Raw genomic sequence first — 57,280 nt, 5'->3', positions numbered from 1 at the left:
CCACGGACGATGGCCTCGTCGGCCGCCGACTCCGCGGCCGCAGCCTTGGTGGTCTCAGCCATTACTTGGCCTCCTCAGTCTCGGTCTCGGCGACCTCGGCGGCCTCAGGGGCCTCCTTCTTCGCCTTGCTCTTCTTCTCGGCCTTGGCCGGAGCGGCCTCGACCGGAGCCGGGGTCGCCCGGATCCCGAGCTCGCGCTCGCGGATCACGGTGTAGATACGAGCGATGTCGCGCTTGACCGCACGCAGGCGGCCGTGGCTCTCGAGCTGACCGGTGGCCGACTGGAAGCGCAGGTTGAACAGCTCTTCCTTGGCCTTCTTCAGCTCGTCGATCAGACGCTCGTCTTCAAAGGTGTCGAGCTCGCTGGGAGCGAGCTCCTTGGTGCCGATCGCCATTACGCGTCGCCCTCCTCGCGCTTGATGATGCGTGCCTTGAGGGGCAGCTTGTGGATTGCACGGGTCATGGCCTCACGAGCGAGTTCCTCGGAGACGCCGGAGACCTCGAAGAGGACCCGACCCGGCTTGACGTTCGCGACCCACCACTCGGGGGAACCCTTACCGGAACCCATTCGGGTCTCGGCCGGCTTCTTCGTGAGCGGACGGTCCGGGTAGATGTTGATCCACACCTTGCCGCCGCGCTTGATGTGACGCGTCATGGCGATACGAGCGGACTCGATCTGACGGTTGGTCACGTAAGCGGGGGTCAGGGCCTGGATGCCGAACTCGCCGAAGGAGACCTTCGTGCCACCGGTCGCCTGGCCGCTACGGCCGGGGTGGTGCTGCTTGCGGTGCTTGACTCTGCGTGGGATCAACATGGTTATGCCTCAACTCCTGCTGCGGCCGGCGCGGACTCGGCGGCGGGAGCGTTGCCCCGGCCACCGCCGCGACGCGGACGGTCACGGTCGTTGCGCTCGCGCGACGGCTTCTGGTTGGCCTGCTCGCGGGCAAGCTCCTTGTTCGTGATGTCGCCCTTGTAGATCCACACCTTGACACCGATGCGACCGAAGGTGGTCTTGGCCTCGTAGAAGCCGTAGTCGATGTTGGCGCGGAGCGTGTGCAGCGGCACACGACCCTCGCGGTAGAACTCCGAGCGGCTCATCTCGGCGCCGCCGAGGCGGCCCGACACCTGGATGCGGACACCCTTGGCGCCGGCGCGCTGAGCGCCCTGCAGGCCCTTGCGCATCGCGCGGCGGAAGGCCACGCGGGCGGCGAGCTGCTCGGCGATGCCCTGAGCGACGAGCTGGGCGTCGGCCTCGGGGTTCTTGACCTCGAGGATGTTCAGCTGGATCTGCTTGCCCGAGAGCTTCTCGAGGTCGGCGCGGATGCGCTCGGCCTCGGCGCCACGACGACCGATCACGATGCCCGGACGGGCGGTGTGGATGTCGACGCGGACGCGGTCGCGGGTGCGCTCGATCTCGATGCGGGACACGCCCGCGCGGTCGAGCGACGTCTTCAGCAGGGTGCGGATCTTGACGTCCTCAGCGAGGTAGTCGCTGTAACGCTGACCCTTCTTCGTGCTGTCGGAGAACCAGCGCGACACGTGGTCGGTGGTGATTCCCAGACGGAAGCCGTACGGGTTGACTTTCTGACCCATTAGTTGCTCGCCTTCTTCGTGGCCTTGGCGTCCTGAACCTCATCCGGCGTCGCGAGGACGATCGTGATGTGGCTGGTGCGCTTGTTGATGCGGAAGGCGCGGCCCTGCGCACGCGGCTGGAACCGCTTGAGGGTCGTGCCCTCGTCCACGAAGGCGCGGCTCACGTACAGGTCCTGCTCGTCCAGGTAGGTGTTGCTCTGGTCGGCCTTGACGCGCGCGTTGGCGATCGCCGAGGCGACGAGCTTGTAGACCGGCTCGCTCGCGCTCTGCGGGGCGAACTTCAGGATGGCCAGGGCCTCCTGGGCCTGCTTGCCGCGGATCAGGTTGACGACGCGGCGGGCCTTCATGGGGGTGACGCGGATGTGACGCACGCGTGCGATCGACTCCACCATTTCTCTCCTCCTTACGCCACCGCGTTAGCGGCGGCGACCCTTCTTGTCGTCCTTCACGTGACCACGGAAGGTGCGGGTCGGCGCGAACTCGCCGAGCTTGTGACCGACCATGGTCTCGGTGACGAACACCGGGATGTGCTTGCGACCGTCGTGCACCGCGATGGTGTGACCCAGCATGGCCGGGACGATCATCGAGCGGCGCGACCAGGTCTTGATCACGTTCTTGCTGTTGGCCTCGTTCGCGGCGACCACCTTGCGAAACAGGTGCTCGTCGACGAAGGGGCCCTTCTTGAGACTGCGTGGCATCTTCTCGAACTCCTACTTACGCTTCTTGCCGGCGTTACGGCGGCGGACGATGAGCTTGTCGCTTTCCTTGTTGGGGTGGCGCGTGCGGCCTTCCTTCTGACCCCACGGGCTGACCGGGTGGCGACCACCGGAGGTCTTGCCCTCACCACCACCGTGCGGGTGGTCGATCGGGTTCATCGCGACACCGCGGACGGTCGGGCGGACGCCCTTCCAGCGCATGCGGCCGGCCTTGCCCCAGTTGATGTTCGACTGCTCGGCGTTGCCGACCTCGCCGATCGTGGCGCGGCAGCGCACGTCGACGTTGCGGACCTCGCCCGAGGGGAGGCGCAGCTGGGCGTAGGGGCCGTCCTTCGCGACGAGACGGACCGAAGCGCCGGCGGAGCGGGCCAGCTTGGCGCCACCGCCCGGCTTGAGCTCGATCGCGTGCACGACGGTACCGGTCGGGATGTTGCGCAGCGGCAGGTTGTTGCCCGGCTTGATGTCCGAGCCTGCGCCCGACTCGACCACGTCGCCCTGCTTCAGCCCGGCCGGAGCCAGGATGTAGCGCTTGGTGCCGTCCACGAAGTGGAGCAGCGCGATGCGCGCGGTGCGGTTGGGGTCGTACTCGATGTGCGCGACCTTGGCGTTGACGCCGTCCTTGTCGTTGCGACGGAAGTCGATCACGCGGTACTGGCGCTTGTGGCCACCACCGATGTGACGGGTCGTGATGCGGCCCTGGTTGTTGCGGCCACCGGTCTTCGACAGCGGACGGAGAAGGGACTTCTCCGGCGTCGAGCGGGTGATCTCGGCGAAGTCGGCGACCGAGGAGCCGCGACGACCGGGGGTCGTGGGCTTGTAGTTACGAATAGCCATGTCTGTCTTCCTCTAGTCTCAGCCGACGGCCGTGAAGATGTCGATGGAACCGGACTTCAGCGTGACGATGGCACGCTTGGTGTCCTTGCGCTTGCCGGTGCCGAACTTCGTGCGGCGGGTCTTGCCCTGACGGTTCAGGGTGTTCACCGACGCGACCTCGACCTTGAAGATCGACTCGATGGCGAGCTTGATCTCGGTCTTGTTCGAACGCGTGTCGACGAGGAAGGTGTACTTGCCCTCGTCGATCAGGCCGTAGCTCTTCTCGGAGACGACCGGGGCGATGATGATGTCGCGCGGGTCCTTGTTGACGGCGGCCATTACGCGTTCACCTCTTCCTTCTTGGTCTTGGACGAGATGAAGCCCTCGAGCGCGGCCTGCGAGAAGACGATGTCGTCGCTCACCAGGACGTCGTAGGCGTTCAGCTGGTCGTAGGTCAGCACGTGCACGGACGGGACGTTGCGCACGCTCTTGAAAGCGAGCTCGTCGTCGCGCTCCAGCACCACGAGGACGTGGCGGGAGGTCGCGACGCCGCTGAGCAGCTCCACGACGGCCTTGGTCGAGGGGGCCTCGCCGGTCGTGAACGCCTGCACGGCGTGGATGCGGCTGCCGCGGGCGCGGTCCGAGAGGGCGCCGAGCAGAGCAGCGGCGATCATCTTCTTCGGGGTGCGCTGCGAGTAGTCGCGCGGGGTCGGTCCGTGGACGATGCCACCGCCGGTCATCTGAGGAGCGCGGATCGAGCCCTGACGAGCGCGGCCGGTGCCCTTCTGCTTGAACGGCTTGCGGCCGGCGCCGGAGACCTCGCCACGACCCTTGGTCTTGTGCGTGCCCTGGCGCGCGGCGGCGAGCTGGGCGGTGACGACCTGGTGGATCAGCGGGATGTTGGTCTGAACGTCGAACAGGGAGTCCGGAAGCTCGATGGAGCCGGCCTTCTTGCCCTTGAGGTCGACGACGTCAATCGAGGTAGCCATTTACCTTAGGCCCCCTTCACTGCGTTGCGGACGAAAACGATGCGGCCACGAGCGCCGGGGACGGCGCCCTTGACGAGCAGCAGGCCCTTCTCGGCGTCGACGGCCTGGACCTTGAGGTTCAGGACGGTCACGCGCTCGCCACCCATGCGACCGGCCATGCGCATGCCCTTGAAGACACGGCTCGGGGTCGAGGAGGCGCCGATGGAGCCCGGCTTGCGGTGGTTGCGGTGCGCACCGTGCGAAGCGGAGACGCCCTGGAAGTTGTGGCGCTTCATGACACCGGCGAAGCCCTTGCCCTTGGAGGTGCCGACGACGTCGACCAGCTGGCCGGCCTCGAAGGTGGCGTCCACGGTGAGCTCCTGGCCGGCCGAGTACTCGGCGGCGTCCGCGGTGCGGACCTCGGTCAGGTGACGGCGCGGCGTGACGCCGGCCTTGTCGAAGTGGCCGGCGGCCGGCTTGTTGACCTTGCGCGGGTCGATCTGGCCGTAGGCGATCTGGACGGCGTTGTAGCCGTCGACCTCGGGGGTGCGGACCTGGGTCACGACGTTCGGCGTGATCTCGATGACGGTGACGGGGATGAGCTTGTTGTTCTCGTCCCAGACCTGGGTCATGCCGAGCTTCTTACCGAGGAGGCCCTTGGAGGTCTTGGTCTCGATGTTGGACATAGCGGCACTCCCCCTTAGAGCTTGATCTCGATGTTGACGTCGGCCGGCAGGTCGAGACGCATGAGCGAGTCGACGGCCTTCGGCGTCGGGTCGATGATGTCGATCAGCCGCTTGTGCGTGCGCATCTCGAAGTGCTCACGGCTGTCCTTGTACTTGTGGGGCGAACGGATGACGCACACCACGTTCTTCTCGGTGGGAAGCGGCACCGGGCCGACGACGGTCGCGCCGGCACGGGTCACCGTGTCGACGATCTTGCGCGCCGAGGTGTCGATGACCTCGTGGTCATACGACTTAAGCCGAATGCGGATCTTCTGTCCCGCCATGTCTGACTCTCTCTCTTGTTATGGCGTCGTACGAGACGGCTCTCTCGAACCGTTCTCGCATTGGACGCAGTGCGACGTACGCGTGGGAAACGCCACTATTCTTCTGTCAACTCACCGCACGCTCGAAGGCACAGGAATTCCCTGCTTTTCGAAGATGTCGATTGTGAGCATGTCCTGCTGCCTGCGGCCTAACCTCCGACCACGGGCCCGAAGGCGCCTGTGGCGGGCTATGCACTGCCTGGCAGTGATCCGTTCGGAGCGCACGTGAGCACACTCGTTCCGAAATGTTGAACCAGACAAGTTTGCCAGATGCGGAGCGATGCTGCAACCCGGGCGTGTCGCGGGTGGGTCAGCGACGGCGTGCGGCGAGCAATTCCTCGACTCGACGCCCGAATCGGTCGTACTCCGAGGCGACGTACGCCTCGAGCGCGGCCGCGGTCTCCCCCTCGACGGCGGCCGGCCGAGCGGCCCTCGCGACGAGTGCCTCCGCCAGCGCTGCGACCAGCGCCTCCTCGCTCTCGCCATCGACCTGGGAGAGTTGCGCGCCGCAGACATCGGCGATCTCCGCGAGTGCGGGAGAGGCCCGTGTGATGACCATCTTCCCGGACGCGAGCCCCTGCCAGACCTTGTTGGCGATCACGCTCCTGGCCTTCTCCGAGTCGCCGAAGATCCCGAGGACGACGTCGGCGTCGCGGATGTGGTGGGCCAGCTCCTCTTCGGGGACGGGGTCCACGAAGCGGCAGAGTCCGGCGATGCCCAGTCGGGCGGCCTGCCGCTCGACGTCCGGGCGCGGGGTCCCGTCTCCGACGAGCGTGACGCCCAGGTCGACCTCGCGCGCCGCGCGCTCGATCGCCGCGAGGACCACGGGCAGCCCGTGCAAGGGGATGTAGTTGCCGTAGTAGAGCACCTCGACCCGGCCCGTCCGTCGTCCGCGCTCGGCCGCCGGTCGTGCCCAGGCCGGCGCCCCGACCGGGAGGGAGAGCACCTCGGTCCCCGGGTGGGCTCCGGCGAGAGCCTGTGCGCGCACCCTCGTGTCGATCAGCACGAGGTCGGCGAGGCGGCAGGCGATCCGGTCGACCGTCGCGTACCAGCGGGCGCGGAGGGTGCCGGGTCGTGCCTTCTTCCAGTCCTCGACCATCGTCTCGTACTGTCCGACGAAGCCGTCCACCACGAAGACGCCGCGATTGAGCCGGGCCACCAGCCAGAGCACCGGTGCGTACGGGAGCGAGAACTCGGCGAGGACGTAGAGCCGCTTGCCGCCGAGGCCGAACAACAGGGAGCCGATGTCGTGGGGGATGCGCCGCAACCGGGAGCCCTCCCACCGTCGGTTGACCGTGATGTCGGCGCCGAACCTGTCGCGGAGGTACGCCCGGATGCGGGCGTTGCGCGGGTAGGACGGATCCCAGACCCTGCCGTAGCCGACCTTCACGACCTCGCCCCCGTCCTGCGAACGCCGTTGCGGAGCGCCCGCAACGCCGTCACCGCGAAGTAGGCCCACGCGCCGACGCCCGGCCGTCCGTGGCGCAGGCCCGCGCCCAGGCAGGCCAGCAGGCCGCGCAGACTTGCCGCACGACCGGCCCGATCTGCCGGGTAGGTGAGGAAGAAGTCGCCGCGGATGCGCGCGGGGTGCTCGCTCAAGTGGCGTTCCCCCCAGCGGAGGCTCGACCGCCAGTCCGGAGCGGTGGTCATGGAGTCGGCGTGACTCACCAGCCGCACGACGAGGGGCTCGGGCAGGCACATCATCCGGGTACCTTGCGCGCGCTCGAGGCGGATCAGCCACTCCCAGTCCTGGTGCAGCCGCACCGACGTGTCCCACGGTTCCCGGAGCGCGAGGGCGCGCGGGAACACCATGGTGGAGGAGGCGAACTGCGGGGACACCGAGTAGAACCCCGGGCGCGCCAGGAGGTAGCGCGAGATGCTGGGCACCTCGGTGACCAGCTCGGTCGGCACGATGCGTCGGGTCTTCGTCACCGCGTCGATCTCGGCGATCGAGCAGGTGATCACCCAGTTGTCGCCCGTGACCCCGCGGTCGTGGAGTGCGCCGAGCTGGGCGGCCAGTTTGTTCGGCGCCCAGGAGTCGTCGTCGTCCAGAAGGGCGATCAACTCGTGCCGGGCCGCGTGGATGCCGGCCATCCGTGCCCCGTTGCCGCGGTCGGCCGGGTCCGAGTGCACGAGGCGCACGCGCGGATCGGTGAACTCCGGCGACGGGCCGGTTCCGTTCATCGCGACGACCACGTCGACCCGGACCTCCTCTTGCGCCAGAGCGGACGCGACGGCGTCGTGGAGGGCGGAGCGGGTGTTCATTGTCGGGATGACGACCGAGACCGCGGCGGGGAAAGGGAAAGCCGTCATCGGCGGAACCTCCTGAGAAGGTCGTGCAGCAGGAGCGCCGGCTTCAGGACCAGCGGATAGAGCCGCCCGACGAGCAGGATGATCCGGCCATGCGCGGCCGCTCCCCGGCCGAGCTCGGCACACGCGGAGAGATCCAGGCGGCGCAGCTCCACCTTCGCGAGCCGGATGCCCTCGGAGACCTCGGCGGCCGCCGCACCTCGGCGGACGGGGACGAAGGCGACCGCTATCGCGTAGAACCAGAGCCGGAAGTAGTCGACCACCACGCCGTCCACTCCTGCCCGCCGCGCTGCGGAGACCGCGACGTCCCTGGCGACGGCATACCGCCGGAAGTCCGGGCGGCGGTCCCGGCTGAGGGAGCCCGGCCGCTCGACGTACGTGTAGACGGATGCCTGCGACAGGGCGATGCGCGTGCTCCGTTCGATGGCGCCGACGACGCCGACGAAGTCCTCCTGCGGGTGCTCGCGCCCGAACGGTTCGTCGCCGAGGACGGAGCGGCGGAAGAGCTTGCTCCAGAGGAAGCCCTGGATATCACCCCTCAGCACGCGCGTGAGCGCTTCGTGCCGGCCGATGACCACGGTCTCGTCGACGCCGTCCGCCCAGCGTTCCGCGCCGTCGGCGGAGCGGAAGCGGGCGCGGGCGAACACGAGATCAGGCGTGCCGTCCTGGATGGCGCGACCGAAGGCGGCAAGCGCATCCGGCGCCGGCTCGTCGTCGTCGTCGACGAACCACACATACTCGGTCCGGACCTGCTCCACAGCGACGTTGCGGGCGCGCGCCGGGCCGTGGTTCTCGGCCAGCGCGATCACCGTGCAGTGCCGATGCTGCGCACTCCACGAGCGCAGTCGTTCAGCCGTGCCATCGCCGGAGGCATCATCGACCAGGATGAGCTGCGCCGCAGCTGCGAAGCCCCCCAGCCAGGCGAGGGTGTGCTCGACCGAGGCACCGGGGTTGTGGAAGCACACGACGATGCTGATCGGCAAGAGGGGATCGTTCGACATGGTATGCGGCTCATACTACAGGCTATGAAATATGCATTCCTGGGAGTTCGGTCCGCCGCTCCCGACACGGTTGTGCACAGCGGGACGAAGCGCCGATGTTCTCCACAGATTCCGGCCGCGCGTCCTGCCGGCAACTCCGTCTCGGCAGGCTGGACGACATGACAGCACTGCACGAATCCTCCGGCTCGGCTCGCCTCCACCGGCTCCACCTGCGCGCCGTCGAGCCGGGGCGGCAGGCCACCCTCCGGCAGATCGGCCGGTCGCGCTCGCGGAGAGAGCAGTTGGAGCGGCTGCACCTCTTCGCAGCGATGCGGTCGCGGCCACCGGTGTTCGCGTACTGGTCTGCGGCGCTCATCCACGGACTCCCACTGCTCAACGCTCCCCCGCCGACCATCCACGTCCTCGCCGCGGGTTCGACCGAGAGCGCGGCGCACGGCGTCGTCTCGCATCGGCGGTCAGCAGCGGCGCCGGGGGTCGCCACGCACGGGCTGCAGGTGACGCCGGTCGCCGAGACGGTGGCGGCGCTGGCCGGGCGGACGTCGTTCCTGGAAGGGGTCGTGCTCGCCGATCACGCCCTGCACACCGGGGCGTTCGGCGATCGGGAGGCACTCACCTGCCCGGCGGAACTCATCGAGGCGGCCGGGTCGCTGACCGACCCGTCGGAGCGGCGCCGTTCGCTCGCGGTGGCGGGGTTCGCCGACGGGCGCTCCGAGTCGCCGCTCGAATCGGTCAGCCGAGCCACGATGGCGCTCGCAGGGGCTCCCCCACCGGAACTGCAGCTGCGGGTGCACGACCTGTTCGGCGTGGTCGCGCGGCTCGACTTCTGCTGGCCGGGGCTCGGGATCGCCGGCGAGGCGGACGGAGCCGAGAAGCTTCAACATCCGGCGTCCCGGCGGTTCCCCGAGGTGCGGCAGGAGCTCGCCGCCCGGGTGGAACGGGACCGGCGGATCGAGCGGACCGGCCTGCGCGTCGTCCGCTGGCGCTGGGCCACCGGGCGGCGCGTGGATCTGATGCGGGAGCTCCTCCTCCGGGAGGGCGTGCCGCTCGATTCGCGGAGACGGATTGCCGAGATCGGTCTGGCCCCCTGAACGCGGAAAGCGGGACCGGCGTCAGCCGGTCCCGCTCCGAACGGCGCCTCGCGCCGCCGCTCTCGTGGTTCCAAGACCGCCTAGGCGGTGTCCGAACTCTTCGTCCGTGCTCCGGTCAGCGGCTTGGTCTGGTTTGCGAGGTCCATGCTCACCATAGGCAGTCTCCCTTCGTCGACGGACCCGTTCGGTTGAAACGGTGCACCAATTCTGCGCCCGACCCGCCGAGAGGTAAACCCCCGGTGACGAACCACCCGGAAAACACGGCCCCGGAAAACACAGCCCCGAAAAGCACAGCCCTCAAAAGCACAGCCCCGGAAAACACGGAAGAGGGCCGGGCCCGAAGGCCCGACCCTCTCACAAGGAAGTCGCGGGGACTTACTTGTTGATCTTGGTCACCGTACCGGCGCCCACGGTGCGGCCACCCTCACGGATGGCGAAGCCGAGGCCCTCCTCCATGGCGATCGGCTGGATCAGCTCGACCGACATGTCGGTGGTGTCGCCGGGCATGACCATCTCGGTGCCCTCGGGCAGCGAGATGACGCCGGTGACGTCGGTGGTCCGGAAGTAGAACTGCGGACGGTAGTTCGTGTAGAAGGGGTTGTGACGGCCACCCTCGTCCTTGGACAGGATGTAGGCGGTGCCCTCGAAGTTGGTGTGAGGGGTCACAGAACCCGGCTTCGCGACGACCTGGCCGCGCTCCACGTCCTCGCGCTTGGTGCCGCGGAGGAGCAGACCACAGTTCTCGCCGGCCCACGCCTCGTCGAGCTGCTTGTGGAACATCTCGATACCGGTGACCGTGGTCTTCTGCGTCGGGCGGATGCCGACGATCTCGACCTCGGAGTTGATGGCGAGGGTGCCGCGCTCGGCGCGACCGGTGACGACGGTGCCACGACCGGTGATCGTGAAGACGTCCTCGATCGGCATCAGGAACGGCTTGTCCTTGTCGCGCACGGGGTCCGGGATCGAGTCGTCCACGGCCTCCATGAGGTCGAGGATGCTCTGGGTCCACTTCTCGTCGCCCTCGAGAGCCTTGAGGCCCGAGACGCGGACGACCGGCGCGTTGTCGCCGTCGAAGTCCTGGCTGGAGAGCAGCTCGCGGACCTCGAGCTCGACGAGCTCCAGGATCTCCTCGTCGTCGACCATGTCGGACTTGTTCAGCGCGACGAGCAGGTACGGAACGCCGACCTGCTTGGCCAGCAGCACGTGCTCGCGGGTCTGAGCCATCGGACCGTCGGTGGCGGCGACCACGAGGATCGCGCCGTCCATCTGAGCGGCACCGGTGATCATGTTCTTGATGTAGTCGGCGTGACCCGGGGCGTCGACGTGCGCGTAGTGACGCTTCGGGGTCTCGTACTCGACGTGCGAGATGTTGATCGTGATACCACGCTGACGCTCTTCCGGAGCCGAGTCGATCGACGCGAAGTCGCGCTGCACGTTGGTCGCCGACGGGTACTTGTCTGCAAGCACCTTGGAGATCGCCGCGGTGAGCGTCGTCTTGCCGTGGTCGACGTGACCGATGGTTCCGATGTTCACGTGCGGCTTAGTCCGCTCGAACTTGGCCTTAGCCACTGTGGTCCTCCTCAGGACTCTCGTGCAGGCACCCCGGTCGACGGATTTCGACCGGAGGGCCTACGGGATTGGTTTCTTATGTTACGGGATGTTGCCTGGGAGCAGTGACCGGGGTCACTCGCCCTTGCTCTTCTGGACGATCTCGTCGGCGACAGCCTTCGGGACCTCCGCGTAGCTGTCGAACTGCATCGAGTACACCGCGCGGCCCGAGGTCTTGGACCGCAGGTCGCCGATGTAGCCGAACATCTCGGACAGCGGGACGTTGGCGCGCACGACCTTGACGCCGCTCGCATCCTCCATGGACTGGATCTGTCCACGGCGGGAGTTGAGGTCGCCGATGACGTCGCCCATGTACTCCTCCGGCGTACGCACCTCGACCGCCATGAGCGGCTCGAGGAGCACCGGGTTCGCCTTGCGAGCAGCCTCCTTGTAGGCCATCGAGCCGGCGATCTTGAACGCCATCTCCGAGGAGTCGACGTCGTGCGAGGCGCCGTCGACGAGCGTCGCCTTGACACCCACCGTCGGGAAGCCGGCGAGCACGCCGACCTGCATCGCGTCCTGGATGCCCGCGTCGACCGAGGGGATGTACTCGCGCGGGACGCGACCGCCGGTGACGGCGTTCACGAACTCGTACGAGGTCTCCGGGGTCACCTCGAGCGGCTCCAGGGTGATCTGCACCTTTGCGAACTGACCGGAACCACCGGTCTGCTTCTTGTGGGTGTAGTCGTACTTCTCCACCGTGCGGCGGAGGGTCTCGCGGTAGGCCACCTGCGGCTTGCCGACGTTCGCCTCGACGTTGAACTCGCGCTTCATGCGGTCCACGAGGATGTCGAGGTGCAGCTCGCCCATGCCCTTGATGACCGTCTGACCGGTCTCCTGGTTCTGCTCGGTGCGGAACGTCGGGTCTTCCTCGGCGAGCTTCTGGATGGCCGTGCCGAGCTTCTCCTGGTCGGCCTTGGTCTTCGGCTCGATGGCGACCTCGATGACGGGCTCCGGGAAGGTCATCGACTCGAGGACGACCTGGTGGTCCGGGTCGCTCAGGGTGTCACCGGTGGTGGTGTCCTTGAGGCCGATCACCGCGTAGATGTTGCCGGCGGTGACGTAGTCGACCGGGTTCTCCTTGTTGGCGTGCATCTGGAAGATCTTGCCGATGCGCTCCTTCTTGCCCTTGGTCGAGTTCACGACCGCGGCGCCCGAGTCGACACGACCCGAGTAGACGCGCACGTAGGTGAGGCGGCCGAAGAAGGGGTGGACCGCGACCTTGAACGCGAGGGCCGAGAACGGCTCGGTGGCGTCGGCGTGGCGCAGGATGACCTGCTCCTCGTCGCGCGGGTTGTGCGCCTCGATGGCGGGCACGTCGAGCGGCGACGGGAGGTAGTCGATCACGGCGTCGAGCATCGGCTGGACACCGCGGTTCTTGAACGCCGAGCCGCAGAGGACCGGGTAGATCTCGTTGTTCACGGTGAGCTTGCGGATCGCGGCCTTGATCTCCGGGATGGTGATCTCCTCGCCGCCGAAGAACTTCTCGAGCAGCGCGTCGTCGGTCTCGGCGACGGTCTCGAGGAGGCGGTTGCGGTACTCCTCGGCCTTCTCCTTGAGGTCGGCGGGGATCTCCTGGACCTCGTACTTGGCGCCCATCGTCACGTCGCCCTTGGCGTCGCCCGGCCAGACCAGCGCGCGCATCTCGACCAGGTCGACGACGCCGACGAAGTCGGACTCGGAGCCGATCGGGAGCTGCATCACCAGCGGCTTGGCGCCGAGGCGGGACACGATGGTGTCGACGGTGAAGTAGAAGTCGGCGCCCAGCTTGTCCATCTTGTTGACGAAGCAGATGCGCGGGACGACGTACTTGTCGGCCTGACGCCACACGGTCTCCGACTGGGGCTCGACGCCCTCCTTCGCGTCGAAGACGGCGACGGCACCGTCGAGCACGCGGAGCGAGCGCTCCACCTCGACCGTGAAGTCGACGTGACCCGGGGTGTCGATGATGTTGATCTGGTTCTTGTTCCAGAAGCAGGTGACCGCGGCGGACGTGATGGTGATGCCGCGCTCCTTCTCCTGCTCCATCCAGTCGGTGGTCGAGGCGCCGTCGTGCGTCTCACCGATCTTGTGGTTGACGCCCGTGTAGAACAGGATGCGCTCGGTCGTGGTGGTCTTGCCGGCATCGATGTGGGCCATGATGCCGATGTTGCGGACCTTTTTCAGGTCGGTGAGCACGTCCTGTGCCACAGGGTTCCTCCGAAAAGTAGAGAGTGGAAGGGTGCCGCCCGGGCGCGGCACTCCTACGAGTGCAACGCCCGGACGACGAAAAGTGTTACCAGCGGTAGTGGGCGAAGGCCTTGTTCGACTCGGCCATCTTGTGCGTGTCCTCGCGGCGCTTGACAGCGGCGCCCAGACCGTTGGAGGCGTCGAGGATCTCGTTGGTGAGACGCTCGGTCATCGTCTTCTCGCGACGGCCCTTGGCGTAGCTGGTGAGCCAGCGCAGCGCCAGGGTGTTGGCGCGGTGCGGCTTGACCTCGACCGGCACCTGGTAGGTCGAGCCGCCGACGCGGCGGCTGCGGACCTCGAGGGTCGGGCGGATGTTGTCGAGCGCCTTCTTGAGCGTGGCGACCGCGTCCTGGCCGGACTTGGTCGAGACGCCCTCGAGCGCGTCGTAGACGATGCGCTCGGCGAGGCCCTTCTTGCCGTCGAGGAGGATCTTGTTGACGAGCTGGCTGACGACCGGCGAGCCGTACACCGGGTCGGCGACGACGGGGCGCTTCGGAGCGGGACCCTTGCGAGGCATTACTTCTTCTCCATCTTCGCGCCGTAGCGGCTGCGAGCCTGCTTGCGGTTCTTGACGGCCTGGGTGTCCAGGGCGCCGCGGACGATCTTGTAACGAACGCCGGGCAGGTCCTTCACACGGCCGCCGCGGACGAGCACCATCGAGTGCTCCTGCAGGTTGTGGCCCTCACCGGGGATGTACGCGGTGACCTCGGTCCCGTTCGAGAGCTTGACGCGGGCGACCTTGCGGAGCGCCGAGTTCGGCTTCTTGGGGGTGGTGGTGTAGACACGGGTGCACACGCCGCGCTGCTGGGGGTTGGACTTCAGGGCGGGGGCCTTGGTCTTGGTGACCTTCGGCGTCCGGCCCTTCCGAACCAACTGCTGAATGGTTGGCACTGAACTTCTCCTTATATGGACTGCACGGTGACAGTTGTTGCTTTTTCCCCGCACCCCGATCCACCCGCTTCGCGGGTCGTTCCGGGGGTGAGGAGTATCGGACCGATGGCGGACATGCCGCCGTTCTGCCGATATGCCGTGGGGGCGTGGGTTCCGTGCGGTTCCCTCGCCCATCGGATGAGTACGTGCCGGTCCGCCTGCTCCCTCGCCCGGTCCTGAAACCGGGCATGGAGCAAGCGCACGACAGAGCGCACACCCGATAAATACTATCGTCCGCGCGGTGGGCGGTCAAATGAGCGAGGGCATGCTAGCGCCCTGTCCGCGCAGGGCGGAATCGCGCTACGCACGGTGAATTCCGAGGTGATCCGAGCGCGCCCCGTCCGCGCCCCTTGGCCGTTCGCGTCTGACATCCACTATATCTATGCCACTCTTGCCGGATCGTCCGCTCCACGAGCCCTGCGAGAGGCAGCCATGCAGACCTTCGAACGCGCCGTCATCGGCGGCCTCAAGCTCGACCGCGCCGACCAGGACGCGTCCAGCCGTCACGTCCTCGACCTGGCGCGCGCGGACGGCGGGATTGTCGTGACCTCCAACGTCTCCATCACCCGCCACTTGCGCACGGTCGGCCTCCCGGAGCTGGAGGAGCAGACGTCGTTCTGGACCGTGGACGGCGTCCCGCTCACCTGGCTGCTGCGCATCGCGGGCAAGGGGCGCTTCCCGCGCGTCACCGGCACGGACCTGATGAACGGTGTCATCGAGCATCCCCGCTCCGAGGGCCTGCGGATCGGGATCGTCGGGGCCGCCGCCGTGGAGGCGGAGGCGTTCTACCGGGCGCGCAGGCACGACCACGTCCACGGCGCCGACCTCCCGTTCGCGGAACCCGGCAGCCCCGAGCTGGTCGACGCGGCGAGCGCGTTCATCGAACGGGTCCGGCCGGATGTGCTGTTCGTCTGCCTCGGCTTCCCGAAGCAGGAGCACCTCATCCTCGAGCTCCGCCGGAGGCACGGGGACGACGGCATCGTCTTCATCGGGGCTGGGGCCGCCGCGCAGATGAACACCGGGCAGTTCCCGCGGGCGCCCCGCCTGCTGCAGCGCCTCGGGCTGGAGTGGGTATGGCGGATGGGCCAGGACCCGTCGCGCCTGGTGAAGCGGTACCTGCTGCAGGACCTGCCCTGGCTGGTCGGGATGATCCCCGTCGCGCTGGCCGAGCGGTTCCGCGCCCCGCAGGCCGCGGCAGCCCCTGCTGCTGCGTCCGCGTCGGCTCCCGATCAGGCGCCGGCCTGACCTCGGCGGGCTCCCCGCTGATCCGTCCCGTTTCGGGTCATGCACCCTTACTCGTCGTCCGGCCGCTCCCAGGGCCAGCGCGGCCTCCCGCGCTGGCGGAAGCGGCCGACGAGCACGAGCTGGTAGAGCAGCGTGATCAGGAAAGCGGCCAGTCCGGTCGTGATCGCGTACAGGCTGCCGAGCTGGCCCGCCGCGAAGAGGACGAAGTGGAGGACGTCGCCGGTGGCGAACGCGCCGGCCACTCCCCCGGCGACGCAGTAGGCGAGGTAGCAGGCGATGCCGGCGCCGAGGGCCGTGAGCGGCGCGATCCGCTGCTGGTCGCCGGGCACACGGGTCCCCGTGACGATCAGGAGGGCGAGCAGCACCGCCACCGCGGCGCCCGTCATGACCGGTCCGACCAGCGGCCCGGCGGACGGGTCCGCGATCACCTCGGTGTCGGTCGCGAGCGAGAGCAGGCCGAACGCGGCGACGAGGACGGCGAGGTACAGCCCCGCCGCGAAGCACGCGACGATGACCGCGTAGGCGCGCTCCTCACGCATGGGAGCTCCCTCGGATCGGGTCCGGGTGGGACGGGTCGCTGACGGTCAGTACCCCTGCTGAGCGTACGCGTTGGCGGCCTGGTTCTGGGCGTCGGCGAGCTGCTGCTCGTAGTCGGCCTGCGCCTCCGCGTTGCGCGCCTTCAGCTTGCGCCCGCGCCCGGCGAGCCAGGCGCCCGTCCAGACCGACATCTCGCGGGCGATGACGCCGGCGAGGACGGCGAACGGGTTGACCCACGCGCGGCTCAGCACGAGCGACTGCTCGTCCGCGTTGCGCTGCCAGAAGTGGGCGTCGACGAGGCCGGCGCCGATGTAGACGAGGTAGACGAAGACGGCGACGAAGAGTCCGCCGAGGATGTACGCCCACCAGCGCGCCCGGTTGATGATCTGGATGAGCACGACCATCCCGACGAAGAACGCCACGATGGGCGCCCAGCCGGAGTACTGGGACGTGAAGTACTGGGTGAGCACGGGCAGGAACTCGCTGCTCGGCGTCAGCATCGCGCCGACGACCACCACGGCGACGGCCCACAGCACGGCGAACGCGACGGTCCCGACGAGGGCGATAAGGATGCCGACGCCGCGATTGCTCTTGCGCTTGGGCGGTTCGGGCCGCTGCAGGAAGATCGGCGCGACCGGCTGCGGGATGAAGGGCGGCGGCGGGGTCTGCGCGGGCGCAACCGGGGCCGCGGTGGCCTCGCCGGGCTGGGCGGCGGGCTGCTGGGACTGCTGGGCCTGCTGGGCGGTCGCCTGCTGGGCGGCCTCCCCCGCGATGATGACGGGCGCGGCCGACTGCGCCGGGGAGGCGGTGTCGACGGTCGCGTCACCGGCGGCGGTGGCGCCGGGTTCCGCGGACGACCGCGCGACGGCGGCGGCGACGTCGTCCGGCGAGGAGGTCACGGGCTCGGGCTCGATCGCTGCGGCCGGCTGGGGTCGGGCGCCGGTCTCGGGCACTTCGGCGGCGTTCTCATCGGCGGACCGGTTCAGATGACCGCGGGCAGACACCGGCGCGGACGGCGGCACCTCCATATCCGGATCCGTGTCGCGCGGTTCGCCGGCGGTCGCCGGCGGTTCGATGGGGGCGGCCTCCACCGCGGACTCGGCGTGCGGCGCGGGCTCGGCGGCGGCCGACTCGGCCGGCGCGGTCGCGGGCGGGGTGGCAGGTTCGGCCGACTCCGCGTCCTCCCGCTTCTCGGCGGGTTCGGGTGTCGTGTCGCTCATGCTGGCACTCCTCGCTGCGCCCGGGTGGGCACCCTTTGATGTGGTGCCCACTGTAGCAACGGGGTACGGCGGGGCGAGGGAGGTGGCGCGGGAGCGCGGCTACTTGGAGGGAGTGACCGCCGTTCCCGCGTTGAGCACGTAGATGAAGCCGCTCACCTTGCCGTCGAAGCCCGGGCCATTCGCGGCCGGCCCGACGTTGAGGCCGTTCACCAGGAAGAGTCGTTGGCCTTTTTGCGCGGCGCCGACGAACGCCACGATGTTCGCGTAGTCGCCACGGACGGTGATGGAGACCGGAACGACGGTGAAGTCGTCCTTCGTGACGAGCGTGCTGACGGCGGGCGGCATCCCGGGCACCGCCGTGGGCACAGGGGCCGGCGTCGGCGCCGCTGCGGCCGACGGCGATGGGGTCGGCGTGGCTGTGGATCCGCTCCCGGCGGTGGTCGCCGCCGGCGCGGGCGCCGCCGGGTTCGCGGGCGGGACGAATCCTTGCGCATCCGCGATCTGCGACGCCGTGACCGTCACGCCGTTCGCGGCGGCGAGGGCGCCGAGCTCGTCGAGGAACGCCGGCGCCTGCGCCTCCGAGGGGACGGAGACGCCGATGGCGGCGAGTTGGGATTTGAGCGCGGACAGCCCTTCGCTGTCCTTCTTGAGCTTGTTCAGAGCCACCTGGCTGGTCGCGTTGGCGCTGTCGACCTGCAGCGTCTGCGCGGCTGCGGCGGCCGACTGGTCGAGCTCCGGCTGAATGGCGACCACCCAGCCGAGGACTGCGACGACGACCATCGCCAGCACGGAGCCGATGATCCAGAGACGGGTCTTGTCCATCGTTCTCACTTGCCCTTCGGCGCGAAGCGCTTGGTGTAGAGGCTCTCGGAAACATGGATGGTCACCGTGGCCTTGTAGACGTTCTTGGCTTCGTCCAGGGTGACGGTGCCGGGGACGACGTCGACGACGCCGGGGATCTTCTGCAGCGCGGCGACCCACGCCGGGACGTTCGGCAGCGCGGCGCTGTTCCCGACGACGGTGACGGTGCCGACGCGCGGACCCTGGAGCGGGTCGGTCGACTGCTGGTAGATCGCCGTCGGCGCGATCGAGTCCACCGCGACCGTGGCCAGGCTCAGGCCGGACGGCTGAGCGGCCCCGACCTTGTCGAGGAAGGCCTTCCAGTCGATCTCGGTGGACGCGCCGGCCTGCTGCGCGGCTTGCGCGAGCGCGACCTGCTTCTGCAGGTCGCGAACGGGCGCGTACCGCGCCTGCTGTGCGAGCAGGGATGCGGTATCGCCGCGGGCGGTGAGCAAGGCGGCCTGCGAGACCACATTCAGGCTGAATGCGCCGCCTGCGGCGATCAGCACCACGAGCACCACTGCCAGCACGCCCCAGCCGAAGCCCCGGCGGGTGCGCGCGTTGCGTCGTTCCGCTCGGACTTCCGGCGGCAGAAGATCGACGCGCGGCTCCATGCCGACGCCCGCGCTCTCGTGCCGCGCCGCCGAGGCGACAGATCCCTTCGGAGCCGCGGCCGCCGTCGTCCCCTTCGGTGGCTTCTGCGGCTTCGCCTTCTTCGGCTCGGTCGTCGAAGCGCGACCCTTCGGGGCTTTCGCCGCCTTCGGCTCGCGTGGTGGCTTTGCGGCCTTGGACGGCGACGCGCCGCCCTTGGCGCGGGCGCCGCGCTTCGGCGCGCCTTCGTCGGTGTCGTCGGCGTCGTTCGTACGCCGTGCGGTGATGCTCATGCTGCGCTCCCGAGTGCGAGGCCGACCGCCGCGGAGAGCGTCGACCTTTTCATCCGCAGGACCGTCGCGTCGAGGTGACGCGACAGCACGACGGCGTGGAAGGGGTCCCCGACAGCGACGGGCAGCCGGGTCATCTCGCTCAACGCGTCGGCGAGCCCGGGAAGCTGGGCGCCGCCGCCGGTGAGGAGGACGTGGTCCACCGGAGTGGTGGGGCGGGTGTTGATGAAGTAGCTGACCGTGTTGCGAAGGCTGGTCAGGAGCTCGCCCGTGACCCGGTAGATGATCTCCACCGCCTGGTGCTCCTGCGGGCTCGAGACCTGCTTGGCGAGCCCGATGGTCGCCTTGATCCGCTCCGCCTCCCCCGGTTCGACCTCCAGCCCGGCGCGCAGCGCCTGCGTGAGCTCGGCCCCGCCGGCCGGTATGATGCGCACGAACTGCGGGATGTTATTGGTCAGGACGACCACGCTCGTCGTGTTGGCGCCGATGTCGATGAGGGCCACGGTGCCCAGCCGGCCGGTGCGGGTGACCAGAGCGCGCGACACCGCGAACGGCAGAAGGTCGACGTCGACCGCGGTGAGACCGGCGAGCGTGACGGCCTTCACGTTGCCGAGCACGGCCTCCTTGACCGCGGCGACCAGCAGGCCGTTGGTGACCGGACCGCTGTCGCCGACCTCCTCGGAGACCGGGTAGAAGTCGAGGAGGGCGTCGGCGACGGGAACCGGCAGCATGTCTTGCACATGGAACGGCAGGCTCTCGCGGATGCGGAGCCGCGACATGCTCGGCACGGTCAGGTCGCGTGCGAGCACGCGCTGGTTGCCCATGCCGAGCACGACCTCCTTGCTCTTGAAGCCGCCCTGCTGCCAGAGCCGGCGCAGGCTCGCGGCGACCGTGTTGGGTTCGAGGACCTCCCCGCGGCTGGCCGCACCGTCGGGCAACGGCACTTCGAAGTGGCGCAGGAGGGTGGGTCTGGGCTTGTGCGGATCACCGAGCTCCACAGCGCGGATGGACGTGCTGCCGATGTCGATGCCGACGATGCTGCGTGCCATGCGGTCCTCCCTTTCTTCAGATGGTTCTGTGCCGTGTCGCCGTCAGGCGAGTCCGAGGAGCGCCAGGTAGGCGTTCCAGATCGTGGGGCCGGCGAGGACGCCGAGCCAGGCTCCGGCCAGCATCCAGGGGCCGAAGGGGATGCCGCTGCCCTTTCGGGCGCGGCGGGCGGCGAGGAGCACGAGCGCGAAGACCCCACCGAGGACGAACGGCGCGAAGCCGCCGATGATGAGCGGCCCCCACCCGAGGTAGCCGAGGAAGACGCCGAGGACGCCCGCGAGCTTGACGTCGCCGAAGCCCATTCCCCCCGGGTACACGAGCGCGAGGAGCAGGTAGCCCCCGTAGAGCACGGCGCCGCCGATCGCCGCGCCGAGCAGCGCGCCCCAGTCTCCGGTGAGCGCCGACGCCGTGCCGAGCAGCGCGGCGCCGACCAGGTAGGACGGCAGGACGATCGTGTTCGGGAGGCGGTGGGTGTCGAGGTCGATCAGAGCGAGCGCGATGCTGATCGCCGCGAGGTACAGGTAGGCGACGACCTCGAGCACACCGGCGGCGAGCGCGGCGCCTGTGGGCTCGGCGGGCGCTTGCGGGCCGGCCCAGAACCACCATGCGACGACGGCGAACGCGACGCCGGTCGCGGCCTCCACCAGCGGATAGCGCACGGAGATGGCGCCGCGACAGGACCGGCAGCGACCGCGCAGCACCAGCCAGGAGAGGACGGGGACGTTGTCGTACGGCTTGATCTCGGTGCCGCAACTGCCGCACGCGCTCGGCGGGGACACGATCGAGCGCCCCGCGGGCACGCGGTACACGACGACGTTGAGGAACGAGCCGATCAGGGCGCCGAAGACGACGACGAAGCCGAGGGCGAGGGCGAAGACCGCGAGCGTCATGAGAGCGGCGCTCCCGTCGATGAGAAGGCGGTCTTGACCTCGATCTCGGTGGCCACGGTGTAGGACGTGGTCCGCGGAGTCGGGAACTTGGGCGGCGGCGAGTTGAGCAGCCGGGTGTCGTAGCTGTACCTCTTCAGGAAGCCGGTGGTACCCGAGCCGCCGGTGCCGACCGGTCCGCGGTACTCCTGAGCGATCGAGCCGGTGACGCAGAGGTAGCCGGCATACGAGGCCGACGAGTAGTTCTGCACCTCGAAGCTGTGGAAGTTCGACAGGATCGCCGCGTTGATCGTGCGCGCGCAGTTGCCGCTGCTGGACGTGGCCTCCCAGGTCAGATAGTCCTTGCTCGAGGAACAGGTCGTATTGGTCCTGGTGGGGAACGGCGTGGGGTTCGTGCAGACCTGCGGGTCCCAGACCCAGACCGCCCCGGCGCCGACCAGCCCGAGCATGTCGTTCGCCGGATCGCTGTAGACGAGCTTGCCGGTGATCCAGGCGAAGTGGTCGGCGTTGATCGTCATCGCGCTGTGCATGGTGCCCTGGACGAAGACATCGCCGGCGGAGCAGCTGTACGGCGAATAGGTGGAGACGATCTCGTTGGCGATCGGGTAGCCCAGGCCGTTGCCCGTGCTCGTGCCGTCCGCGCCGACGCACTTCAAGGTGTTGTTGATCGGCGACGCGGAGCTGGCCCAGTAGTTGGGATCCGTCGAGTTGGTCGGCACGCTCTGCACATAGACGAGGTTGTTGAAGATCTGAGAGGAGGATCCGATCGCGATGGTCTGCCCGTTGGTCGTGTCCGCGAGCGTGCCGGCGTTCGCCGCGGCCGTGCCCGTGGGAGAGCCGGGCGTGCCGCAGAACGCAGGCTTCGATCCGAAGGGCGACGAGCCGGTCGGGTTGAGCTCCGTGTACTTCGTCCACGGCGAGATGACGTTCATGTAACCCGTGCCGCCGGACACCGAGAAGGTGATCTTCGTCGGGCCGGTGTAGAGGCAGCCCGGCACCGGCACCTTGGCCGGGATGTCCGTGCGGACCTGATCGAGCTGCGCCTGAGGCGGCGGCATCGTGATGAGCGCCGAGTTCTGCGGCGCGCCCGCGTTGAACACCGGCGTGCCGGAGCAGTTCGTCTGCGTGTACAGGTTGCCGGACGAGTTGCGGTTGGGATTGGCCGTCGTAACCTTCTGCTTGAACGTTCCGCCGCAGATGTTCAGGGTGTCGTTCGAGTGCACCTGGCCGTCGAAGGTGTCACCGGCGATGAAGTTGATGAGGCAGGTCGCCGGGCGGCTGGTGCCCGACCAGGCATACGCCTTGGGGCAGTTGCCGCTGTTCAGCGCGGGGTCGAGCTCTTCGTAGTCGGTGAAGTAGACGTAGTTGGTGAAGCCGGTCTGCTTGATGTTCGCGACGACGCTGCGGGTGACATTGTCGACCTTTCCCGTGGCGCGGATGTGCAGGATGCCATTGCTCGCGTACTTGGAGTTGTCGACCTCGTAGCGGAACGACGCGTTGGCGGGCAAGCCGTCGGTGAGCGGGACCGTCGCCCAGGATCCTCCTGCGGTGATCCCGAAGGCCGGGTTGGCGTTCGCCCCGGTGGGCAGGGTCACCGTGCCCTGCGAGTTGTTCGCGATGGTGAAGGGCGAGCTCGGGTTTCCGTACTGCTGGTAGCTGGGGTCGTTGGTGAGCCTGCCCTGGTACTCGCCGATGCCGGCGAAGGCGGCCGACATCGCAGCATCCCAGTCGGAGTCGTGGTTCGAGCGGACCAGGCCGGAGACCGCGAACGACATCGTCGTCGCGACGAGGAGGAGCAGGACGGCAGCGATGCCGACGACCATCGCCAGGGCGACGCCGCGGTCGCGGGTCGCGCGGAGCCGGCGGAGGCGCCGGTGCAGGAGTGCGATCATCACGACCCCGATCCGATGTTGGCCATGCCGATCGTGTTGGTCAGCGTCACGGCGTTGGCCGCTCCGGTCGGCTGGATGGTGATGGTGACCTGCACCGACGCGATCGTGGCGCGGGCTTGCCAGGTGACCAGGTTCGCGGGGAGGAGTTCGGCGCCCGTCTTGTCGAAGTAGCGGAACACGGTGGTGGTCGACGGGATCGAGTTGCAGAGCGACCGCTGGGTGTACGTCGACGAGAAGGTCCAGTTGCCGTTGACCCCCGCCACCGTGGTGGTCGCGGGGTACTGCTTCTCCACCAGGGTCCCGGTCGTGGCGTCGTAGGTGACCATGACCGGGGACTCCCCTCCGCTCAGGTTCACGTACGCGTAGAACGTGATCAGCTTCGCGCTGGCCGTGATGATCGCCGGGTCGCTCTGCTGACCGCCCACCACCGGGTTGGTGAGCGGATCGGGCGTCGCCGCGCGGATCATCCGCGCCACCTGGTTCATGCCGTTGGCGGCCTGCCGCGTGCCGCCGTCGATCGACTGCGACAGGCTGACCGTGTGTGTGGCGGTTGCGAACAGCGATACGGCCAGCGCCGTAACGACAGTGGTCAGGGCGATCGCGACCAGCAGCTCGATCAGCGTGAGGCCTGCGTCGCGCGTCTGCGCGGCGCGGATCCGGAGGAGGCGCGCCAACCGGATCATGGCGCCCTCGGATCGAGCGTGAAGATGTTACCGGCGGTGAAGGCCGGGCTGCCTGCCGGAAGCGTGATGCTCGTGGAGGCGACGACGGGTGACGTGGAAACGGTGTCGGTCTTGTTGGCGAGCGAATACAGTTTCCAGCTGCCGTACGGCAACGCGAGCGTGACGGAATTCGTGGCGGCCTTCGCGAAGGCCATCGACATGCCTGTCGCGCAACCGGGGTCTCCGACCGTCGCCGCGGCCGCTGCGCTGACAGCGACCAGCCAGCGGCCGGAGATCCCGGTCACGGTGACCAGCTTCATCGTCACGGTTCCGGTCGATCCGGCGGTGACGCCGATGATCGGATCCGATCGCACACCGACGTTGCCGCTGGCGTTCGGAATGGTCCACGCTGCCGGGTCCACCGAGAGACAGATCGCGGCCCCGCCCCCGGCGGGCCCGACCGGCACGGAGGTCCCTGCGAACGCCTGGTAGCCGGACGAGTACGGGAACAGCGGCGTGCTCGTGGTGGTGACACCGCCGCTAGTGGTCATGGTGACCTGCGCGGTGTAGGCGTCCCCCTGAGGGACGTAGGTCACCGTGAGGTTCGTCGGGAACATCGTGGTCGCCGGCGAGCCCGGCGCGAGGGTGAGCTTCGGCGTCGCCGCGGTGTCGTACTGCTTGTCGAGCACCGAGGACTGCCCGGCGGTCACCGGGACGCTCAGCTTGAGCGGCTGCTGCTGGTCCCCGCTGATCCGGCCGTCGCCCGTGGCGCCGATGGTCACCACGTAGGAGCCGGGGACGACCTTGAGCACGTAGCTGCAGCCGTCGACATCGGTCGCGGGTGGAGCGGGGCTGACCGTGGTGGCGGTGTTCGGCGTGATCGTGCTGTCGACGGCGATGCCGATCGGAATGCCGGCCACTCCCACGCCGGCGGCGTTGCGGACGTGGACGATGATCGTACCGGTCGTCGGGTCGTTGATCGGGCCGGCCGGGGCGAGCAGAGTGCTCGCCTGCACCGGACTGGCGCCTGCGCTCATCCCGGACCAGGTGACGGCGACGTTGAGGGTCTTATTCTGCAGCAGGCCGGAGGTGCCGCAGTCGGACGCGGTGCCGGCGTTGGTCAGCCAGCCCGCGGACCTGGTTACGGTGTAGGTGGTGCCGTCGACCGTGGTCGTGGTGACCCCGCTGAGGACGCTGAAGACGTCGGTGGAGGAGCGGGCCTGGTCGATGGCTTGCGCTGCCAGGTTGGCTGCGACCTCGCTCGACCGATTCGAGCGCGTGATGGTCATCGCGCTGGTCAGCAGGTAGGCGACGAGAACCGAGAGGAGACCGAAGACCATCATGGCGACGAGTACCTCGATGAGAGTGAACCCCTGTTCGCGGGTTTCGTGACGGGGACGGGTGTTGAAGCGGATCATGGGTTCACCTCCCTTGTTCGGGTCCGGGGGTGGTTGGTGGATCAGGGTCCGCGAGAGTGCGGAAGCGGGGCGCCGCCTGGTGGCAGCGCCCCGCTGTCAGACGTGACTGAGACTTACGGGCAGGTACCGAGGGCCGCGCCGTTCGCCTGGTCGATCTTGAACTTGTTGCCGGTGGCGCTGGTGATCTGGATGCAGAAGGCGGTCGAGTTCGGGGCCACCGTTCCGAAAGTCGGCCCGGTGTTTCCCGGGCTCAAGGTGAAGCCATACTTCTGCAGGCCCGTCGGGGCGACATTGTCGAACGTCGGGGTTCCGGCGTTTGGTCCCAGGTCGGTGTAGTACGCGACGACCGCCGTCTTCGCGGAGGCGAGGTCCGACTTGACGCTGGCGTCCTTGGCGTTGTTCTGGACCCCAATGTAGATCGGGATGGCGATGGCGGCGAGGATGCCGATGATGATGACCACCACGAGGAGCTCGATCAGGGTGAAGCCCTTCTCGTCCTCCTCGAGCAGCCCCTGACGGCGAGCGTTGAGCTTGCCCATGAGACGGAAGTACATTTCTGTGTCCAATCGGTCGGGTGATGGTGCGGGGGTGGGCGACTGCGAGATTGCCGCCTCGGGGATGACCATATTTGCCAGCAAGTTCGGAGAAATATCCCCCGTTGCAGGGGTTTTGTGGGCGTTTCCTACCCCAGAACTGGGGAGCATTGTGCTATTTGTGCCTCACCGGAGGGCCAGACCATACGTCCTGTCGGACCAGCTCGGCCGCCAGCACGATCCGGGTCCGCGGCGCGCTCGAACAGCGGCATCCGGGCCGGATGCCGCTTGCCGGTGGAATTGCCTGGATCAGCTCCCGACGGCGCCCGCGATCCCGAAGATGGGAAGGTACAGGGCGACGACCATGCCGCCGATCACGACGCCCAAGAAGGCGATCATGAGCGGCTCGATGAGCGAGGTGAGCTGCTCGGTGGTGGACTCGACTTCCGCCTCGTAGAAGTCGGCGATCTTGTCGAGCATGGTGTCCAGCGAGCCGGCGTCCTCGCCGACCGCCACCATCTGGGTGACCATCGCCGGGAACACCGTCTGCTTACTCAGCGGCGTCGCGATCGACTCGCCCTGGCGCACGCCCTCGGCGACCTCCACGAGCGAGTTCTCTATCACCCAGTTGCCGCTGGTCTCCCCCACGATCCTCAGGGCCTGCAGGATCGGCACACCCGCGGAGATCATGTTCGCGAAGTTCCGGCTGAACCGCGCGATCGCGATCTTCTTGATCAGGGCGCCGAATACGGGCATCCGGAGCTTGAACGGATCGAGCCGGCGACGGACGTTCTCGTCGTTCTTGTGGCGCGGCCACCAGATCGCGAAGGCGATGGCGACGACGGCGATGAGCGGCGCTATCCACACCATCTGGTGGGAGATGATCACGAGCAGTTCTGTGGGCGCCGGGAGCTGTTTGCCCAGCCCGGTGAACATCTTCTCGAAGATCGGCACGATGAAGATCAGCATCGCCAGGACGCCGACCAGCGACATGATCAGCACGATGACCGGGTAGGTCATCGCCGACTTGATCGCGCCGCGGAGCTTCACCTCCTTCTCGAAGTTGTCGGCCACCGCCTCCAGAGCACCGTCGAGGAAGCCGCCGGTCTCCCCCGCGCGGACCATGTTGATCATGAGCGGAGGGAAGACGATCGCGTGCTTGCGCATCGCCTCCGAGACCGCAGTGCCGGCTTCGACCTGATCGCGCACGTCGCCCAGGACGGTCTGCAGCTTCTTGTTGGCGGACTGCTCGGCGAGGATGTTCAGCGTGCGCAGCAGGGACAGGCCTGCGCCGATCATGGTCGCCATCTGGCGGCTCATGATCGCGAGGTCCTTGAGTTTGACCCCCGAGCCGCCGCCGAACTTGATCTCCCGGTTCAGGCCGGTGCCGGCCGCGGCCTCTGTGATGGCGACGGGCGAGAGGCCCATGGTGCGCAGGCGAGAGGCGACAGCGGCCTCGCTGGAGGCGTCGACGCGGCCCTTGACGACCTTGCCGTCGGCGTCGCGACCTTTGTAGTTGTACGGGGTGGTGACCGGCATCAGCGCACCACCGTCCCGGAGTAGCTGTCGCCGAAGTCCGGGCCGCTCGACATGACCGACGACTCCGCAGGCGATTCGACGCGCTGGATGAGGCGGTTGAGGCCCTCCACGTCATGAGCCTTCTCCACTGCGGCGTGCCGCGTGATGACGCCCGAGTTGACCAGGTCGGCCAGGTGCTGGTCCATCGTGCGCATGCCCGACTCGCGTCCGGCCTGCATCATGGAGGCGATCTGATACGTCTTGCCCTCGCGGATGACGTTCGCGATGGCTGGCGTCATCATCAGGATCTCCGTGGCCACAACACGGCCCTTGCCGTTGGCGCGCTTGATGAGCGTCTGCGAGACGACGCCCTGCAGGGTGCCCGCCAGCTGGGCGCGCACCTGGTCCTGCTGATGCGGCGGGAAGACGTCGATGACGCGGTCGATGGTCTGCGGCGCGTCCTGCGTGTGCAGCGTCGCGAACACCAGGTGGCCGGTCTCGGCGGCGGTCAGCGCGACCGAGATCGTCTCCAGGTCGCGGAGCTCGCCGATGAGAATGACGTCGGGGTCTTGGCGCAACACGTGCTTGAGGGCGTTCGCGAAGCTGTGGGTGTCGTGCCCGACCTCCCGCTGGTTCACGATCGATTTCTTGTGCTCGTGCATGAACTCGATCGGGTCCTCGACCGTCACGATGTGGTCCGAGCGCGTGCTGTTGACCAGGTCGATGAGCGCGGCGAGCGTCGTCGACTTGCCGGAGCCGGTCGGGCCGGTGACGAGGACCAGACCGCGCGGAAGCTGCGAGAATTGGCCGACGGCATCGGGCACCCCCAGGGCGGAGAGCTGCTTGATCTCCGTCGGGATGAGGCGGAACGCCCCACCGTACGAGCCGCGCTGCTGGTAGAGGTTGACGCGGAAACGGGAGTTGGCCGAGATCGTGAACGCGAAATCGAGCTCGTGCTCGCGCTCGAAGATCTGCAACTGCCGTTCGTCCAGCAGGCTCATCAGCGCCTTTCTCGTGCGGTCGTGGTTCCACGGCTCGGTGCTCGCCGCGGGCCGCAGTCCGCCGTCGACACGGATGGTCGGAGGCGCACCCACGGTGACGTGGAGGTCGGAGGCCTTCTGGAAGACGACCTCGTGGAGGGCTGCGATCAGGTCTTTGTCGGCCTTCTCGAGTGCTTCCCGCTCGGGCTGGGTGAGCGTCTCGTCGATTTCGGGGATCTCCGGCCGGCTCGCGACCGGCTCGATGATCTGGAAGTCCGGCGTCGGGGTGGCGGCACGGCGGCCTTCGGGGATCAGCCGGCGAACGGGGTCGTGCGCCTCAGTGACTGCCGGGGTCTGGTCAGGACCGGAGTCGAGCGACCAGACGACGGAGGACGATGTCGGCGGGTCGTACGCGGGCTGCGGGGCGGCGGCCGACACGGCCGGCGGGATGTAGGGCGGCGGGTCGTACGCGCCCGGCTGCTCGTATGCGGCGGGCGGCTCGTACGCCACCGGCGGCTCGTACGCCGCTGGCGGCTCGTACGCCGCCGGCGGCTCATACGCCACCGGCTGTGCGGCGCCGGTGGGAGGTTCGTACGCGGGCGCCGGGTAGGCCGGGGCCTCGAACGCCGAGAAGGACGGCGACGGGGGCATCAACGGCACACCGGCACCGGGAGCCCAGCCGGCCGCCGACGCACCTGGCGGCGTCACCGGGATCTCGTACATCGGCTTCTCGCTCGGCGGCGGGAACCCGCCCCAGCTCTCGTCGTTCGTTGTCATCGGCCCTCCTAGGCGACCACTCTCAGGATCTCTTCGACGGACGTCATGCCGCGCTTGACCTTCTCCCAGCCGTCCTCGCGCAGGGTCAGCATCCCCTGCGCGCGGGCGACCCGGCCGATGTCGGCGCTGGAGGCACGATCGACGGTGAGGCGCTCGATCTCCTCCGTCACCGCCATGACCTCGTGCACCGCGATGCGACCCCGGTACCCCGTGTTCGAGCAGGCCGGGCAGCCCGCGGGAACGAAGACCGGCGGCAATTGCTCGTCCGGAACCTCGAACCGCATCCTCCGCAGATCGTCGTGCGTGTACGTCCCCGGCTTCTTGCAGCGGTCGCACAGCCGGCGGGCGAGGCGCTGGGCGACCACGCAGTCGAGGGCGGAGCCGACCAGGAACGGCTCGATGTCCATCTCGGTGAGCCGGGTGACTGCGCTGGGCGCGTCGTTGGTGTGCAGGGTCGAGAGTACGAGGTGGCCCGTCAGCGACGCCTCGATGGCGATCTGGGCGGTCTCGTGGTCGCGGATCTCGCCCAGGAGCACCACGTCGGGGTCGCTGCGGAGGATGCTCCGCAGCGCGCTCGCGAACGTGAGGCCCGCCTTCGGGTTCACCTGCACCTGGTTGATGCCGTGCATCCGGTACTCCACCGGGTCCTCGACCGTGATCACGTTGATCTCCGGCCGGGCGACAGCATTCAGCGTCGTGTACAGGGTGGTCGACTTGCCCGAGCCGGTCGGGCCGGTGACCAGGATCATCCCGTACGGCTTCGAGTAGGACGCCTTGTAGGTCTCGAAGTTGCGCTCGAGCAGATTGAGGTCCGTGAGCGTCATCCCGGTGTTCGTGTTGTCCAGGATCCGCATGACGACCTTCTCGCCCCACACCGTCGGGAGTGTGGCGACGCGCAGGTCGATCTGGCGGCCGCCGTGCACCACCGACATGCGGCCGTCCTGCGGCTTGCGGCGCTCGGCGATGTCGATGTCGCTCATGATCTTCAGCCGCGAGATGACACCGTTCTGGATGGCCTTGGGCGCGCTCTGCATCGCGTGCAGCACGCCGTCGATGCGATAGCGGACCCGCACGTCGTGCTCCGCCGGCTCGATGTGGATGTCGGAGGCGTGGTCCTGGATGGCCTGGCTCACGAGCAGGTTCACAAACCGTACGATCGGCGCCTCGTCGTCCGTCTCCGTCAGCAGACTCTGATCCTCGGCGGGAGCGGACTCCTCCTCGAGCGTGGTGGTGAGGTCGCTGAGCTCGTCGTCGGCGCGGATGTGGCGGTCGATCGCGGTGAGGAGGTCGGACTCCTCCGCGACGAGCGGGGTCACGCTCATCCGGGCGGCGGCGCGGACGTCGTCGATCGCGAAGACGTTCCCGGGGTCGGCCATCGCCAGGATGACCGAACCGTCCACGACGCCCACCGGCAGCACAGTGTGGCGGCGGCAGATCGCACCGGGGATCAAGCCGACCGCGGCGCGATCGACGGGATAGTCGGCGAGCTCGACGAACGGCAGGCCCGCGAGCGCCGCGCGGGCGCGCGCGAGCTGCGCAGGCGTGATCGCACCGCGGCCCAGCAGATCGCGGACGACGGCTTCATCGGAGTTCGGCTCGGTCTCGACCCGGTCGAGGTACTCGATCGGGAGATGGCCGTGCAAGATGAGGATCTCGGTCATGGACGCCACGGGGGACCTCCTCGGATAGGGGTCCTGCCGGCCTCGGGTAGACGGCAGAGCGCCGCCGTCGCCCGGGCGAGTCTCCGGGCGGGGCGAAGCCCTGTCACAGTAACGGCCGCTGAAGTCCGCTCAACAGTCCCGCTTGCGGGTGCCCCATTAAAGGGGGCCAGCGCCTCAGGGTGTGGTTCTCACCGCCGCCGGAGGTCGCCCCGGCGGCTCGCGAGGTAGACGAGGACGCCGGCGAGCACCGCGCAACCCATCGTCGTCATCCAGAACGGGAGAGTGCCTGCGGCGTGGCCTGAGACGGCCTGGACGATGCCGACGACGAAGCTCACCACGGCGACGACGAGCGCCACCGCCGCGAAGCCGACCATCGAGCGGCCGACGGTGTCGGTGTACTCCAGAAGCTGTCTCCACACCCCTCTATTGTCCCGTATGCGTCGCCCGGGGAACGACGAAGGCCCCCGGCAGACGCCGGGGGCCTTCGATCGTGCGGGGAACCTTAGTTGTAGGTGCCCGGGGTGTAGTCGTCCGAGCTGAAGCTGTCGAAGTCGACGAAGCTCAGGTCGTTCTCGCTGAACGCGGAGTCGTCGGCGAAGATGCGGTTGGGGTACCGCTCCGCCTTGGCCTCCTCCGTCGCCTCCACCGAGACGTTCCGGTAGCGGGACAGGCCCGTGCCGGCCGGGATGAGCTTACCGATGATGACGTTCTCCTTGAGACCGATCAGCGGGTCGGACTTGCCCTCCATCGCCGCCTGCGTCAGGACGCGGGTGGTCTCCTGGAAGGACGCGGCCGACAGCCACGACTCGGTCGCCAGCGAGGCCTTGGTGATACCCATGACCTCCTGACGGGCGGACGCCGTCTTCTTGCCCTCGGTCAGCGCCGCACGGTTGATCTCGTTGTACCGCGAGCGGTCGACGAGCTCACCCGGGAGCAGGTCGGTGTCGCCGTGGTCGACGACGGTGACCTTGCGGAGCATCTGACGGACGATGACCTCGATGTGCTTGTCGTGGATCGGCACGCCCTGCGAGCGGTAGACGCCCTGGACGCCGCCCACCAGGTGCTTCTGCACCTCGCGGACGCCCTTCACCCGGAGGACCTCCTTCGGGTCGACGGTGCCGACGATCAGCTGCTGGCCGAGCTCGACGTGCTGGCCGTCCTCCACCAGGAGGGTCGAGCGCTTCAGCACCGGGTAGACGTGCGGCTCGTCGCCGTTGTCCGGGGTCAGGATGACCTTGCGGGACTTGTCCGTCTCCTCGATGACGATGCGGCCGGCGGCCTCGGCGATCGGGGACGCACCCTTGGGGGTACGCGCCTCGAACAGCTCCTGCACGCGCGGCAGACCCTGGGTGATGTCGTCCGCGGAGGCCGAACCACCGGTGTGGAAGGTACGCATCGTCAGCTGCGTTCCGGGCTCACCGATCGACTGGGCGGCGATGATGCCGACCGCCTCGCCGATGTCCACCAGCTTGCCGGTCGCGAGCGAACGGCCGTAGCAGGCGGCGCAGACGCCGACCGCCGACTCGCAGGTGAGCACCGAGCGGACCTTGATGTCGGTCACGCCGGCGGCGACCAGCTTGTCGATGAGCACGTCGCCCACGTCCTCGCCGGCCTTCGCCACGACGTCGCCGTTCGAGCCCACGGCGTCGGCCGCGAGCGTGCGGGCGAACACCGAGTTCTCGACGTTCGGGTCGCGCGTGAGCACGCCCTCGGCGTCGACGGTCGCGATCGGCAGGTCGAGGCCCTTGGTCGTGCCGCAGTCGTCCTCGCGGATGATGACATCCTGCGAGACGTCCACCAGACGACGGGTCAGGTAGCCCGAGTCGGCCGTACGGAGGGCCGTGTCGGCCAGACCCTTACGGGCACCGTGCGTCGCGATGAAGTACTCCGCCACCGACAGCCCCTCGCGGTACGAGGAGATGATCGGACGGGGGATGATCTCACCCTTCGGGTTGTTCACCAGACCACGCATACCGGCGATGTTGCGCACCTGCAGCCAGTTACCACGGGCGCCCGAGGTGACCATGCGGTTGATGGTGTTGTCGACCGGGAAGTTGGCGCGCATGGCCTCGGCCACCTCGTTGGTCGCCTCGGTCCAGATCTTCACCAGCTCCTGGCGACGCTCGAGGTCGGTCGTGAGACCCTTCTCGAACTCCGCCGTGATCTTCGCGGCCTTCTTCTCGTAGCCGGCCACGATCTGCGCCTTGTTCGGCGGGGTCAGGATGTCGCTCAGCGACACCGTGACGCCCGAGCGGGTGCCCCAGTAGAAGCCGGCGTCCTTGATCCGGTCGAGCGCCGCCGCGACCTCCACCTTGGGGTAGCGCTCCGCCAGGGCGTTGACGATCGACGAGATCTGGCCCTTGTCGGCGACCTCCTCCACGTACGGGTAGTCCGCCGGCAGCGCCTCGTTGAAGAGGGCGCGGCCGAGGGTGGTCTCCACGATCGCGGTGGTGGGCTGCGTTCCGGTGTCGGCCGCGTCGGACGGCACGTAGTCGTCCAGGCGGATCTTGACCTTGGCGTTGAGGTGCAGCGTGCCCTGGTCCTTCGCGAGGATCGCCTCGGAGACCGAGGAGAACGCGCGACCCTCGCCCACGGCGCCCTCGCGGACGGTGGTGAGGTGGTGCAGACCGATGATCATGTCCTGCGAGGGCAGGGTGACCGGGCGGCCGTCGGACGGCTTCAGGATGTTGTTCGAGGCGAGCATCAGGATGCGGGCCTCGGCCTGGGCCTCCACCGACAGGGGCAGGTGCACGGCCATCTGGTCGCCGTCGAAGTCCGCGTTGAAGGCGGCGCACACCAGCGGGTGGAGCTGGATGGCCTTGCCCTCGACGAGCTGCGGCTCGAAGGCCTGGATGCCGAGACGGTGCAGGGTGGGAGCGCGGTTCAGGAGGACCGGGCGCTCGCGGATGATCTCCTCGAGGACGTCCCAGACCTGCGGGCGCGAACGCTCCACCATGCGCTTGGCGGCCTTGATGTTCTGAGCGTGGCTCAGGTCGATCAGGCGCTTGATCACGAACGGCTTGAACAGCTCCAGCGCCATCTGCTTGGGCAGACCGCACTGGTGCAGCTTGAGCTGCGGACCCACGATGATGACCGAACGGCCCGAGTAGTCCACGCGCTTGCCGAGCAGGTTCTGGCGGAACCGGCCCTGCTTGCCCTTCAGCATGTCGCTGAGGGACTTGAGCGCGCGGTTGCCGGTGCCCGTGACCGGGCGGCCGCGGCGGCCGTTGTCGAACAGCGCGTCGACGGCCTCCTGCAGCATGCGCTTCTCGTTGTTCACGATGATCTCGGGGGCGCCGAGGTCGAGCAGGCGGCGGAGACGGTTGTTGCGGTTGATCACACGACGGTAGAGGTCGTTCAGGTCGGAGGTCGCGAAGCGGCCACCGTCGAGCTGGACCATCGGGCGCAGCTCCGGCGGGATGACCGGGACGACGTCCAGGACCATCGCGGCCGGCGAGTTGCCGGTCGCCAGGAAGGACGACACCACGCGCAGGCGCTTGATGGCGCGGATCTTCTTCTGGCCCTTGCCGTTGGCGATCTGCTCGCGGAGCAGCTCCGCCTCGGCGCTCAGGTCGAACGCCTGCAGGCGACGCTTGATCGCCTCGGCGCCCATGAACGCCTCGAAGTACAGGCCGTAGCGGTCCACGAGCTCGTTGAAGTCCGCGTCCTCCGGCTTGAGGTCGCCGACCTTGAGGGTGCGGAACGACTCCCACACGCGCTCGAGGCGGGCGATGTCCTCGTCGTAGGACTTGCGGATCTGGCCCATCTCCTTCTCGGAGGTGTCCTTGACGCGACGCTTCTGGTCGGCCTTGGCACCTTCCTCCTCGAGGGCGGCGAGATCGGTCTCCAGGCGCTGCAGACGCTCGGCGACGCGGGCGTCGCGCTGGTCGGCCAGCGTCTTGATCTCCAGGCGCAGCTCGTTCTCGAGGCCCGGGAGGTCGGCGTGACGGCCGTCCTCGTCGACCTCGATCACCATGTAGGCGGCGAAGTAGATGACCTTCTCGAGGTCCTTCGGCGCCATGTCGAGCAGGTAGCCGAGGCGGCTGGGCACACCCTTGAAGTACCAGATGTGCGTGACCGGCGCGGCGAGCTCGATGTGGCCCATGCGCTCACGGCGGACGGAGGACTTGGTGACCTCCACGCCGCAGCGCTCGCACACGATGCCCTTGAACCGGACGCGCTTGTACTTGCCGCACGAGCACTCCCAGTCGCGGGACGGGCCGAAGATCTGCTCTCCGAAGAGGCCGTCCTTCTCGGGCTTCAGCGTGCGGTAGTTGATGGTCTCCGGCTTCTTGACCTCGCCGTAGCTCCAGCGACGGATGTCGTCAGCGGTGGCCAGGCCGATACGCAGCTCATCGAAAGTTGTTGCGTCGAGCAATGTTTCACTCTCTCCTATAGAAGATTCGTCAGTTGGGTCTGGCTACCGGGTCAGATCTCGTCGATCGACGAGGACTCGAACCGGGAGGAGATGTTGATGCCGAGCTCTTCCGCAGCGCGGAAGGCCTCGTCGTCGGCGTCGCGCAGGCTGACCGCCTGGCCGTCGGCCGAGAGGACCTCCACGTTCAGGCAGAGCGACTGCATCTCCTTGATGAGGACCTTGAAGGACTCCGGGATGCCCGGCTCCTGGATGTTCTCACCCTTGACGATGGCCTCGTAGACCTTGACGCGGCCGAGGATGTCATCCGACTTGATGGTCAGGAGCTCCTGGAGCGCGTACGCGGCTCCATAGGCCTCGAGGGCCCACACCTCCATCTCACCGAAGCGCTGGCCACCGAACTGCGCCTTACCACCGAGCGGCTGCTGGGTGATCATCGAGTACGGGCCGGTCGAACGAGCGTGGATCTTGTCGTCGACCAGGTGGTGCAGCTTCAGGATGTACATGTAGCCGACCGACACCGGGTCCGGGTAGGGCTCGCCGGAGCGGCCGTCGAACAGCTGCGTCTTGCCGGAGGACCCGATCAGGCGGTCGCCGTCACGCGTCGGGAGGGTGGCGTCGAGCAGGCCGGCGATCTCCTCCTCCTTCGCGCCGTCGAACACCGGGGTCGCGACCTTGGTGTTCGGGGCTGCGCTGTACGCGGCCTCGGGGAGGTCGGCGGCCCACTTGGGCTTGCCCTTGATCTCCCAGCCGTTCTTGGCGATCCAGCCGAGGTGGATCTCCAGGACCTGGCCGAAGTTCATTCGGCCGGGGACGCCCAGCGGGTTGAGGATGACGTCGACCGGCGTCCCGTCCGCGAGGAACGGCATGTCCTCGACCGGGAGGATCTTGGAGATGACGCCCTTGTTGCCGTGACGGCCGGCGAGCTTGTCGCCCGCGGTGATCTTGCGCTTCTGGGCGATGTAGACCACCACGCGCTGGTTCACGCCGGAGCCGAGCTCGTCGTCGCCGTCCTGCGCGTCGAAGACCTTGACACCGATGATGGTGCCCTCCTCGCCGTGCGGGACCTTGAGGGAGGTGTCGCGCACCTCGCGGCTCTTCTCGTTGAAGATCGCGCGGAGCAGGCGCTCCTCGGCCGACAGCTCGGTCTCGCCCTTCGGGGTGACCTTGCCGACCAGGATGTCGCCGGGGCGCACCTCGGCGCCGATGCGGATGATGCCGCGCTCGTCGAGGTCGGCCAGGAGGTCCGGGCTGACGTTCGGGAGGTCGCGGGTGATCTCCTCCTTGCCGAGCTTGGTGTCGCGGGCGTCGACCTCGTACTCCTCGATGTGGATCGAGGAGAGGGTGTCGTCCTTCACCAGGTTCTGGCTGAGGATGATCGCGTCCTCGAAGTTGTGGCCCTCCCACGGCATGAACGCCACGAGCAGGTTCTTGCCGAGCGCGAGCTCGCCGTTCTCGGTCGCGGGGCCGTCGGCGACGACCTCCCCGGCCTCGATGCGGTCGCCCTCGTCCACGACCACGCGGTGGTTGTACGACGTGCCCTGGTTAGAGCGGTCGAACTTGCGCAGGTAGTAGGACTTGATCGTGCCGTCGTCGGCCTGGACGGTCACGGCGTCGGCCGAGACCTCGGTGACCACACCGGACTTCTCGGCGGTGACCACGTCACCGGCGTCGATGGCCGCGTAGCCCTCCATACCGGTTCCGACCACCGGGCTCTCCGAGCGGAGCAGCGGCACCGCCTGGCGCTGCATGTTCGCACCCATGAGGGCTCGGTTGGCGTCGTCGTGCTCGAGGAACGGGATGAGCGAGGTGCCCACCGAGACCATCTGGCGCGGGGAGACGTCCATGTAGCCGATCTCGTCGGCGGGGATCAGGTCGACCTCGCCGCCCTTCTGACGGGCCAGGACGCGCTCCTCGGTGAAGTGGCCGCTCGGGTCGAGCGGGGCGTTGGCCTGCGCGACGACGAAGTCGTCCTCCTCGGAGGCGGTCAGGTAGTCGATCTGGTCGGTGACCCGGCCGTCGACGACCTTGCGGTACGGCGTCTCGATGAAGCCGAACGAGTTGATCCGCGCGAACGACGCGAGCGAGCCGATCAGACCGATGTTCGGGCCTTCCGGCGTCTCGATCGGGCACATGCGGCCGTAGTGCGACGGGTGGACGTCGCGGACCTCGACGCCCGCGCGCTCACGGCTCAGACCACCCGGGCCCAGCGCCGACAGGCGGCGCTTGTGGGTCAGGCCCGCGAGCGGGTTGTTCTGGTCCATGAACTGCGAGAGCTGCGAGGTGCCGAAGAACTCCTTGATCGCGGCGACGACGGGTCGCACGTTGATCAGGGTCTGCGGGGTGATCGCCTCGATGTCCTGCGTGGTCATGCGCTCGCGGACGACGCGCTCCATGCGGCTCAGGCCCGTGCGGACCTGGTTCTGGATGAGCTCGCCGACGGCGCGGATGCGACGGTTGCCGAAGTGGTCGATGTCGTCGGTGTCGAGACGGATGTCGGTCTCGACACCGTTGCGCAGGCCCTTGATCGTGGTCTGGCCGTCGTGCAGGGCGACCAGGTACTTGATCGTGGCGATGATGTCCTGGACGGTCAGCACCGAGTCCGTCAGCGGGGCCTCGAGGCCGAGCTTGCGGTTGATCTTGTAACGGCCGACCTTGGCGAGGTCGTAGCGCTTCGGGTTGAAGTAGAAGTTGTCCAGCAGCGCACGTGCGGCCTCGGCGGCGACCTGCTCGCCCGGACGCAGCTTGCGGTAGATGTCCTTCAGCGCCTCCTCCTTGGTGAGGATGGCGTCCTTCTCGAGGGTCAGCTCGATCGACTGGAAGCCGGCGAACTCGGCGAGGATCTCCTCGCTGGTGAGACCGAGGGCCTTCAGGAAGACGGTGACCGACTGCTTGCGCTTGCGGTCGATGCGGACACCGACCTGGTCGCGCTTGTCGATCTCGAACTCGAGCCACGCGCCGCGGCTCGGGATGATGCGCGCCGAGTAGATGTCCTTGTCGGAGGTCTTGTCGGCTGCGGCCTCGAAGTAGACGCCCGGCGAGCGGACGAGCTGGGAGACGACGACACGCTCGGTGCCGTTGATGATGAAGGTGCCCTTCTCGGTCATGAGCGGGAAGTCGCCCATGAAGACCGTCTGGGTCTTGATCTCACCGGTGAGGTGGTTCATGAACTCGGCCTCGACGTAGAGCGGGGCAGCGTAGGTCTTGCCCTTCTCCTTGCACTCGTCGATCGAGTACTTCTTCTCCTCCAGGAACGGGTTCGTGAACGAGAGCTGCATGGTCTCGCCGAGGTCCTCGATGGGGGAGATCTCCTCGAAGATCTCCTCGAGGCCCGTGTTGGCGGGCAGATCCTGGCGACCCTGTGCCTCGGCCTCGGCGACGCGTGCCTTCCACGCGTCGTTGCCGACCAGCCAGTCGAAGCTCTCCGTCTGCAGTGCGAGCAGATCGGGAACGGTGAGGGTGTCCGTGATCTTGGCGAACGAAAGACGAGATGCGGCTCGTCCGTTCTTGGGTGTCTTGTCGGTGTTGGTTGCGTTGCGCGCAGCAGCCAAGGAAATAACCTCCGTGGGCCCCGTCGGGCCAGTTACTGTCGGTCGAGATGTGGTGTTGTGAGGGACGAGGACTCCCAGACACGTCTCGCGGCGCCGTATCTGACCCGGAGAAACCGGGCCCAGACGCGCGCGGGGAAAGTCAGAGCCGACCGCAATATGAAGGCAAGGGTGTGCGTGGGAGCGCAAAGAACCACTATATGTCAAACTGACGCGCCGTGTCCAGTCTTTTCTTGACCGGAGGCGCAGTCTCGGTGTATAACCGCGCGGCCGCCCAGATATTCCCGGGTTATTTCAGGCGCGGGGGCAGGGAGTCCACGGTCGCGATCACGGCCTCCTCGCGGGAGCGCGGCCGCCAGCCGAGCAGGGTCCGCGCCTTGGCGGACGAGCCGTTGCGGTAGACGCCGATGTCCGGCAGCGACCCGCGCACCCGGCGGCTGAACGGGGCCACGGCCTTCAGGACCCAGGACGGCATGAGACGGGTCTGCACGCGGTCGCCCGCGGGCGAGCCGAGGTGGCCGCGGATGATGAGCGCGAGCTCCGGTGCGCCGAGCGCATCGCCGGCGGTGGCGAGGAAGCGCTCGCCCGCCGCCTCCGGCTTCGTCATCGCGAGCAGGTGCAGGCCGGCGACGTCGCGAACGTCCACGACGCCGAAGTACACGTCGGGCAGGCGCGGGAGGCGGCCCTCCTTGACGAGCTTCACCAGCTCGACCGAGCTGGAGTAGTCGGGGCCGAGCACCGGGCCGAGGATGCCGACGGGATTGACGGTGGCGAGCTGCAGGTCGCCACCCTCCTTGGCGATGAAGTCCCAGGCGGCGTGCTCGGCGAGGGTCTTGGAGCGGACGTAGGCGCTGATCGGGCGGCCGCTGTCGAGCTCGGTCCAGTCCACCTCGGTGAACGGCTGCCGCGTCGGCGCGTGGCCGTAGCCGATCGCGGCGAAGGAGGAGGTGAGGACGACCCGCTCCACGCCGGCGTCGCGGGAGGCCCGGAGCACGCGCAGGGCGCCCTCCCGCGCCGGCCGCACCAGCTCGTCGGGGTCCTTCGGCTCGGTCATCGGGAACGGGGAGGCCACGTGCAGGACGAACCGGCAGTCTGCCACCGCGTCGGCCCAGCCCGCGTCGTCGAGGAGGTCGGCGACGGCGAACTCCAGCCGGTCCCCCGCGTCGTCGATGCCCCCCGCCGCCAGCTGCGACCGCACGTCGGCGGCGCGCTGCGGGGACCGGATGGTCGTCCGCACCTGGTACCCCGCGTTCAGCAGGGCGAGCACGCAGTGCGCCCCCACGAACCCCGAGCCGCCCGTCACCAGTACCCGATCACTCATGCGCCCATCCTCCCTCGCCCAGCCGCCGAGCACAGGGAAAACGTCGTGAATCAACCGGATCGGGCGACGGTTTTCCTGTGCTCGGCGGCTAGCGGCGGACGAGTGCGATGGCCTGGGCGCGCGAGGAGACGCCGAGCTTGGCGAAGATCGCGTTGATGTGGGTCTTGACCGTGGCGCCGCCCACGAACAAGGCGGAGGCGATCTCGCCGTTGCTGAGGCCGTCCGCGACGAGGCCCAGCACCTCCGCCTCGCGCCGGGTCAGCGCGGGGAAGCGCTCCACCAGCGCGCCCGCCGGGTCGGGCTTCGCGGGCGCGGCGGAGGTGAGCGAGCCGATGATGCGGGCGCCGACCTCCGGAGCGAAAGTCGCCTGACCGCGGGCGACCGCGCGGACGGCGGCGGCGAGCTCGGCGCGGCCGGCGTCCTTGGTGAGGTAGCCGCGCGCGCCCGCCCGCAACGCGGTGAGGATCGAGTCGTCGTCCGCGAAGGTCGTCAGCACGAGCACGGCGGAGCCCGGCGCCTCGCGCGCGATCCGCTCGGTCGCGCCCACACCGTCGAGCACCGGCATGCGGAGGTCCATCAGCACCACGTCGGGACGCTCGGACACGGCGAGCGCCACCGCCTCGGCGCCGTCGGCGGCGGACCCCACGACCTCCATGTCCGGCAGCAGGCCGAGGACGGTGACCAGGCCGTCGCGGATGATCGCCTGGTCGTCGGCGACGACGACGCGGATGCGCTCCCCCGGCGCCGCCTGGCCGCTCTGGCCGCTGTGGCCGCTCTGGCCGGCCTCGCCGCTCACGCCAGCCTCGCTTCGGCCGTCACGGTGAACCGGCCGTCGCGCGCCGCGGCCGCCACCGATCCGCCGAGCGGGAGGGCGGCGAAGCGCTCGCGCATCCCCTCCAGGCCGTGGCCGCCTCCCGAGGACGCGAGCTCGGCGGCGAGCGCGGGGACGGCCGCGGAGGACGCCGGCAGCGGGGAGGAGACGGTGAGCAGCACGCGCTCAGTCTGCCAGGCGAGCGCGGCGTCCACCGGCTGCCCCGGCGCGTGCTTGCGCGCGTTGCTCAGCGCCTCCTGCAGCGCGCGCTGCAGGGCCGTCGCCTGCGCCGAGGTGAGCGGCCGCGGCTCTCCCGTCTCGCGGAGCGCGGCGCTGCCGCCGAGGGTGCGGTGGGCGGCGAGGAGGTCGTCCAGGGTCGCACGGAAGTCGGCGTGCGCGACCGCCGCCTCCCCGTTCGAGCCGTCGGGGTCGCGCAGCGCGGCGACCGCCCGGCGCGCCTCGGCCAGCCCGTCGGCCGCCAGTCCCCGCGCCGCGACCACGCGCTCCCGTGCGGCCGGAGCGTCGCCGGCCTCCAGGAGGGCGTCCACCGCGTCGAGCTGGATGACGAGGCCGCCGAGGCTGTGCGCGAGCACGTCGTGGAGGTCGCGGGCGATCGCCACCCGGGCGGCCTCCTCGCGCATGGCCAGGTCGCGCTCGCGCAGCAGCACCGCCTGCTGCTCGGTGAGCCGGAACTGCCGCCGGCTGAGGCCCGCGAAGGCGGCGAGGACGATGCCGGCCATCTCGCCGAGCACCGCCGCGACGGGCGAGCCGAACGGGAGGGCGCCCACCGCGACGAGCGCCGCCGAGACCGCGGCCACGGCCCCGCCGAGCGGCAGCGGCCACTCCGGGTCCCCGACCAGGTAGAGCACCGCGACGGCCGGCGGCACGATCGCGATCCCGTCGGTGGCCGGGGCGACGAACGCGCCGGTCACCGCGGAGAGCAGGCAGAGCACGAGCGCCGCACGCCGCGCGCCGGCGAAGGTGAGGATCGAGCGGACCAGCCAGGCGGCGACCGCGAACAGCGCCACGAGGAGCACCCACACCGGACGGTCGGCCGGGTGGGCGCGCACCAGCGACCAGCCGACGGCGCCCGCACCGATGATGTTCAGTACGAGCGCCAGCAGCCCGGGTCTGCTCCAGAAGTCCACAGGACCATCATGCGGCGAGCGCCGCGTGCCGATCGAGGCGCGCCGCGAAGACGGCGGTCCGGGCGGCGCGGTTGGCGGCGAAGACCAGGAAGATGACCCCGGTCGCGGTCGCCAGGTGCGAGCCCGCCATCGAGGCCAGGACGTCCACGCCGATGCGGACGCCGATGACCAGCACCCACAGCACGATCCCGAGCACGCCGGTTCGGGACTCGTAGCTCGCGGTGTAGCGGTTGTCCCGGCCGAGCCGGACGGGCGACTCCAGTGGGCGGAAGTGCGCGATCGCGCCCATCCACGCGCCGACGGCGAGCGAGAGCACGAGCTCGCCGGCGACGACGGCCAGGTCGAGCGGGGTGAGCGACGACGGCTTCACCTGCTGCACGATCAGCACGACGCCGACCAGCGACATGATCGCGGGGAAGCGCCACATCTGGGCGATCGACACCGGCCGCCACACCATCTGGCGGTAGCCGACCCAGCCGATCAGCACCACGATGAGGATCGCGTTGGTCAGCGTCTGCACGTTCATGGTCCGAGTCCTTCCGGCCGGGATGTCCGGCACTCCTCCAGGGTCGCGGGAACGCCGTCGCGCCGGGACCGCCCGGCGGCGGAGACCGGGTGGAGATCCGGGTGGAGATCGGGTGGAGGGCGCGGACTACGCTGGACGCCGTGCCCCACAACCCGCCGCTCCCCTCGGTCGTCCTCGCCGAGAGCGGCTACCTCGCCACCATCGAGCCGGACCGGTTCGTGCCGGGCGCGTACCAGCTGATCGTCGACGGGACGCCGCAGTCGCACGTCGACCTGGACGACCCCAGCCGGCTGTTCTTCGAGTACATCCAGCGGATGGGCAACGTCATCGACCTGATCGGCGAGCCGGGGCAACCGATCACCGCCGTGCACCTGGGCGCCGGCGCGCTGACATTGCCGCGCTACGTCGCCTACACCCGGCCGGGCTCCCGCCAGCAGGTGGTCGAGCTGGAGAGCCGCCTGGTGGACCTGGTGCGCGAGAACCTCCCGCTCCCCCGCTATGCGCAGATCCGGATCCGCCACGGCGACGCGCGCGAGGTCGTCGGCAAACTGCCGGCCGGGCTCCGCGGCGAGGTCGACCTGCTGGTGATCGACATCTTCAGCGGCTCGCGCACCCCGGCGCACGTCACGAGCGTGGAGTTCTACCGCTCGGCGGTGTCGCTGCTGAAGCCGGACGGCGTCGTGCTCGTGAACGTGGCCGACGGGCCGCCGCTGACGTTCGCGCGCAGCCAGGTGTCGACGCTCGGCGCGGCGGTGGAGAACGTGGCGGCGCTGGCCGAGACGCAGGTGCTCAAGGGCCGCCGGTTCGGGAACGTCGTGCTGGTCGGCTCGAACTCGCCGCTGCCGCTGGAGTGGCTGCCGCGCCTGCTCGCGAGTGGTCCGCATCCCGCGAAGGCCGTGGCCGGAGAGGAGCTGCGGACGTTCGCGGCGAACGCGCCGATCGTGACCGACGCGACGAGCGTGCCGTCGCCCCCGCCGGCGCGCAGCATCTTCCAGAGCGGCACCCGCCGGGACTGACCCGGCGCGGGGTGTCCCCGCCGCAGGTCAGGCGTGCCGGAAGTGCACGGGCTGGCCGGGGCGGAGCTGCGCGAAGGCGTCGAGCGAGCGGGCCGCGACGACGGCGATGACCGGGTAGCCGCCGGTCACCGGGTGGTCGGCGAGCAGCACGGTCGGGCGGCCGTCCGGGGAGACCTGCACCGCGCCCGCGATCATCGGCTCGCTCGGCAGCTCCTCGCGAACAGCGCGTTCGAGCAGCAGCGGAGGCGCCGGCTCCACGCCGCGCGCGTGCGCCGGGATGCGCGGAGGGTCGAGGCGGACGCCGACCCGGTCCCCGTCCGCGCTCGCCCGCCACTCCACCGTGAAGAACGCGTCGAGGGCGGCGGGCGTGAACCAGTCGGCGCGCGGGCCGCGGTGCGCCCGCACCTCCACCGCCGCGTCGCCCAGGTCGGCGACCGGGACGAAGTCCACGGCGGGCACCGGAGCGGACGGCTCCGGACCGAACGGGAGCACGTCTCCGGCGGCGAGCGGCGCCGGCCCGAGGCCGGACAGCGTGTCGCGCGAGCGGGAGCCGAGCACGGCCTCCGCCTCGATGCCGCCGCGGACCGCGAGGTAGCTGCGCACGCCGGCAGTGGGCGGCGCGATCCGGAGCTCGGCGCCCGCGGGGGCGTGGATGGCGGCGTCCGGATCGACCGGGCGGCCGTCGAGGGTCACCCGGGCGGTCGCGCCCGTCACCGCGAACCAAACGGGCGACTCGAACCGCGCGGCGAACCCGCCGAGCAGGAGCTCCACGCCTGCGGCCTCCGGCCGGTTGCCGACCAGCCGATTCGCCAGCCCGAGCGCGCCGCGGTCGAGCGCGCCCGACGGGCTCACGCCGACCGCGGCGAGACCGGGCCGGCCGAGGTCCTCGATGAGCGCGAGCGGACCGGGCTGCAGGATGCGCAGGCCCCCGGCGCTCACGACGGGACCGCCGTGAACCGCACCACGACGCCCGGCCTCAGCAGAGCGGGCGGGTCGGCCGCTGTGTCCCAGAGCGTCGCGTCGGTGCGGCCGATGAGCTGCCAGCCGCCCGGGCTCGACCGCGGGTAGACGCCGCTGAACTCCCCGGCGAGGCCGACCGACCCCGCGGGCACGGAGGTGCGCGGTGTCGCCCGGCGCGGCACCCGCAGGCCGTCGCGGTCGGTCACCAGGTAGGCGAAGCCGGGGACGAAGCCGCCGAAGGCCACCCGCCAGCGGGAGGCGGTGTGCCGCTCGACGACCTCGGCGGGCGTGATGCCGAGCAGCTCGGCCACCTCCGCCAGGTCCGCGCCGTCGTAGCGCACCGGGAGCTCCACCACGTCCTCGTCCGCCGCGGCGGCGGCCTCGGGGCCGGTGCGCTCGACCCAGCCGCGGGCGGAGGCCGGGCTCAGCACGTGCGGATCGAGCAGGATCGCGATCGTGCGGGCGGCCGGGACGAGGTCCACGACGCCCGCCGGACGGGTGCGTTCCAAGGCGCGCAGCATCCCCAGCACCTCGTCGAGGGAGCCGAGCTCCAGGAGCAGGGCGCCGTCGCCGTACGGAATCACCCGGACGCTCACACGAAGGCCCTCACCGCAATACCGGCCTCGTCCAGGCCGCGGCGGACGGCCTCCGCCATGCGCACAGCGCCCGGGGTGTCGCCGTGCACGCAGAGCGAGTCGGCCGCGACCGCGACCGGCGCGCCGTCGACGGACTCCACCACGCCGTCGCGCACCATCCGCACGGCCCGGGCGGCGATGGCGGTCGCGTCCGACAGCACGGCGCCCGGCTCGGTGCGCGGCACGAGCGTGCCGTCGGCGCGGTAGCCGCGGTCGACGAACGCCTCCCGCACGAAGCGGATCCCGTGCTCCGCCGCCGCACGCTCGACTGCCGAGCCGGGGAGCCCGAGGAGCGGCAGCGCCGGGTCGAACGCGGCGACCGCGGCCACGACCGCGACGGCCTGGGCCTCGTCGTGGACGATGCGGTTGTAGAGGGCGCCGTGCGGCTTGACGTAGCGGACCGCCGTGCCGGCGACTCGGGCGATCCCGGCGAGCGCCGCGAGCTGGTAGAGCACCTCGTCGCGCAGCTCGGCCGCCGGGACGTCCATGCTGCGCCGGCCGAAGCCCGCGAGGTCGCGGTAGGAGACGTGCGCTCCGACGGCGACGGCGTTCTCGGCGGCGAGTCGGCAGGTGGCGAGCATCGTGGAGGGGTCGCCGGCGTGGAAGCCGCACGCCACGTTCGCACTGGTCACCAGGCGGAGCATCGCGGCGTCGTCGCCCATCCGCCAGGCGCCGAAGGACTCGCCGAGGTCGCTGTTCAGATCGACGCGGGTGCGGGGCTCCATCCGCCTATTCTGCGATACCGGACGCGACCGCGGCATCGGCCGCGCGGGTGCCGCGGTTCCCGGCGACGCGTGCCCGGTGCGCGCGCACCTTGGCCCGGTTGCCGCAGCGCTGCATCGAGCACCAGCGCCGGTTCCCGCTGCGCGAGGTGTCCAGGTAGACCAGCCCGCAGTCGTCGGCCGAGCACTCCCGGATGCGGCCGTCGGCGTCGGGGCCGAACAGGCGCACGGCGTCGCGGGCGATGGTGCCGAGCGCCTGGTGCGGACGGGCCATCGCCCGGCCGGCCTGCCGCCCGCCGCCGGCGAGCACCGGAGGGATGTCGGGTGTCGCGGCGAACAGGTTCACGACGTCCACGTCGGCCGGCCCGAGGGTCTCCCCGCGGCTGGCCTGGCGGGCGAGCCGGCCGATCGCCGCGCGGAGCATCTCGGCGTCGCGGAACTCGCGCTCGCCGGTCGTCGCGGACACCTCGGGGAACCGGGACTGCAGCCAGGCGCCGAGTTGCTCGGGGTCGTCGACGGAGCGCCACTGCGCGCCGTCGTCCGTGCCCTCCGCGGCGCCGAGGACCTCGCCGCCTCCGGTGTACGCGAAGTCGAGCGCGAGCGCGCCGGAGTCGAACCACCAGCGCAGGCCGTCCGCGTCGTCCATCCACTGCCCGGTCTCGCGGGGCAGGAGGGCGTCGGTAGGCACCGAACCAACTTAGTGGGTTTCCGCCGGGCGCTTCGAATCGCCCTCCGTTCCTCACCTCCTCCCGCTCCCGAGCGGCGTGTTGCGGGAGAAAGTGAGGAAGCGATGGCTGCGGGGCGGTTGCGGCGGGATGGGATACTGGGCGGATGACTGCGAGGCGTCCGGATCCGTTTGCCGTGCTCGAGGGAGCGACGGTGCGGTTGCGGGCGCTGAGGCAGGACGATCTGCCGGATCTGCACGACGCGATCGGGCACCCCGCGGTGTTCGCCGGCGGCTGGGGCGGCGGCCTCGCGGCATACCGCGACACCTACGAGGAGTGGCGGGAGTTCATCCTCGGCTACCTCGCCTGGGACACCGGCAACGTCACCGCGGTGTGCCTCCGCGACGGAGACCGGATCGTGGGGACCACGACGCTGGGCGACTTCGACCTCCCGAACGGCTCGGCGCACATCGGCTGGACCGCATACGCGCCCGAGCTGTGGGGCTCGCGCGTCAACGCGGAGACCAAGCGCCTGCTGCTCGGCACGGCGTTCGACCACGGATTCGAGCGCGTGAAGCTGCAGGCGGACGTGCTCAACGAGCGCTCCCGGGCGGCGATCCTGCGACTCGGCGCGACCTTCGAGGGCGTGCTGCGGCACACGCAGCCCCGCGCGGACGGCACCTGGCGCGACACCGCGGTCTACTCGGTGCTCCGCGAGGAGTGGCCGGCGGTGCGGGACGGACTCGACGCCCGCCTCGCGGTCGAGAACGCCTGAGAATTCGGGGCCAAGCGCCTCAGTCAGCCTCGGTGGCGGCCGCGGCGGCCATCCGGCGCTGCGCGGCGGAGACCTCGCGGTGCACCCAGGAGATGAGGTTCGCCGAGTCGAAGCGGCGGCTGCACGCGCCGCAGGCGAGCGCCCGCGCCGGCTTGCGGTAGCGGTAGTGCGTGTGCCCCTGCGGGCACGTGCCCACCCAGGGGGCGAGGTCGTCGGCGATCGCGCCGCCATGCAGCCGCTTGCCCTCATAGCCGAGGTCGAGGGCGATCGCGCGCCAGCGCGGACCGTGCCCCGCACGTGAGCCAGCCAGCGCGTGCGCCACCTCGTGCAGCAGGATCTGGTGGATGTCGTCGTCCTCGTACCGGGCGGCCAGGTACCGGGAGACCGTGATCCGCTTGGCGGTGTAGTTGCACAGCCCGGCCCGGGTCTTCGCGTTGTCGAAGTCGAAGCTCCACACGGCGGGGTCGAGATGGAGGGCGATGAGGGCCTCCGCCCAGCGGCGCACGCGATCGAGCTCTGCCATCAGCGTGCGTTCCCCGGTCGGCTCATGGCAGGAATCCTACGCCGGGGAGCCGACGCCGTCGCCGACCCCGTCTCCGCCGCCGGCGTCGCCCTCGCCGGGGCCCGCGGCGGCGCGCTGCGCCTCCAGGAAGCGCTGCACCACCGCCACCGCCGTGAGCGCGCCCTCGATCTCCGCAGGGGACGCCCCCAGCTTCTCGCGCAGGAACACGGCCGCCGTCATGTCGGACAGCGCGCTCTCGTACTCCTTCATGTCGAAGTGCACCTTGCCGCGGTTCTGCACCGCGAAGGCCTCCAGGGCGGTCCACTCGCGCCCGCGCGCCTCGTCGACGCAGCCGGTCAGCTCCACGATCGCCTCGTCGAACTTGCCCTGGTACTGCAGCACCTGGCCGCGGCGGATGCGGGCCCCGAGGAGCTGCTCGCGGTCGCCGGTGAAGCGTGCTTGGCGCACCGCCTCGTTGGCGACCGTGTACGCCTCGTCCAGTCGGCCGAGCAGCCGCAGCAGCACGGTCTTCTCGTTGAGCGCGCTCAGGCTGCGCAGGCTGCCGAGCTCCTCCAGCCGCTCGTCGGCGGCACGGAGGTCGACACGCTCGCGCAGCGTGGACGGATCGTATCCGAGGATGATGCTCAGGGTCGGCTCCCAGGTCGTGCGGTTCACGTCCAGCGTAGTCGGCAAACCTGCGTTGACCCGGTTACCGCGTGTTCTGGGCGGCACCGAGGCCCGGGCGAGGCCGGACCCGCCGTCTCCCCACAGGGCGGAGACGGCGGGTTCGGCGCCGGCGTCAGGCCTTCCGGCGGCGCCGGCCGAGGAGCGCGGCCCCGGCGAGGACCAGCAGCCCGGCCCAGAACGCGACGAGGAGGTAGTCGCCTCCGCTGCCGGTCCTGGCCAGGTCGCCGGAGGGCGCGGCGGGCACGGGCGGGTCGACGTAGATCGTCGCGCACGCGGACCCGGGGTCGGAGGCGCACGGGCCGTCGACCGCCGGCGGCTGCCACGGCCCGACCGGCGGCGTGGTCACGGTGACCGCGTTTACCGGGTAGCCCTCCGCCGAGTAGGTCACCACGACGTGGAGGTCGAGGCTGGCGCCCTTGGCCAGGCTCGCGACGTTCCAGGTCACCTTCCCGGCGTTCAGCGTCCCGCCCTGGTCGGCCGACACGAAGTGCGCCCCGGCCGGGAGGGTGTCGACCACGTCGAACGCCGTCGCGTCGAGCGCGCCGATGTTGGTGACGGTGATCGTGTACGTCACGGGCTGGTCGAGCCCGACGACGGCGGCCGACGCGGTCTTGGCGAGCTCCAGCCGCCCGTACTCGAAGGTGTTGGTGATCGTCGTGATCTGGCCCGCCGGCACGGCGCCCTGCAGCGCTCCGGCCCCGATGTGCACGGTGCCGTTCGCGATGGCGCGGGACGCCTCGCCGTAGCTGCCCGCGGCGCCCGACTCCGCGATCGTGCAGTCGGAGCCGATCGGGAGGCCGTCGAGCCGGGCCGTGAAGCCGGCGCTGCGCTTCAGCAGGGTGTGCGCGGCCGCGCCCAGGTCGACGGGGACCCCGGCCACGGTGCAGGCGATGTCCGCCCCGAACTCGTCGGGAGCCGCGGAGGCGGCAGCGCCGGTCACGACCTTGTCGACCTGCAGCGGTCCGGTCGCGATGGTGACGCCGGCCTTCACCGGAGCGCGGCGGACGCTGCCGCCGCCGACGAGGGCCGCCGTCGCGCCGAACTGGTTCCAGGCCACCGCCGCTGCCGCGGCCGGCGAGGCCGGGAGCGAGACCGGGGCGCCGTCCGGCGCGGTCGCGGTCGCGGGCCGGTCGATCGTGCGGTAGAGCACCGTCGCGCCCTCTCCGCCGCGCAGGGCGCCGCTCGCCGTCGCGGCGAAGTCGAGCGTCACCCGGATGCCGGTGACGTCGGCCCAGTCGCCGGTGAACGCTCCGGACGCCGTCCAGGCGGCCGGGTGCGCCGCGCAGGTCGGGTCGGTCGGCCACGCGGTGGCCGTGCCCGAGAGGCAGACGCCCGGCTCGGTGGTCACCTCCCAGCTCACGGCCGTCCCGGCGGGGACGTCCTGCACGGTCACGCCCGCGGCGCCGTCGAACACCGGCCGGAAGGTCGAGCCGCGCGGGCCGCCCGTGGCGAGCATGCGGTCGCCGACCGTCGGCAGCGGGTCCACGAAGACGACCGAGGTGTAGTCGACGGTCCCGGTGTTGAGGGCGTTGAGCCGCCACTGGTCGATGCCGCCCACGACGGTGTTCGCGGCGCAGGGCGCCGCGTAGTAGCCGTCGGCGTCGGTGCGGCAGGTCGCCGACGGCGCGGTCGGGTTGATCGCCCCGGAGACGGTGCGGCCGACGACGTCGCCCTGCACGCCCTTGGTGGTGTAGAGCGACGGGCCGGTGACCGGCTGCACGTAGTTCGTCGTGCCGCACTGGGTCGCGGGGAGGCCGCTCAGCACGCCCTGCCCGTTGCCCGAGCCGTTGGTGCACGCGGTGAGGTTCTGCACAGTGGAGACCACGAACTGGTTCGTCGCGCGGTCTCCCGCTGCCAGCCCCGGCTTCAGGATCAGACCGAGGACGACCGTGAAACGCTCGCCCGGCGACATCCGCGCCCCTCCGGCCGGCCAGGTCAGCCCGAACCGTCCGGTCGCGGCGTCATAGGTCACAGCGGGACTCGTCGAGAGCGTCCCGCCCGCGCTGGTCGTGAAGGTGGGCGTCTCCCCGTCCCAGGCCAGGCTGGCCGGCAGGGTGTCGGTCACGCCGGTCAGGTCGAGGTAGCCGGTCCCGGTGCTGGCGAAGGTCAGCGTCCAGGGCACGGTGTCGCCGACCGCGACGGTGTGCACGTTGTTCAGCGGCGTCTTGGCGACGTCGAGGGAGGCCGTGCCCGGCGCGAGCGTCATGCCCGCCGTCGCGCTCGCGGTCGCGTCGGCGTACACCGGCGGCGTGTCCGTGCGGTGGCTGACGGTGTCGACCGTGTCGCTGACGGAGCCGGGGAACGGGATCGCCGAGCCGTCCCTGGCGACGCCGAGGAGCGCCACGTGGAGCACGACGGTCGCGGTGAAGCCGGCCGGCACCGCGGAGCGGCTGAACAGCCCGCCGTCCGCCCGCAGGAACGTGAACCGGAGGCCGGTGATCTGTCCGACCGCGGCGGTCGGGAGGCTCGCCGTCGCGGCGGGCGTCCCCATGATCCAGGTCGTGCCGCCGCCGGTCTGCGCGTCGACCCTGACCAGGTCGGCGCCGGCCGGGAGCGTCACATCGCCCGCGCTCAGCCCGGTGAGGGCGAAGCGGTTCCAGAACGCCGGGTCGTCGTCGGTGACCACGACCTGGTGGGTCGCCGCCGTCGCCGCTCCGGAGGTTGCGGTCAGCGTGACCGTGACGGGCGCGGTGCGATCGCGCTCCAGCAGCGTGCTCGGCGAGATGGTCTTCGCCGCGGTGACGCCGAGCGCGCCGGTGGTCAGGCTCAGCGACGCGTCGGAGGACGCGTACGGCTGCGAGCCCTGCCCGCTCGGGACGAGCACCGGGTCGTAGCCCTGCGCGAACGCGTGGTTGTCGATCCGGAACGCCGTGACCGGAGCGCCGGTGCTGCGGGTGACCGCCCGCACCCGGGTTTCCAGGGTCATCACCAGCGACTGGCCGGAGGCGATCGTGCCTCCGGTGGTCTGCGGGGACGCGCCCTGGTAGACCACGCTGACGCCGACGACGTCGGCCAGGTCGGCCGCGGTGAGCGCAGCGGCGGTCCGCAGCGAGACGACCGAGGTGGAGGTGCTGCCGTCCGCTGCCCGGTGCCAGAGCGTCACGAGCGAGGAGTCGGAGTCCACCTGACCGGCCGGGACCGCGAACGCGATCCTGGTCAGGTCCAGGCGCTCGAACGGGCTGGCGGCGCTGTAGGCGGCGCCGGCGAACGGGTCGGCTCCCCACGCCGAGGGCGCCGACAGGCAGGCGGTCTCCGCACCCGCGTCGCACGGCGACGGGTCGGTCACGCGCAGGTAGGAGGCGCGCGAGGTCGCGGTGTTCTGCGCGGTGAGGGTGAAGGTGTTGGTCGGGTAGTCGGCCGGGTCGACGTCGCCGAGGTGCGGCACGACGACGGTCGAGCGAGAACTGGACTTGGTCAGGCTCACCGCCGGGGGCTGGTCGATCAGCGCGACGGTGTCGTGGCCGGTGACCGGCGGCACGTTCGTGCCGTTCTGCACGCCGTCGGCCTGTGCGACGTTGTCGACGGAGGCGGACGTTTCCTGGGTGACCCAGGGGTGCGCCGGGTCGCTCGGGACGCGCTGCACGTTGCGGAGCTGCCAGACCAGGCCGATCGGCCGGGACTGCCCGAACGCGACGGTCGCGACGCCGGAGCCAGCAGGCGGTGCGGTCGGGTCGGTGGCCGTCGCGCGGGCGGCGTCGTCGGGCACGACGGTGATCCGCACGCCGGTCGTGTCAGCGGTCTCGGCGGCGGTGAGGGTGTAGCCGACGAAGCCGGCGCCGTTCTTCCAGCCTCCGGCCGGCGCGGGCACGGTCACCCAGGCGCCGCCGCGGAACAGCTGGACCGAGGAAACGGTGTCCCACTTCAGCGCGGGGTCGGCCGTGAACGGGATCGGCGACACCCGCAGCAGGTCGAACGACTGGAAGACGGTCGACTCGGGATGCGCCGGGTCGCCCGCCGGGTCGGTGATCGTCACCGAGCTGTAGCCGGTGTCGGTGACGCCCCAGCTCAGCAGGGTGCCGGCCTGGGCGCCGGACTGGGACGCCAGGTCGGTCACGTCGCCGGTCAGGTCGGTCTTCGTCCACTTCTTGGCGATGCCGAGGGACCCGGCGCCGGTCGTCGACTGGATCTTGGCGTTCGCGTCGGCGGTCACCTGCGCGCCGGTCACCACGGTGCCGTCGACGGCGCCCTGGGTGTCGGCGACCGCGTGGTTGGCGTAGGTGGAGGCCGCGGCTCCGGCTGTGGAGGTGGGGCCGGAGCCGTCGCGGAGCGTGGAGCGCGCCTGCGCCGTGATCGACGGCCGGACGGTGGTGCCCTGGGCGAAGCCGGCCGCGTCCGCGAAGGTGAAGCGCAGGCCGGTGACGCCTGCGGGCAGCGTCGCGGCGCGGTAGGTCTGCGCCGCCGCGGTCGCGTCGACGGTGGCGAGCGTGCTCCAGGTGACGCCGTCCGTCGTGTACTCGACCTGGAGGGTCGAGCCCTTCAGCACCTGTGTCGGCGCGATGGCGACCGGGTCGAAGCCGTTGAAGAAGTCGCCTGCGACGCCGGGACGCCAGACGTCCTCGATGACGATGCTGGTCGGCCGCACATAGGCGGAGTCGCTCGAGGTGGTCGCCGGAAGCTGGGCGGTCACGGTCGCGCCGGGCGAGACCGGGGCGGACGGCGTGATCGTCTTGTTCAGCGTCAATTCGATGTCCGGGTAGAACACGGCGAGCGGCGCGGAGGCCTGCTTGCTCGCGCTGCCGGCCGCGTTGACGCCGGTGACGGTGAGCGTGTTCGTGGTGTCCACGTGCGCGCCCTCTGCCGCGAAGTCGGCCGTGGGCGCGATCAGGAGCTGGGCGGTCGCGACGGCGCCGACGGCGACTGCGCCCGTGAAGGCGAGCTCCAGCCCGGTCAGGTGCGCGCCGGCCGGGGCGGAGGGCGCGACCGGGGTGGCGCCGTCGGCGAACGGCACGGCCTGGGTGGACCCGTCGGAGAAGTGCCAGACCACCTGCGCGGCGGTCGCGCCGGACGGGTAGGAGATCCCGGCCGCGAAGCCGCCGAAGCGGAGGGTGTCGGTGAAGTAGCCGACGTCCGAGAGGGTCAGCGAGTCGAGCGGCCCGTTGGAGGCGTTCTTGCCGGAGACGGTCGCGGTCGCGGTGGTGCCGGCCGGGATGCGGGCCGGGGTGATCTGCTTGCCCGGCGTGACGGCGACGGTCAGGCCGCCGACCGCGAACGGCGCGGTCGCCGTCTTGGTGACCGGGGCCCGGTCCGGGACGACGACCGTACCGGCGACTCTGTTGGTCACGCTCGCGCCGGTGACCAGGGCGGCCCCGGACTGGCGGTTCGTGCTGCGCTGGGCGACGAGCACGCCGACCGACCCGGCCGCGCCGCCCTCGGTCAGCGCGGTGCCGTCGGCGCCGGCGAAGGTGAAGCGGAGGCCGCCGACGTCGGCGTTCTGCACGCCGGCGGGGAGGGCGATCGCGGCAGGGGCGGCAGGAGGCCCGGTCTGCCACGCCCAGGCGCCGGTCGAGGGGTTCCGCACGTACGCGTCCACCTGCACGGTGGTCGCGCCCTGCGGGAGGACGACCCCGCCGAAACCGGCGAAGTCGACCAGCGCGAACGGGTTGGCCGCGTCGAGCGCGGTCGCGGCGTCCGCGGCGGTCGCCGGGTCCTGGAGGGTGAGGGTGGACGCGGGGACGTTCGAGGCGTTCTGCGCGGTGAGCGAGACGGTGGACTGCGCGCCGGGCTGGTACTGCTGGCTCGCCGGGGTCCAGGTCTTGCCGACCGCGACGTCCACCGAGGTCGGCACGTTCACGGTCACGTCGGCGCTGCTCGTGACCGGCGTCGCCGATCCGGCGAAGGTGCCGACCGCCGTGTTGGTGACGGGGTGGTTCACCTCGGACGACTGCGGGGTCAGTCCCTGCGGGACCTTGAGGGTGACTGTGACCAGGTAGGTCCCGCCCGCCGGGATGCCGACGCCGCCGGCCACGGGCTCCCCGAAGACGACGCTGAGCGCGCAGTTCGCCGTCACCGTGTCGGTGCAGCCGGTGAGGGTCTTGGTCGCCGGCTTGGAGCTCGGCTGGACGCTCGTGTCGAGGATGGTGAACCCGGCGAACGCCGCCGGGAGGGCGTCGGCGAGCTTCGCGTCGACGCAGTCGTTGTCGTCGCAGCCGACCTGGATGGAGTAGGTGAACTCCCCTCCCGGCAGCACGGTGAGCGCTTTGAGGCCGTCTCCGACCGTCTTGTCGACGGTGAGCGCCGCGGTGTCCGCGAGCGCGGGCGACGCGACCAGGCCGCCGCCGACGAGGGCGACGACGACGGTGCCGGCCACCGCCGCGAGGAGCCTCAGCCGCGGTGCGACGGCGAAGGCTCCCCTGCGGTCCGCGCGGTGCGCGGGCGGCCTGCTGCGGCCATCGGTGGAGCGGCGGAACGTGATGCGGGCATGCTGAAGGACACGACGAAGCAAGGCGCTCGGTTTCGGGTATGCGGGAGCTCGGGTTCGCGCGCCGAAGGACGGGCTCGGGTAGCCCTCGCGCGCCTCCCGGTTCGGGTTCCGGGAGGTTCTCTCGCACTACCTTTCTACCGATTCCGACCGTTCGGTAGGAAGTACATCTGTACCCCGTTTTCGAGGGACAGTCCCCCAAAGAGCGGACACGCCCGCACCCGCCGAAAAGCGCCCGCACACGACGAAGGGCGGCCCTCGGCGGACCGCCCTTCGTGAATCATCGCCCGTCAGTCGACGACGCGCACGTCCTTCCAGAACGCGACGTAGTCGCTGTAGTCCTTGCCGACCCGGTCGAACGAGCTCGGGTACGGCGTCGGGTAGCTCCAGGCACGGTCCTGCAGCACCGTGTCGCCGTCCTTGACGGAGAAGTACTGGCACTCGCCCTTCCACGGACACGTGTACGGCGTGGCGGACTCCACCAGGTACTCGGAGTTGACGCTCTGCGGGGGGAAGTACCAGTTGCCCTCGATGCGGATGAGGTCCTCGGTCGGGGCCTCGGCGATGACGGTGTCGTTCAGAATTGCTTTCATGAATGCAACCTCCTGGTGGCAGTGAACACCCGGTTCCACCCGATCATTCCGGTGGCCGGGACTTCATACCGACCGCTCAGGCGGCTCGCAGGACCCGGACCTCGGAGACCGTGCCGAGCTTTCCCGAGGCCGCGAGCGCCGCGGCGTCGGCGCCGGCGGCGATCCGCTCCTGCCCGGAGACCGACGCGGTCAGCAGGTGCGCCACCGCTCCGCGCAGGCCGGTGAAGGCCGCGCAGGCGGCCGCGGCCTCCGGTGAGCTGTAGTCGATCCCGAGCGTCGCGAGGGCGTCGACGACGGCTCCGGCGGCCAGGAGGTCCTCCACCGCGAACCGGGTGCCGCCGGAGGCCGACGTCCCGCCCGCGGCGACGAGGGCGATCATCGCGCGCCGGCCGAGGCGCACCTGCTCGTCGAGGATCCACTGCGCGACCGCGGCGGCGTCGCTGAGCCCCGCGGCGACGACCGCGCCGGTCCCCGGGAGTTCGGCGGCGTCGGCGCCGGGTTGGTCGTCGAGCACGTCCACCCAGACGATCACGTCGGCGTCGGCCGCGACCGCGGCCGCTCCCTCCACGGCCCAGTCGAAGCGCACCTGGTACTTGGCCTGGCGGTGGGCGGCGGGGACGGTGGAGGGGTCGGTCTGCGAGCTCACCGGCTCAGCGTAGCCCGGCGGCGAAGGCGGTCGTCGCGTGTTGCGCGGGGTGACGGGAGCCGTCCGCGCGGCGCGCCGTGGAGGGCCGCTGCTCCCCCGGCGTGTGCCGCAGCTGATCGCGGATGAGCTCGAAGTCGTGCCGGGTCAGCTCGATCAGCCCGGCGCGCAGCTGGTAGCCCCAGTCGCGCTTGTCCCGGGTGAAGTCGAGGGACGGGAGCAACGGCCGGATGGGCGTGGCGACCGCGTCGTGGTCCCAGTCGACGCGCCGGCGCCAGGGCAGGAAGTCGCCGGCCGGCCCGCGCATCTGCGGGCCCTGGGTCGCCTGGAAGACCTCCGCGTCGGCCAGCCTCCCGACCGCGGTGAACTGCTTGAGCGGCTCACCGTCGAAGGACTCGCGCGGCGAGTAGAAGACGAACCCGTCCGACGGCCCCATGCGCTCCAGCGGCGCGCGGGCGCCGTGGTTGACCTGGGCGAAGCCGCCCGCGACGCCGCGGAGCACGTGATCGTGGTGCACCACGCCCAGCCAGTAGCGGATCGCCATGCTCCCGTTCTAGCGCACGCGTCCGACATCGCGGGCGCGACCGGCTGCGCGCTTCCGTTGCGGCCGTGCTGTCGAAACCGGCCCGCGCGGCTCGACGTCTCTACGAGTGCCCCACCAGCGGCCCCGACGGAAGGACGACGGATGCGCTACCTCCTCCTGCTCAGCACGGACGGCCCCGCGCCCGCCGGCGACCTCCAGCGCTACACCGCCGACCTGATCCGCGCCGGGGTGCTGCTCGCCGGCGAACTCCTCGCCGCGGAGGACGGCGCGCACCTCCAGCTCGCGGTCGACGGTCCGCGCACGAACGCCGACCTGCTGCCGATCTCGGCCGTGCGTCCCGCCGCGCTGTGGATCGTCCAGGCCGCCGACCGGGCCGAGGCCGTGGAATGGGCGCGACGCGTGCCGCTCGGTCGTGGCAGAGTCGAGGTGCGCCGCATCGTGACGGGCGCGGCGGAGGCGTGAGCGCGGGAGGTGCGGTCGTGGTGGACGGGGAGCGCACGGCCGACGAGAAGACAGCGGCCGACGAGGCCGCGGCAGCCGTCGACGCCGTGTGGCGCATCGAGTCCGGGCGCCTCGTCGCCGGTCTCGCCCGCTGGACGGGCGACGTCGGCCTCGCCGAGGAGCTCGCGCAGGACGCCCTCGTCGCCGCGCTCGAGCAGTGGCCGGAGGCCGGCATCCCGCGCAACCCCGGCGCCTGGCTGACCACGGTCGCCAAGCGCAGGGCGATCGACGGCTGGCGCCGCCGCGAGCGCCTGGACGAGCGCTACGCCGCCCTCGCCCGCGACCTGGAGCAGCAGCAGGACGACGACCCGGCCTCGGCCGTCGCGGAGGAGATCCAGGACGATCTGCTGCGGCTCGTGTTCGTCGCCTGCCACCCCGTGCTCGCCCCCTCCGCCCGGGTCGCCCTGACGCTCAAGCTGCTCGGCGGGCTCACCACCGAGGAGATCGCGCGCGCGTTCCTGGTTCCCGTCCCGACGATCGCGCAGCGCA

General features: G+C 70.2%; 54 protein-coding genes (2 of these 54 running past the window's edge). 6 read left to right on the top strand and 48 right to left on the bottom strand.

Going from position 1 to position 57,280, the window contains the following annotated elements; genetic code table 11:
* The 14 genes from rpsQ to HNR13_RS06470 form a co-directional block, all read right to left on the bottom strand.
* Window positions 1–62, bottom strand: partial view of a 30S ribosomal protein S17 gene (gene rpsQ, locus HNR13_RS06535; RefSeq protein WP_179605004.1) — the 5' portion only. 244 nt of this gene lie to the left of the window's left edge; 62 of the gene's 306 nt are visible here — the first part of the coding sequence; the start codon lies at window positions 60–62; the stop codon falls past the left edge of the window.
* Entirely contained in the window at window positions 62–394 is a 333-nt protein-coding gene (rpmC, locus tag HNR13_RS21860; protein ID WP_179605003.1) for a 50S ribosomal protein L29, read from the bottom strand. The genes rpsQ and rpmC overlap by 1 nt, the downstream gene beginning before the upstream one ends.
* The gene (gene rplP, locus HNR13_RS06525) at window positions 394–813 is read right to left on the bottom strand and encodes a 50S ribosomal protein L16 (RefSeq protein WP_055894786.1); all 420 of its coding nucleotides are present in this window, start codon (window positions 811–813) and stop codon (window positions 394–396) included. The genes rpmC and rplP overlap by 1 nt, the downstream gene beginning before the upstream one ends.
* Window positions 814–815: 2 nt before the next feature.
* On the bottom strand, window positions 816–1,592 hold the full coding sequence (gene rpsC / locus HNR13_RS06520) for a 30S ribosomal protein S3 (RefSeq protein WP_179605002.1): 777 nt from the start codon (window positions 1,590–1,592) through the stop codon (window positions 816–818).
* Window positions 1,592–1,984, bottom strand: a complete 393-nt coding sequence (gene rplV, locus HNR13_RS06515) for a 50S ribosomal protein L22 (RefSeq protein WP_179605001.1) — start codon at window positions 1,982–1,984, stop codon at window positions 1,592–1,594. The genes rpsC and rplV overlap by 1 nt, the downstream gene beginning before the upstream one ends.
* A gap of 24 nt (window positions 1,985–2,008) precedes the next feature.
* Entirely contained in the window at window positions 2,009–2,290 is a 282-nt protein-coding gene (gene rpsS, locus HNR13_RS06510; protein ID WP_018191964.1) for a 30S ribosomal protein S19, read from the bottom strand.
* 12 nt (window positions 2,291–2,302) lie between these two features.
* Complete coding sequence (rplB, locus tag HNR13_RS06505) at window positions 2,303–3,142, bottom strand: 50S ribosomal protein L2 (protein ID WP_179605000.1); 840 nt, start codon at window positions 3,140–3,142, stop codon at window positions 2,303–2,305.
* Window positions 3,143–3,160: 18 nt separating this feature from the next.
* Window positions 3,161–3,460 (bottom strand): 50S ribosomal protein L23, encoded by a 300-nt coding sequence (rplW, locus tag HNR13_RS06500; RefSeq protein WP_179604999.1) that lies wholly within the window; start codon window positions 3,458–3,460, stop codon window positions 3,161–3,163.
* Complete coding sequence (rplD, locus tag HNR13_RS06495; RefSeq protein WP_179604998.1) at window positions 3,460–4,110, bottom strand: 50S ribosomal protein L4; 651 nt, start codon at window positions 4,108–4,110, stop codon at window positions 3,460–3,462. Before rplD ends, rplW begins: the two co-directional genes overlap by 1 nt.
* Before the next feature lie 5 nt (window positions 4,111–4,115).
* Window positions 4,116–4,775 (bottom strand): 50S ribosomal protein L3, encoded by a 660-nt coding sequence (gene rplC / locus HNR13_RS06490; protein WP_179604997.1) that lies wholly within the window; start codon window positions 4,773–4,775, stop codon window positions 4,116–4,118.
* Window positions 4,776–4,789: 14 nt separating this feature from the next.
* The gene (gene rpsJ, locus HNR13_RS06485; protein ID WP_005050520.1) at window positions 4,790–5,098 is read right to left on the bottom strand and encodes a 30S ribosomal protein S10; all 309 of its coding nucleotides are present in this window, start codon (window positions 5,096–5,098) and stop codon (window positions 4,790–4,792) included.
* 349 nt (window positions 5,099–5,447) lie between these two features.
* Window positions 5,448–6,527 carry a glycosyltransferase gene (locus tag HNR13_RS06480; RefSeq protein WP_179604996.1) on the bottom strand — a complete coding sequence of 360 codons (1,080 nt, stop codon included), beginning with the start codon at window positions 6,525–6,527 and terminating at the stop codon, window positions 5,448–5,450.
* A complete protein-coding gene (locus tag HNR13_RS06475; protein ID WP_179604995.1) occupies window positions 6,524–7,450 on the bottom strand; it encodes a glycosyltransferase family 2 protein in 927 nt (308 codons plus the stop codon). The genes HNR13_RS06480 and HNR13_RS06475 overlap by 4 nt, the downstream gene beginning before the upstream one ends.
* Entirely contained in the window at window positions 7,447–8,448 is a 1,002-nt protein-coding gene (locus HNR13_RS06470; protein WP_179604994.1) for a glycosyltransferase family 2 protein, read from the bottom strand. The genes HNR13_RS06475 and HNR13_RS06470 overlap by 4 nt, the downstream gene beginning before the upstream one ends.
* Window positions 8,449–8,606: 158 nt before the next feature.
* Here HNR13_RS06470 and HNR13_RS06465 point away from each other — a divergent pair, with 158 nt between their 5' ends.
* A complete protein-coding gene (locus HNR13_RS06465; RefSeq protein ID WP_179604993.1) occupies window positions 8,607–9,536 on the top strand; it encodes a hypothetical protein in 930 nt (309 codons plus the stop codon).
* A gap of 375 nt (window positions 9,537–9,911) precedes the next feature.
* Here HNR13_RS06465 and tuf read toward each other — a convergent pair whose 3' ends face one another.
* The 4 genes from tuf to rpsL all read right to left on the bottom strand — a co-directional run bounded on the left by tuf (window position 9,912) and on the right by rpsL (window position 14,264).
* Entirely contained in the window at window positions 9,912–11,105 is a 1,194-nt protein-coding gene (gene tuf, locus HNR13_RS06460) for an elongation factor Tu (RefSeq protein ID WP_064109785.1), read from the bottom strand.
* A 114-nt stretch (window positions 11,106–11,219) separates the two neighbouring features.
* Window positions 11,220–13,334: an elongation factor G gene (gene fusA / locus HNR13_RS06455; protein WP_179604992.1), complete on the bottom strand. Its 2,115-nt coding sequence runs from the start codon at window positions 13,332–13,334 to the stop codon at window positions 11,220–11,222.
* A gap of 85 nt (window positions 13,335–13,419) precedes the next feature.
* Entirely contained in the window at window positions 13,420–13,890 is a 471-nt protein-coding gene (rpsG, locus tag HNR13_RS06450; protein WP_179604991.1) for a 30S ribosomal protein S7, read from the bottom strand.
* The gene (gene rpsL, locus HNR13_RS06445) at window positions 13,890–14,264 is read right to left on the bottom strand and encodes a 30S ribosomal protein S12 (protein WP_055913929.1); all 375 of its coding nucleotides are present in this window, start codon (window positions 14,262–14,264) and stop codon (window positions 13,890–13,892) included. Before rpsL ends, rpsG begins: the two co-directional genes overlap by 1 nt.
* Window positions 14,265–14,735: 471 nt before the next feature.
* Between rpsL and HNR13_RS06440 the strand changes: the two genes are divergently transcribed.
* Window positions 14,736–15,548: a WecB/TagA/CpsF family glycosyltransferase gene (locus HNR13_RS06440; protein ID WP_179604990.1), complete on the top strand. Its 813-nt coding sequence runs from the start codon at window positions 14,736–14,738 to the stop codon at window positions 15,546–15,548.
* 47 nt (window positions 15,549–15,595) lie between these two features.
* Here HNR13_RS06440 and HNR13_RS06435 read toward each other — a convergent pair whose 3' ends face one another.
* The 20 genes from HNR13_RS06435 to HNR13_RS06340 form a co-directional block, all read right to left on the bottom strand.
* On the bottom strand, window positions 15,596–16,087 hold the full coding sequence (locus tag HNR13_RS06435; RefSeq protein WP_179604989.1) for a DUF6121 family protein: 492 nt from the start codon (window positions 16,085–16,087) through the stop codon (window positions 15,596–15,598).
* A gap of 45 nt (window positions 16,088–16,132) precedes the next feature.
* Window positions 16,133–17,305: a hypothetical protein gene (locus HNR13_RS06430; RefSeq protein ID WP_179604988.1), complete on the bottom strand. Its 1,173-nt coding sequence runs from the start codon at window positions 17,303–17,305 to the stop codon at window positions 16,133–16,135.
* 99 nt (window positions 17,306–17,404) lie between these two features.
* Window positions 17,405–18,127, bottom strand: a complete 723-nt coding sequence (locus HNR13_RS06425; RefSeq protein ID WP_179604987.1) for a type IV pilus inner membrane component PilO — start codon at window positions 18,125–18,127, stop codon at window positions 17,405–17,407.
* A 5-nt stretch (window positions 18,128–18,132) separates the two neighbouring features.
* Complete coding sequence (locus HNR13_RS06420; protein ID WP_179604986.1) at window positions 18,133–19,029, bottom strand: hypothetical protein; 897 nt, start codon at window positions 19,027–19,029, stop codon at window positions 18,133–18,135.
* A complete protein-coding gene (pilM, locus tag HNR13_RS06415) occupies window positions 19,026–20,075 on the bottom strand; it encodes a type IV pilus assembly protein PilM (protein ID WP_179604985.1) in 1,050 nt (349 codons plus the stop codon). Before pilM ends, HNR13_RS06420 begins: the two co-directional genes overlap by 4 nt.
* Window positions 20,076–20,117: 42 nt before the next feature.
* Window positions 20,118–20,963 carry a prepilin peptidase gene (locus tag HNR13_RS06410; RefSeq protein ID WP_179604984.1) on the bottom strand — a complete coding sequence of 282 codons (846 nt, stop codon included), beginning with the start codon at window positions 20,961–20,963 and terminating at the stop codon, window positions 20,118–20,120.
* Window positions 20,960–22,855 carry a hypothetical protein gene (locus HNR13_RS06405; RefSeq protein ID WP_218881184.1) on the bottom strand — a complete coding sequence of 632 codons (1,896 nt, stop codon included), beginning with the start codon at window positions 22,853–22,855 and terminating at the stop codon, window positions 20,960–20,962. Before HNR13_RS06405 ends, HNR13_RS06410 begins: the two co-directional genes overlap by 4 nt.
* Window positions 22,852–23,535 (bottom strand): PulJ/GspJ family protein, encoded by a 684-nt coding sequence (locus tag HNR13_RS06400; protein ID WP_179604983.1) that lies wholly within the window; start codon window positions 23,533–23,535, stop codon window positions 22,852–22,854. Before HNR13_RS06400 ends, HNR13_RS06405 begins: the two co-directional genes overlap by 4 nt.
* Entirely contained in the window at window positions 23,532–24,932 is a 1,401-nt protein-coding gene (locus HNR13_RS06395; RefSeq protein ID WP_179604982.1) for a type IV pilus modification PilV family protein, read from the bottom strand. Before HNR13_RS06395 ends, HNR13_RS06400 begins: the two co-directional genes overlap by 4 nt.
* Window positions 24,933–25,045: 113 nt before the next feature.
* Window positions 25,046–25,486, bottom strand: a complete 441-nt coding sequence (locus HNR13_RS21855; RefSeq protein ID WP_281369278.1) for a type IV pilin protein — start codon at window positions 25,484–25,486, stop codon at window positions 25,046–25,048.
* Between the two features lie 288 nt (window positions 25,487–25,774).
* Entirely contained in the window at window positions 25,775–27,004 is a 1,230-nt protein-coding gene (locus HNR13_RS06385; protein ID WP_179604981.1) for a type II secretion system F family protein, read from the bottom strand.
* Window positions 27,004–28,740 carry a type IV pilus twitching motility protein PilT gene (locus tag HNR13_RS06380; protein WP_281369277.1) on the bottom strand — a complete coding sequence of 579 codons (1,737 nt, stop codon included), beginning with the start codon at window positions 28,738–28,740 and terminating at the stop codon, window positions 27,004–27,006. Before HNR13_RS06380 ends, HNR13_RS06385 begins: the two co-directional genes overlap by 1 nt.
* An 8-nt stretch (window positions 28,741–28,748) precedes the next feature.
* Window positions 28,749–30,410, bottom strand: coding sequence for a GspE/PulE family protein (locus HNR13_RS06375; RefSeq protein ID WP_343063480.1), 1,662 nt, complete (start codon window positions 30,408–30,410; stop codon window positions 28,749–28,751).
* Between the two features lie 179 nt (window positions 30,411–30,589).
* Window positions 30,590–30,820 (bottom strand): hypothetical protein, encoded by a 231-nt coding sequence (locus HNR13_RS06370; RefSeq protein ID WP_179604980.1) that lies wholly within the window; start codon window positions 30,818–30,820, stop codon window positions 30,590–30,592.
* 83 nt (window positions 30,821–30,903) lie between these two features.
* On the bottom strand, window positions 30,904–34,779 hold the full coding sequence (locus HNR13_RS06365) for a DNA-directed RNA polymerase subunit beta' (protein WP_179604979.1): 3,876 nt from the start codon (window positions 34,777–34,779) through the stop codon (window positions 30,904–30,906).
* Window positions 34,780–34,829: 50 nt separating this feature from the next.
* Window positions 34,830–38,327 carry a DNA-directed RNA polymerase subunit beta gene (gene rpoB, locus HNR13_RS06360; protein WP_179604978.1) on the bottom strand — a complete coding sequence of 1,166 codons (3,498 nt, stop codon included), beginning with the start codon at window positions 38,325–38,327 and terminating at the stop codon, window positions 34,830–34,832.
* A 286-nt stretch (window positions 38,328–38,613) separates the two neighbouring features.
* A complete protein-coding gene (locus tag HNR13_RS06355; protein WP_179604977.1) occupies window positions 38,614–39,645 on the bottom strand; it encodes an SDR family oxidoreductase in 1,032 nt (343 codons plus the stop codon).
* A gap of 88 nt (window positions 39,646–39,733) precedes the next feature.
* On the bottom strand, window positions 39,734–40,375 hold the full coding sequence (locus HNR13_RS06350; protein WP_343063658.1) for a response regulator transcription factor: 642 nt from the start codon (window positions 40,373–40,375) through the stop codon (window positions 39,734–39,736).
* Window positions 40,376–40,437: 62 nt separating this feature from the next.
* Window positions 40,438–41,604: a histidine kinase gene (locus HNR13_RS06345; RefSeq protein WP_179604975.1), complete on the bottom strand. Its 1,167-nt coding sequence runs from the start codon at window positions 41,602–41,604 to the stop codon at window positions 40,438–40,440.
* Between the two features lie 7 nt (window positions 41,605–41,611).
* A complete protein-coding gene (locus HNR13_RS06340) occupies window positions 41,612–42,130 on the bottom strand; it encodes a hypothetical protein (RefSeq protein WP_179604974.1) in 519 nt (172 codons plus the stop codon).
* 140 nt (window positions 42,131–42,270) lie between these two features.
* Between HNR13_RS06340 and HNR13_RS06335 the strand changes: the two genes are divergently transcribed.
* Window positions 42,271–43,146, top strand: a complete 876-nt coding sequence (locus tag HNR13_RS06335) for a fused MFS/spermidine synthase (protein WP_179604973.1) — start codon at window positions 42,271–42,273, stop codon at window positions 43,144–43,146.
* A gap of 27 nt (window positions 43,147–43,173) precedes the next feature.
* On the opposite strand, the gene HNR13_RS06330 is transcribed toward HNR13_RS06335, so the two are convergent.
* The 4 genes from HNR13_RS06330 to HNR13_RS06315 are packed head-to-tail and all read right to left on the bottom strand — an operon-like array spanning window position 43,174 to window position 46,151.
* Window positions 43,174–44,085, bottom strand: a complete 912-nt coding sequence (locus tag HNR13_RS06330; protein WP_179604972.1) for a 5-oxoprolinase/urea amidolyase family protein — start codon at window positions 44,083–44,085, stop codon at window positions 43,174–43,176.
* The gene (locus HNR13_RS06325) at window positions 44,082–44,702 is read right to left on the bottom strand and encodes a 5-oxoprolinase subunit B family protein (RefSeq protein WP_343063479.1); all 621 of its coding nucleotides are present in this window, start codon (window positions 44,700–44,702) and stop codon (window positions 44,082–44,084) included. The genes HNR13_RS06330 and HNR13_RS06325 overlap by 4 nt, the downstream gene beginning before the upstream one ends.
* Window positions 44,699–45,466, bottom strand: a complete 768-nt coding sequence (locus HNR13_RS06320; protein WP_179604971.1) for a LamB/YcsF family protein — start codon at window positions 45,464–45,466, stop codon at window positions 44,699–44,701. Before HNR13_RS06320 ends, HNR13_RS06325 begins: the two co-directional genes overlap by 4 nt.
* 4 nt (window positions 45,467–45,470) lie before the next feature.
* Window positions 45,471–46,151 (bottom strand): CGNR zinc finger domain-containing protein, encoded by a 681-nt coding sequence (locus HNR13_RS06315; protein ID WP_343063478.1) that lies wholly within the window; start codon window positions 46,149–46,151, stop codon window positions 45,471–45,473.
* A gap of 143 nt (window positions 46,152–46,294) precedes the next feature.
* Here HNR13_RS06315 and HNR13_RS06310 point away from each other — a divergent pair, with 143 nt between their 5' ends.
* Window positions 46,295–46,903 carry a GNAT family N-acetyltransferase gene (locus HNR13_RS06310; RefSeq protein ID WP_179604970.1) on the top strand — a complete coding sequence of 203 codons (609 nt, stop codon included), beginning with the start codon at window positions 46,295–46,297 and terminating at the stop codon, window positions 46,901–46,903.
* A gap of 19 nt (window positions 46,904–46,922) precedes the next feature.
* Here HNR13_RS06310 and HNR13_RS06305 read toward each other — a convergent pair whose 3' ends face one another.
* The 6 genes from HNR13_RS06305 to HNR13_RS06280 form a co-directional block, all read right to left on the bottom strand.
* Window positions 46,923–47,426 carry a SprT-like domain-containing protein gene (locus tag HNR13_RS06305; RefSeq protein ID WP_179604969.1) on the bottom strand — a complete coding sequence of 168 codons (504 nt, stop codon included), beginning with the start codon at window positions 47,424–47,426 and terminating at the stop codon, window positions 46,923–46,925.
* Window positions 47,427–47,462: 36 nt separating this feature from the next.
* On the bottom strand, window positions 47,463–48,080 hold the full coding sequence (locus HNR13_RS06300; RefSeq protein WP_343063477.1) for a hypothetical protein: 618 nt from the start codon (window positions 48,078–48,080) through the stop codon (window positions 47,463–47,465).
* 124 nt (window positions 48,081–48,204) lie between these two features.
* On the bottom strand, window positions 48,205–54,399 hold the full coding sequence (locus tag HNR13_RS06295; protein ID WP_179604968.1) for a DUF5979 domain-containing protein: 6,195 nt from the start codon (window positions 54,397–54,399) through the stop codon (window positions 48,205–48,207).
* A gap of 401 nt (window positions 54,400–54,800) precedes the next feature.
* A complete protein-coding gene (locus HNR13_RS06290) occupies window positions 54,801–55,103 on the bottom strand; it encodes a DUF427 domain-containing protein (protein ID WP_179604967.1) in 303 nt (100 codons plus the stop codon).
* Window positions 55,104–55,179: 76 nt separating this feature from the next.
* Window positions 55,180–55,749 carry a hypothetical protein gene (locus HNR13_RS06285; protein WP_179604966.1) on the bottom strand — a complete coding sequence of 190 codons (570 nt, stop codon included), beginning with the start codon at window positions 55,747–55,749 and terminating at the stop codon, window positions 55,180–55,182.
* A 4-nt stretch (window positions 55,750–55,753) separates the two neighbouring features.
* A complete protein-coding gene (locus HNR13_RS06280; protein WP_218881183.1) occupies window positions 55,754–56,290 on the bottom strand; it encodes an EVE domain-containing protein in 537 nt (178 codons plus the stop codon).
* 141 nt (window positions 56,291–56,431) lie between these two features.
* Between HNR13_RS06280 and HNR13_RS06275 the strand changes: the two genes are divergently transcribed.
* Both HNR13_RS06275 and HNR13_RS06270 read left to right on the top strand, forming a co-directional pair.
* Window positions 56,432–56,752, top strand: a complete 321-nt coding sequence (locus tag HNR13_RS06275; RefSeq protein WP_179604965.1) for a YciI family protein — start codon at window positions 56,432–56,434, stop codon at window positions 56,750–56,752.
* On the top strand, window positions 56,749–57,280 hold the beginning of the coding sequence (locus HNR13_RS06270; protein WP_382312350.1) for an RNA polymerase sigma factor. It continues 785 nt past the right edge of the window; 532 of the gene's 1,317 nt are visible here — the first part of the coding sequence; its start codon is at window positions 56,749–56,751; its stop codon lies beyond the right edge, outside the window. The genes HNR13_RS06275 and HNR13_RS06270 overlap by 4 nt, the downstream gene beginning before the upstream one ends.

Origin of the sequence: Leifsonia shinshuensis, from assembly GCF_013410375.1 — a bacterium.
GTDB lineage: Bacteria > Actinomycetota > Actinomycetes > Actinomycetales > Microbacteriaceae > Leifsonia > Leifsonia shinshuensis.
Note: the sequence above shows the minus strand (reverse complement) of the source record. Positions and strands in the feature narration are given on the sequence as shown.

Coding starts and splice junctions, on each gene's coding strand:
- rpmC (WP_179605003.1), bottom strand. CDS start 394: ATGGCGATCGGCACCAAGGAGCTCGCTCCCAGCGAGCTCGACACCTTT.
- rplP (WP_055894786.1), bottom strand. CDS start 813: ATGTTGATCCCACGCAGAGTCAAGCACCGCAAGCAGCACCACCCCGGC.
- rpsC (WP_179605002.1), bottom strand. CDS start 1,592: ATGGGTCAGAAAGTCAACCCGTACGGCTTCCGTCTGGGAATCACCACC.
- rplV (WP_179605001.1), bottom strand. CDS start 1,984: ATGGTGGAGTCGATCGCACGCGTGCGTCACATCCGCGTCACCCCCATG.
- rpsS (WP_018191964.1), bottom strand. CDS start 2,290: ATGCCACGCAGTCTCAAGAAGGGCCCCTTCGTCGACGAGCACCTGTTT.
- rplB (WP_179605000.1), bottom strand. CDS start 3,142: ATGGCTATTCGTAACTACAAGCCCACGACCCCCGGTCGTCGCGGCTCC.
- rplW (WP_179604999.1), bottom strand. CDS start 3,460: ATGGCCGCCGTCAACAAGGACCCGCGCGACATCATCATCGCCCCGGTC.
- rplD (WP_179604998.1), bottom strand. CDS start 4,110: ATGGCTACCTCGATTGACGTCGTCGACCTCAAGGGCAAGAAGGCCGGC.
- rplC (WP_179604997.1), bottom strand. CDS start 4,775: ATGTCCAACATCGAGACCAAGACCTCCAAGGGCCTCCTCGGTAAGAAG.
- rpsJ (WP_005050520.1), bottom strand. CDS start 5,098: ATGGCGGGACAGAAGATCCGCATTCGGCTTAAGTCGTATGACCACGAG.
- HNR13_RS06475 (WP_179604995.1), bottom strand. CDS start 7,450: ATGACGGCTTTCCCTTTCCCCGCCGCGGTCTCGGTCGTCATCCCGACA.
- HNR13_RS06470 (WP_179604994.1), bottom strand. CDS start 8,448: ATGTCGAACGATCCCCTCTTGCCGATCAGCATCGTCGTGTGCTTCCAC.
- HNR13_RS06465 (WP_179604993.1), top strand. CDS start 8,607: ATGACAGCACTGCACGAATCCTCCGGCTCGGCTCGCCTCCACCGGCTC.
- rpsG (WP_179604991.1), bottom strand. CDS start 13,890: ATGCCTCGCAAGGGTCCCGCTCCGAAGCGCCCCGTCGTCGCCGACCCG.
- HNR13_RS06440 (WP_179604990.1), top strand. CDS start 14,736: ATGCAGACCTTCGAACGCGCCGTCATCGGCGGCCTCAAGCTCGACCGC.
- HNR13_RS06435 (WP_179604989.1), bottom strand. CDS start 16,087: ATGCGTGAGGAGCGCGCCTACGCGGTCATCGTCGCGTGCTTCGCGGCG.
- HNR13_RS06430 (WP_179604988.1), bottom strand. CDS start 17,305: ATGAGCGACACGACACCCGAACCCGCCGAGAAGCGGGAGGACGCGGAG.
- HNR13_RS06425 (WP_179604987.1), bottom strand. CDS start 18,127: ATGGACAAGACCCGTCTCTGGATCATCGGCTCCGTGCTGGCGATGGTC.
- HNR13_RS06420 (WP_179604986.1), bottom strand. CDS start 19,029: ATGAGCATCACCGCACGGCGTACGAACGACGCCGACGACACCGACGAA.
- pilM (WP_179604985.1), bottom strand. CDS start 20,075: ATGGCACGCAGCATCGTCGGCATCGACATCGGCAGCACGTCCATCCGC.
- HNR13_RS06410 (WP_179604984.1), bottom strand. CDS start 20,963: ATGACGCTCGCGGTCTTCGCCCTCGCCCTCGGCTTCGTCGTCGTCTTC.
- HNR13_RS06400 (WP_179604983.1), bottom strand. CDS start 23,535: ATGATCCGGTTGGCGCGCCTCCTCCGGATCCGCGCCGCGCAGACGCGC.
- HNR13_RS06395 (WP_179604982.1), bottom strand. CDS start 24,932: ATGATCCGCTTCAACACCCGTCCCCGTCACGAAACCCGCGAACAGGGG.
- HNR13_RS21855 (WP_281369278.1), bottom strand. CDS start 25,486: ATGTACTTCCGTCTCATGGGCAAGCTCAACGCTCGCCGTCAGGGGCTG.
- HNR13_RS06385 (WP_179604981.1), bottom strand. CDS start 27,004: ATGCCGGTCACCACCCCGTACAACTACAAAGGTCGCGACGCCGACGGC.
- HNR13_RS06380 (WP_281369277.1), bottom strand. CDS start 28,740: ATGACAACGAACGACGAGAGCTGGGGCGGGTTCCCGCCGCCGAGCGAG.
- HNR13_RS06355 (WP_179604977.1), bottom strand. CDS start 39,645: ATGAGTGATCGGGTACTGGTGACGGGCGGCTCGGGGTTCGTGGGGGCG.
- HNR13_RS06340 (WP_179604974.1), bottom strand. CDS start 42,130: ATGAACGTGCAGACGCTGACCAACGCGATCCTCATCGTGGTGCTGATC.
- HNR13_RS06320 (WP_179604971.1), bottom strand. CDS start 45,466: ATGGAGCCCCGCACCCGCGTCGATCTGAACAGCGACCTCGGCGAGTCC.
- HNR13_RS06310 (WP_179604970.1), top strand. CDS start 46,295: ATGACTGCGAGGCGTCCGGATCCGTTTGCCGTGCTCGAGGGAGCGACG.
- HNR13_RS06305 (WP_179604969.1), bottom strand. CDS start 47,426: ATGGCAGAGCTCGATCGCGTGCGCCGCTGGGCGGAGGCCCTCATCGCC.
- HNR13_RS06290 (WP_179604967.1), bottom strand. CDS start 55,103: ATGAAAGCAATTCTGAACGACACCGTCATCGCCGAGGCCCCGACCGAG.
- HNR13_RS06280 (WP_218881183.1), bottom strand. CDS start 56,290: ATGGCGATCCGCTACTGGCTGGGCGTGGTGCACCACGATCACGTGCTC.
- HNR13_RS06275 (WP_179604965.1), top strand. CDS start 56,432: ATGCGCTACCTCCTCCTGCTCAGCACGGACGGCCCCGCGCCCGCCGGC.